Source organism: Vibrio tubiashii, assembly GCF_028551255.1.
In the GTDB taxonomy this organism is placed as follows: Bacteria; Pseudomonadota; Gammaproteobacteria; order Enterobacterales; family Vibrionaceae; genus Vibrio; species Vibrio tubiashii_B.
Map to the genome: position 1 here is coordinate 342,314 of NZ_CP117030.1, position 57,671 is coordinate 399,984.

Annotated in this window: 37 protein-coding genes (2 of these 37 running past the window's edge); 19 read left to right on the forward strand and 18 right to left on the reverse strand. The window is 45.4% G+C overall.

Translation table 11 applies throughout. The features are described from left to right. Positions 1–3,649, reverse strand: the 5' portion of a protein-coding gene (gene fdhF, locus LYZ37_RS16890) for a formate dehydrogenase subunit alpha (protein ID WP_272788030.1). Its footprint begins 563 nt before the window's first position; the window shows 3,649 of its 4,212 coding nt (coding positions 1–3,649); the start codon lies at positions 3,647–3,649; its stop codon lies beyond the left edge, outside the window. 316 nt (positions 3,650–3,965) lie between these two features. On the opposite strand from fdhF, the gene napG reads away from it, so the two are divergent. The 3 genes from napG to LYZ37_RS16905 all read left to right on the forward strand — a co-directional run bounded on the left by napG (position 3,966) and on the right by LYZ37_RS16905 (position 7,479). Continuing rightward, complete coding sequence (gene napG, locus LYZ37_RS16895) at positions 3,966–4,727, forward strand: ferredoxin-type protein NapG (RefSeq protein WP_272788031.1); 762 nt, start codon at positions 3,966–3,968, stop codon at positions 4,725–4,727. Then, complete coding sequence (napH, locus tag LYZ37_RS16900; protein ID WP_272788032.1) at positions 4,727–5,581, forward strand: quinol dehydrogenase ferredoxin subunit NapH; 855 nt, start codon at positions 4,727–4,729, stop codon at positions 5,579–5,581. Before napG ends, napH begins: the two co-directional genes overlap by 1 nt. A gap of 314 nt (positions 5,582–5,895) precedes the next feature. After that, positions 5,896–7,479: an ATP-binding cassette domain-containing protein gene (locus LYZ37_RS16905; protein ID WP_272788033.1), complete on the forward strand. Its 1,584-nt coding sequence runs from the start codon at positions 5,896–5,898 to the stop codon at positions 7,477–7,479. Between the two features lie 21 nt (positions 7,480–7,500). Here the strand turns inward: LYZ37_RS16905 and LYZ37_RS16910 are convergent, their stop codons facing one another. Next, on the reverse strand, positions 7,501–9,966 hold the full coding sequence (locus LYZ37_RS16910; RefSeq protein WP_272788034.1) for a diguanylate cyclase: 2,466 nt from the start codon (positions 9,964–9,966) through the stop codon (positions 7,501–7,503). Between the two features lie 133 nt (positions 9,967–10,099). On the opposite strand from LYZ37_RS16910, the gene LYZ37_RS16915 reads away from it, so the two are divergent. After that, entirely contained in the window at positions 10,100–12,367 is a 2,268-nt protein-coding gene (locus LYZ37_RS16915) for a DUF2971 domain-containing protein (RefSeq protein ID WP_272788035.1), read from the forward strand. 16 nt (positions 12,368–12,383) lie between these two features. Here the strand turns inward: LYZ37_RS16915 and LYZ37_RS16920 are convergent, their stop codons facing one another. The 3 genes from LYZ37_RS16920 to LYZ37_RS16930 all read right to left on the reverse strand — a co-directional run bounded on the left by LYZ37_RS16920 (position 12,384) and on the right by LYZ37_RS16930 (position 14,805). Continuing rightward, positions 12,384–13,334, reverse strand: coding sequence for an endonuclease/exonuclease/phosphatase family protein (locus LYZ37_RS16920; RefSeq protein WP_272788036.1), 951 nt, complete (start codon positions 13,332–13,334; stop codon positions 12,384–12,386). A gap of 140 nt (positions 13,335–13,474) precedes the next feature. Beyond that, on the reverse strand, positions 13,475–13,855 hold the full coding sequence (locus LYZ37_RS16925) for a DUF4345 family protein (protein ID WP_272788037.1): 381 nt from the start codon (positions 13,853–13,855) through the stop codon (positions 13,475–13,477). 26 nt (positions 13,856–13,881) lie between these two features. Next, positions 13,882–14,805, reverse strand: a complete 924-nt coding sequence (locus LYZ37_RS16930; protein WP_272788038.1) for an SDR family NAD(P)-dependent oxidoreductase — start codon at positions 14,803–14,805, stop codon at positions 13,882–13,884. Positions 14,806–14,921: 116 nt separating this feature from the next. On the opposite strand from LYZ37_RS16930, the gene LYZ37_RS16935 reads away from it, so the two are divergent. Then, positions 14,922–15,839, forward strand: a complete 918-nt coding sequence (locus tag LYZ37_RS16935; protein WP_171320662.1) for a LysR family transcriptional regulator — start codon at positions 14,922–14,924, stop codon at positions 15,837–15,839. Positions 15,840–15,848: 9 nt separating this feature from the next. Here the strand turns inward: LYZ37_RS16935 and LYZ37_RS16940 are convergent, their stop codons facing one another. Both LYZ37_RS16940 and LYZ37_RS16945 read right to left on the reverse strand, forming a co-directional pair. Further along, entirely contained in the window at positions 15,849–17,714 is a 1,866-nt protein-coding gene (locus LYZ37_RS16940) for a tetratricopeptide repeat-containing diguanylate cyclase (protein ID WP_272788039.1), read from the reverse strand. A 188-nt stretch (positions 17,715–17,902) separates the two neighbouring features. Beyond that, a complete protein-coding gene (locus LYZ37_RS16945; protein ID WP_272788040.1) occupies positions 17,903–19,591 on the reverse strand; it encodes an ABC transporter substrate-binding protein in 1,689 nt (562 codons plus the stop codon). Positions 19,592–19,681: 90 nt separating this feature from the next. Here LYZ37_RS16945 and LYZ37_RS16950 point away from each other — a divergent pair, with 90 nt between their 5' ends. From LYZ37_RS16950 to gloA2, 7 genes are all read left to right on the forward strand, one after another. Next, positions 19,682–20,893, forward strand: a complete 1,212-nt coding sequence (locus LYZ37_RS16950; RefSeq protein ID WP_272788041.1) for an MFS transporter — start codon at positions 19,682–19,684, stop codon at positions 20,891–20,893. A 96-nt stretch (positions 20,894–20,989) separates the two neighbouring features. Continuing rightward, the gene (locus LYZ37_RS16955; RefSeq protein ID WP_272788042.1) at positions 20,990–22,477 is read left to right on the forward strand and encodes an Lcl domain-containing protein; all 1,488 of its coding nucleotides are present in this window, start codon (positions 20,990–20,992) and stop codon (positions 22,475–22,477) included. Between the two features lie 73 nt (positions 22,478–22,550). After that, positions 22,551–23,720 (forward strand): MerR family transcriptional regulator, encoded by a 1,170-nt coding sequence (locus LYZ37_RS16960; RefSeq protein WP_272788043.1) that lies wholly within the window; start codon positions 22,551–22,553, stop codon positions 23,718–23,720. 80 nt (positions 23,721–23,800) lie between these two features. Further along, a complete protein-coding gene (locus LYZ37_RS16965; RefSeq protein ID WP_272788044.1) occupies positions 23,801–24,337 on the forward strand; it encodes a GNAT family N-acetyltransferase in 537 nt (178 codons plus the stop codon). A 167-nt stretch (positions 24,338–24,504) separates the two neighbouring features. Continuing rightward, positions 24,505–25,122: a hypothetical protein gene (locus LYZ37_RS16970; protein ID WP_272788045.1), complete on the forward strand. Its 618-nt coding sequence runs from the start codon at positions 24,505–24,507 to the stop codon at positions 25,120–25,122. Positions 25,123–25,134: 12 nt separating this feature from the next. Further along, positions 25,135–25,563, forward strand: a complete 429-nt coding sequence (locus tag LYZ37_RS16975) for a VOC family protein (protein ID WP_272788046.1) — start codon at positions 25,135–25,137, stop codon at positions 25,561–25,563. A gap of 8 nt (positions 25,564–25,571) precedes the next feature. Then, the gene (gene gloA2 / locus LYZ37_RS16980) at positions 25,572–25,958 is read left to right on the forward strand and encodes an SMU1112c/YaeR family gloxylase I-like metalloprotein (RefSeq protein WP_272788047.1); all 387 of its coding nucleotides are present in this window, start codon (positions 25,572–25,574) and stop codon (positions 25,956–25,958) included. Here gloA2 and LYZ37_RS16985 read toward each other — a convergent pair. The 5 genes from LYZ37_RS16985 to LYZ37_RS17005 all read right to left on the reverse strand — a co-directional run bounded on the left by LYZ37_RS16985 (position 25,955) and on the right by LYZ37_RS17005 (position 33,468). Beyond that, positions 25,955–26,755: a Cof-type HAD-IIB family hydrolase gene (locus tag LYZ37_RS16985; protein ID WP_272788377.1), complete on the reverse strand. Its 801-nt coding sequence runs from the start codon at positions 26,753–26,755 to the stop codon at positions 25,955–25,957. The two genes, gloA2 and LYZ37_RS16985, sit on opposite strands and share 4 nt — an antisense overlap. A 116-nt stretch (positions 26,756–26,871) precedes the next feature. After that, a complete protein-coding gene (locus tag LYZ37_RS16990) occupies positions 26,872–27,996 on the reverse strand; it encodes an HDOD domain-containing protein (protein WP_272788048.1) in 1,125 nt (374 codons plus the stop codon). Further along, the gene (locus LYZ37_RS16995; RefSeq protein WP_272788049.1) at positions 27,977–30,010 is read right to left on the reverse strand and encodes an MHYT domain-containing protein; all 2,034 of its coding nucleotides are present in this window, start codon (positions 30,008–30,010) and stop codon (positions 27,977–27,979) included. Before LYZ37_RS16995 ends, LYZ37_RS16990 begins: the two co-directional genes overlap by 20 nt. Positions 30,011–30,061: 51 nt before the next feature. Beyond that, positions 30,062–31,240, reverse strand: a complete 1,179-nt coding sequence (locus tag LYZ37_RS17000; RefSeq protein WP_272788050.1) for an HD domain-containing phosphohydrolase — start codon at positions 31,238–31,240, stop codon at positions 30,062–30,064. 203 nt (positions 31,241–31,443) lie between these two features. After that, positions 31,444–33,468, reverse strand: a complete 2,025-nt coding sequence (locus tag LYZ37_RS17005) for an alpha-amylase (protein ID WP_272788378.1) — start codon at positions 33,466–33,468, stop codon at positions 31,444–31,446. 532 nt (positions 33,469–34,000) lie between these two features. Between LYZ37_RS17005 and LYZ37_RS17010 the strand changes: the two genes are divergently transcribed. Next, positions 34,001–46,633, forward strand: coding sequence for a retention module-containing protein (locus LYZ37_RS17010; RefSeq protein WP_272788051.1), 12,633 nt, complete (start codon positions 34,001–34,003; stop codon positions 46,631–46,633). Positions 46,634–46,714: 81 nt separating this feature from the next. Here LYZ37_RS17010 and LYZ37_RS17015 read toward each other — a convergent pair whose 3' ends face one another. After that, on the reverse strand, positions 46,715–47,323 hold the full coding sequence (locus tag LYZ37_RS17015; RefSeq protein ID WP_272788052.1) for a TetR/AcrR family transcriptional regulator: 609 nt from the start codon (positions 47,321–47,323) through the stop codon (positions 46,715–46,717). Positions 47,324–47,682: 359 nt separating this feature from the next. On the opposite strand from LYZ37_RS17015, the gene LYZ37_RS17020 reads away from it, so the two are divergent. Beyond that, a complete protein-coding gene (locus LYZ37_RS17020) occupies positions 47,683–48,930 on the forward strand; it encodes an MDR family MFS transporter (RefSeq protein WP_272788053.1) in 1,248 nt (415 codons plus the stop codon). A 27-nt stretch (positions 48,931–48,957) separates the two neighbouring features. Here the strand turns inward: LYZ37_RS17020 and LYZ37_RS17025 are convergent, their stop codons facing one another. After that, a complete protein-coding gene (locus LYZ37_RS17025; RefSeq protein ID WP_272283681.1) occupies positions 48,958–50,052 on the reverse strand; it encodes a mechanosensitive ion channel family protein in 1,095 nt (364 codons plus the stop codon). 119 nt (positions 50,053–50,171) lie between these two features. Next, a complete protein-coding gene (locus tag LYZ37_RS17030) occupies positions 50,172–50,612 on the reverse strand; it encodes a DUF2850 domain-containing protein (protein ID WP_171381202.1) in 441 nt (146 codons plus the stop codon). Positions 50,613–50,917: 305 nt separating this feature from the next. Between LYZ37_RS17030 and ppnP the strand changes: the two genes are divergently transcribed. From ppnP to LYZ37_RS17050, 4 genes are all read left to right on the forward strand, one after another. Next, positions 50,918–51,205 (forward strand): pyrimidine/purine nucleoside phosphorylase, encoded by a 288-nt coding sequence (gene ppnP / locus LYZ37_RS17035; RefSeq protein WP_272788054.1) that lies wholly within the window; start codon positions 50,918–50,920, stop codon positions 51,203–51,205. 91 nt (positions 51,206–51,296) lie between these two features. Next, positions 51,297–51,641, forward strand: a complete 345-nt coding sequence (locus LYZ37_RS17040) for a hypothetical protein (RefSeq protein WP_272788055.1) — start codon at positions 51,297–51,299, stop codon at positions 51,639–51,641. Between the two features lie 17 nt (positions 51,642–51,658). Beyond that, positions 51,659–52,870: a B12-binding domain-containing radical SAM protein gene (locus tag LYZ37_RS17045; RefSeq protein WP_272788056.1), complete on the forward strand. Its 1,212-nt coding sequence runs from the start codon at positions 51,659–51,661 to the stop codon at positions 52,868–52,870. A gap of 274 nt (positions 52,871–53,144) precedes the next feature. After that, positions 53,145–53,432 (forward strand): hypothetical protein, encoded by a 288-nt coding sequence (locus LYZ37_RS17050; protein ID WP_272788057.1) that lies wholly within the window; start codon positions 53,145–53,147, stop codon positions 53,430–53,432. Here the strand turns inward: LYZ37_RS17050 and LYZ37_RS17055 are convergent. Further along, entirely contained in the window at positions 53,429–54,586 is a 1,158-nt protein-coding gene (locus tag LYZ37_RS17055; RefSeq protein WP_272788058.1) for a GGDEF domain-containing protein, read from the reverse strand. The genes LYZ37_RS17050 and LYZ37_RS17055 overlap by 4 nt on opposite strands. Positions 54,587–54,875: 289 nt before the next feature. Then, positions 54,876–55,772: a LysR substrate-binding domain-containing protein gene (locus LYZ37_RS17060; RefSeq protein ID WP_272788059.1), complete on the reverse strand. Its 897-nt coding sequence runs from the start codon at positions 55,770–55,772 to the stop codon at positions 54,876–54,878. Positions 55,773–55,860: 88 nt separating this feature from the next. On the opposite strand from LYZ37_RS17060, the gene LYZ37_RS17065 reads away from it, so the two are divergent. Next, a complete protein-coding gene (locus LYZ37_RS17065; RefSeq protein ID WP_272788060.1) occupies positions 55,861–56,769 on the forward strand; it encodes a DMT family transporter in 909 nt (302 codons plus the stop codon). A gap of 34 nt (positions 56,770–56,803) precedes the next feature. Here LYZ37_RS17065 and LYZ37_RS17070 read toward each other — a convergent pair whose 3' ends face one another. Beyond that, positions 56,804–57,671, reverse strand: partial view of a DUF3541 domain-containing protein gene (locus tag LYZ37_RS17070; protein WP_420794635.1) — the 3' portion only. It continues 200 nt past the right edge of the window; the window shows 868 of its 1,068 coding nt (coding positions 201–1,068); the start codon falls outside the window, past its right edge; it ends in the stop codon at positions 56,804–56,806.

The window sequence follows — 57,671 nt, forward strand, 5'->3', positions numbered from 1 at the left end:
TTATGTCAGCGACATTTTGATAGTGCCAGTCACTACCCATTGCATTGGCGATTTGTTGGATGATCCACCAGTCCTCTTTAGCTTCTCCCGGAGCGTTGACTGCGGCGTTGACTCGCTGCACGCGACGTTCTGTATTGGTGAAGTGACCAGATTTCTCGGCAAATGAGCATGAAGGTAAAACCACGTCTGCGTATTGGGCTGTCTCAGTTAAGAAGATGTCCTGCACCACTAAGAAGTCGAGCGTTTCTAACCCTTCAATTACATGGGCTTGGTTCGGGTCACTCAATACTGGGTTCTCACCCATAATGTACAAGCCGCGCACATCACGTTGGCATGCGCCATCAATGATCTCGGTGAGTGTTAACCCGGGTTCTGCTGGCAGGTCAGGTGCGTTCCACTCAATTGAGAACTTTTGGCGGATCATTGGGTTATACACCTTTTGATAGCCAGGGTAGTTGTTTGGTAGTGCACCCATATCACAGGCCCCTTGAACATTAGATTGACCGCGTAATGGGTTGATGCCGCCACCTTCAATACCAATGTTGCCGCACAAAAGCTGCAAGTTGGCGATTGAGCGAACGTTGTCGTGCCCCGTTGTATGTTGGGTAATGCCCATAGAGTAGTAAACGGCGGTGCGTTTGGCGGTGCCTATGGTGCGCGCCATCGCAAAGATGTCTTCAGCGCTGACGCCAGTGACTAACTCAACTTTATCTAAGGCGTAAGCAGGGGACATCACTTCCTGAAGTAGGGTATCGAAGCCATCCACACGCTCTTCTATGTACTCTTGATCGTACCAACCGTTTTTAATGATCTGTTGCATCACGCCGTTTAACAGCATGACATCTGTCCCCGGTCTATGAGCGAGATACAGCTCAGCATGGTCGACCATATCAATCCGCTTTGGATCGGCGACGATCAGTCGAGCGCCATGATGACGTATTGCCTGCTTGATATGCGAAGCGATAATCGGGTGCGCAGACGTGGTGTCTGAGCCAATAATAAAGATAACATCCGAATGTTTGATGCTTGGGATGTCGTTGGTCATTGCGCCACTGCCTAACGAGGCTTCAAGACCGGTAACGCTAGAGGCATGACATAAGCGCGCGCAGTGATCGACGTTGTTAGTGCCAAGCTCACGACGGATAAACTTTTGGAATGCATAGTTATCTTCGTTGGTGGTTTTTGCTGACGAGAAACCTGCCAACGCATTGCCGCCGAAGTCTTGCTTAATCGCAGAGAACTTCTTGGCGACTAAATCGATGGCCTCTTGCCAAGTGGCGGGTTGTAACCAGCCATCTTTACGGATGAGTGGTGTGGTTAGCCTTGAGTCATCATTGATAAAGTCGAAACCAAAACGGCCTTTGACGCACAGCATGCCTTGGTTAACGGGAGATTCTGCCCCTTTAACGAAGCGGATTTTATTGCTCGCCTCGTCGACATACATGGTGAGCTTGCAGCCAACCCCGCAATAAGTACAAATGGTATCGACTTGTTTAAGTTGTTCGCGGCGACCTTGAGAGCGATCTCGGCTATCGACCATGGCGCCTGTCGGGCAGGCTTGCACACACGCTCCGCATTGTACGCAGTTGGAGTCCCCCATGAGTAAACGACCATTTCTCGCTGAGCCAAAGTGCGGTCTATCATCGGGGCGAAGGGCAGGGCGTCCTTTCTCATCGTGAACAAAATTGAGAATGCCGTGAACGGCTTGTTCGCTACATGCCTGAATACACTGACCGCAGCTGATACAGCGGTTAGCATCGAACTCGATAAACTGCGAACTGCGGTCAACGCTGAACTTGTGTCTAGGATCTTTACTGCGCAGCGTTAACCAATCTTGATGAGATTTCACCTCTAGCGAAACTTTGAAAGGCTGCTCGGCACCATATTCTGTTGAGTAGTCACGTAGATCACATTGGGTGTTGGCTTGGCAGCCACATTCAAGGCAGCGCAGTGCTTCTTGAATGGCGTCATCGTTATCGAAACCTAACTCGACTTCGGCAAAGCTCTGCTCACGTTGCTCTGGAGTGAGCTCGGGCATAATGCTTCGCGCGACTTTCTCGATATGTTCGAAGTGAAGCGGATCAACTTGAGAGAGTTTCTTCTCTTTGCGCGAGTTGAACTCTGGTTTAGGCATATCTGCCATGTCGCCATTGAGGTATAGGTCAATCGCTTTCGCGGCGATGCGGCCATCTCCCACGGCTTCTACTGCGGTAGCAGGGCCGCGCCTGAAATCACCAATACTGAATATATTGCCTGTCCCGGTGTGCATGGTGGCGTCATCCGTTTGCGCGGTATTCCAACGAGTCAATGGGATAGAGAGTGAATCGTTCTCCAGAAAGCTCAAATCAGGTTTTTGCGATACCGCGGCAATCACGGTATCAAATGCTTCAGTGAAGAACTCACCAGTGGCTTGTGGTCGACGACGCCCTGAAGAATCTGGAGCACCTAGCGCCATTTTCTCTAACCGAACTGAACTGACCCGACCATTTGAGTCGGCAATATTTTCGGCAGGATTGGTCAAGAATAAGAACTTCACACCTTCCTGTTCGGCTTCTTCAATCTCGTAGTCTTCGGCGGGCATCTCTTCGCGAGTACGGCGATAAATCAGGGTGGTATCTGCTCCGGCTCGGCGTGCAGTTCGAGCGCAATCTATTGCTGTGTTGCCCCCGCCGATTACTGCAACCTTTTGGCCAGTGGTGTAGTGATGCTCAGTGACATAATCTTTGAGGTAATCCACACCTAGGTAGCAGCCATCTAAATCACTGCCCGGATAGTTCATCTCCACAGCGAGTGACGCACCGACAGCAAGACACACCGCGTCATAATCTTCGCTTAATTGAGATAAGCTAAAATTCTCACCCAGTTTCTGATTCGTTTTCACCATCATGCCATTACGGCACATTAACTCGATCTCTTTGTCGAGAATCGCTTTAGGGAGTCGGTATTCGGGGATCCCATATCGAAGCCAGCCACCAGCTTGAGGCATAGACTCGAATACCGTGACATCGTAACCTTCATTGGACAAGTAATAGCCCGCAGTTAGGCCACCCGGCCCACTTCCGACAATTGCAATCGAAAGGTTTTTGGCTGGTTTTTTCTCTGGTACATAAGATTCTTGCGCTGCAAGGTCAGCATCAGCAGCGTGACGTTTAAGTTGTCGAATGGCTATCGGCTCATCAACCAGTGAGCGGCGACATTCACTCTCACAGAATGCAGGGCAAACACGACCAATTGAAAGCGGCATTGGCAGCGTTTTTTTGATCACTTCAATCGCTTTTTGATGCTCGTTTTGTGCGATGAAATATAAATAAGACTGTATATCGACACCCGCAGGGCAAGCGGTTTTGCATGGCGCTTCACAATCGGCGTAGTGATCTTGCATGATCCGGTTGAGTGCTTGCTTACGGTGGGCGCTGAGTTGTTCTGATTGGGTAATGACATTAAGCCCAGAATAGACTTCTAATTCACAAGCACGCTTTGTTCCGCCACTTTCGACTTCGACAACACATAAGTCACAAGGGACTTTTTGGTCAGATTTGTTCAGGCCACATAGTGAGGGGATGTCTACTCCACACACTTTGGCCGCTTCTAGAAGGGTCGAGCCTTGCTCAACAATTCGATACTTTCCGTCTATTACGATTTCAATCATAAGACCCCCGCAGCAAAAATATAGCCACACATTCTATAAGGATAATATGTCGCAAGGAAAGTTCGTGTGACAAAAAACTCAATCTTTAGATATTTGTTGGATAAGGTGAGCTGTGGTTTCCCTGCAATTTTTCAATATGGGCGCTTTATCACTGCGGTTTGTTGATAAGCATCAATTGAAGTTTGATACACCTCTTTAGAGGTATGTATCTCGATCTCATTGCTCGCAAAAATAACCGCAATTTCACTATGGTTGCTATGCTTAAGTAGGTTGTAAGTCACCTTACACTGTAAGCGAAGGCGAGAGGTATTGGGTCATGAATTCGTCTAATTCAAAGCTATCAGAGAGTCGACGTCGGTTCTTACGCGATGCCGCTCGAACGGCCGCTGGGGTTGGAGTCGCTGCGACAGTATTGGGACTTCAGTCGACGCAAAGTCAGGCAAGAAACGGTGAAGGTGTACCGGTTCGACCACCGGGAGCGCTGCCTAAAGGGGAATTTGAAGCCGCATGTACTCGTTGTGGTTTATGTGTTCAAGCCTGCCCTTATGATACCTTGAAGTTGGCAACGCTACTCTCTTCTGTTGAATCAGGAACGCCTTACTTTAATGCGCGCAAAATTCCATGCGAGATGTGTGAAGACATCCCTTGCGTGCCTGCTTGTCCAACCGGAGCGCTTGACCCTAACCTGACCAATATCGACGATGCTCGCATGGGTACCGCGGTCTTGATTGACCATGAAAGCTGTCTTAACTGGCAGGGTTTGCGCTGTGATGTCTGTTACCGCGTTTGCCCACTGGTCGATGAAGCAATAACCCTTGAGCATATTCGCAATGAACGAACGGGCTATCACGCCAAACTCATTCCAACGGTTCATTCGGACAAATGTACAGGTTGTGGAAAATGTGAGCAGGCTTGTGTGACCGAAGTTGCCGCAATCAAGATCATTCCAACAGAGCTCGCGAAAGGCAAGATGGGAGCTCACTACCAATTGGGGTGGGAAGAGGTAACCAAGTCACTGGAAAATAGCGCGCCGGAAGTACCTGTAGAAGCGTTAGAAACGCTAGGAGGTAAGCTCTAATGGCTAAGAATCTAGCGAAAGATGCAGGAAAAGACGCAATCCGAGAACTTGGCTGGTGGAAGGCTCATCGCTTTTTGCTGTTGCGTCGTATATGTCAGCTCAGCATTATTGCCTTGTTTATGGCAGGGCCAACCTTAGGTGTACTAAAGGGCAACCTATCGTCTAGCAATCTGTTTGATGTCATTCCGTTTAGTGATCCATTAATTGTTCTTCAGACACTCGCCGCAGGGCACGTGCCTGAGCTCACCGCATTACTTGGCTTCGCCATTGTGGTGGTATTTTATGCTGTAGTGAGCCCGCGTGCTTTTTGCGGCTGGGTTTGCCCCCTTAATATCGTTACCGACTTCGCCGCTTGGCTGAGAAGAAAGCTCAATTTAAAGGCGAGCTACCGCTGGTCATCTAAACTTCGTTACTGGTTGATCCCAGTACTACTTATTGGCAGTGCAATCTCGGGAAGCGTGCTTTGGGCGTGGATTGATCCGGTTGCCACCCTTCATCGTGGCTTGGTGTTTGGAATGGGGGCCGGATGGATACTGATTGTTATGGTCTTTTTGCTAGACTTGTTGCTTGTTGAACACGGCTGGTGTGGTCACTTATGCCCGCTAGGTGCAACCTATGGTGTGATTGGTTCAAAGAGCTTACTTCGTGTTTCAGCAGTGCGTCGTGAAGACTGCACCAAATGCATGGATTGCTACAATGTTTGCCCAGAGCCAGAGATTTTGCGTCAACCGCTAAAAGAAGGTGACCGACGAGTCATGAGCCAAGACTGTATGAGCTGCGGACGTTGCATTGATGTGTGTGCAGAGAAGGTCTTCGAGTTCAAAAAACGTATTTCGGTTGAGCAAGTCGATTAATAGCATTCGAGACAAAGAGATGAACAAGCTTATGTGTGCGGTTGATAATCTCTTTATTTTTTAGCGCTTGAAGTTTGAACAAAGATTACCCTATACTCCCGCCATCACTTCTTTAGGAGATTACGCCAATATGAATAACTAACACCTGTTATCCAGTTTTACATCGTTATTAGGATTCCACAGGGTTAGTCGGCGTAGCTCCGTCTGTGCTCAATCGAGCATGACTTCTCTTATACAAGATTGTTTTTTATCGCATTTGTTTGCGATCTGTTTGCTACGTGCAATGCCTAATCCTGTCTAACAGGAGGCAATTTATGCCAGTTATACAAGCCAATAAAATCAGTTACCACTTCGACAATGGCGAGGTGCTTTTCAGTGATATCTCTTGTTCGTTAACGCAATCTAAAGTCGGGTTAGTCGGACGTAACGGGGTGGGGAAATCGATTCTCGCCTCTATTCTAACCAAGGCTCTTTCTCCCACTCAGGGTGAAGTCGCTTTAAATGCGAGCGTGAAAACCTACACTCAATTACCTTCAAAGCTACTGGATGGCAATATCTCGGTTGCGCAGTACCTTGGGATCGAGAGTGTTCTTCGCGCTTTGGCGAAAATTGAGCAAGGGGATTGCGACGAACAGTTGTTCGAAATTGTCGGAGAGCAATGGTCTTTGAAACAAGAGCTCGAATCCCAGCTTGGTGAGATGCAGTTACCGCGAAACACGGACTTTCTCTGTTCAGAGCTAAGTGGTGGGCAACTCGCACGCTTGCAGTTGTGGCAACTGTTTCAATCTGAAGCGCAGCTGCTAGTGCTAGACGAACCATCCAACCATTTAGACAAACAAGGTCGCGAGTGGCTTCGCGAGCAAATGAATGCCTTCACAGGTCATATATTGCTTATAAGCCATGATCGCTTTTTATTGCGAGAAATGGAGCAAATTTGGGAGCTTTCAACCTTGGGGTTAGCCCAATATGGCGGTAACTATGATGACTATAGAAATCAAAAAGAGCTAGAAGTAACGGCGGTTGAACGTCAACTAGACAGTGTCCACAAGGAGCAAAAAAGGCTTGAGCGACAAGCACAGAAGAACAAAGAGAAAGCCGAGCAAAGACAAGCAAAAGGAATGAAAGCGCGTAGAAGTGGCAGCCAACCTAAAATCTTGCTTGATGGTATGAAAGACAGTGCTGAGCGAACCATGTCCAACAAGCTGAAAAACGAAAACAGTCGTCGAGAGCTGCTTGATAAGAAAGAGCACGCTTTGAACAAGAGGAGTGAGCAGTTAAAAGCGCAAAAGTTCTATATGGGTGAGAGTCATGGAGGCCGAAAAGGACAGCTAGTTTCGATAGTCAATGGTGTCTTACCTTATGGCTGCCAGGAGCCTATTCATTTGCAGCTAACGGGAACTAGCAAGCTTTGGTTGCATGGTGGTAATGGGTCAGGCAAGTCTACCTTACTTAATATCTTGCGGGGTAAAAGTACTTTGCTCAGTGGTGACTGTTACCTCAATACGCCGTTATTTTACTTAGACCAACACTTTGGCTTGTTAGATAACACCAAAACTTTGTTAGATACGGTGATGGAGATGTGCCGTGGACTAGTGGAAGCAGAGGCTCGAACTTTGTTAGCTGGTATCGGTTTTCGGCGTGATTCGGTTTTCCGCGCAGTCAAGCAGCTAAGTGGTGGTGAGAAAATGAAGTTATCAATGCTGGTGGTCAGCCATCAGCCAACGCAGCCGGTACTTCTGTTGGATGAGCCAGATAACCACCTCGATCTGGAGTCTAAGCAGTTACTCGCCCAGACGTTAAATCAGTACAGTGGAGCATTTGTCTTGGTCAGTCATGATGAGGACTTTGTACAGGAAAGCGGGGTAAATGAAACTTACAGCCTGAGTAACGAGTTTTAATCGGCTAAAGGCTTAAGTTCGCTACTTTAGCTCTTTAGCAACAACCTTGTTGCGGCCGCTCTCTTTGGCATCATAGAGAGCGGCATCAGCGGTTTCATAAAGTTGTTCCATCGTGTACTTAGGTTTGTTGGTCGTCACTATTCCAAACGAAGCCGTAATAACATCAGAAGCGCGGCTGAACTGGTGCTCTAACTGTAACGATTCAATCTCCAGTCTGATTAGGTTGACGAACGATATGGCTTCTTCTGGAGAACGCCCTGTAAACAGCACGCCAAATTCCTCTCCGCCCAGACGGAAGCAGTAATCAGAACTCTGCTGACACTGTTTTTTCAGGGCATTAGCAAACTCGACGAGCTGTTTGTCACCGTTAAGATGTCCGTAATGGTCGTTGTATTGCTTGAAGTCATCGACATCAATAATTACAAAACTTAGCCAGTCTTGGATGCTCTGCGCTCGTAGGATTTCTGTAGGGAGCTTTTTATTATAGTAACGGCGGTTAAATAGACCTGTTAAAGGGTCAGTAATCGATAGCTGCTCGATTTTGTTTTTTTCATGTAACAGCTGCTGTTCTATCTGCTTTCTCTCGGTAATTTCGCTATTGAGTTTGTCATTTAACTTGGAGAGTTTACTCGTCCAGTAACTTAATAAAATCAACACCGACAACGACACAAGAGCGATTTTCCACACGAGACTATAATCCACTCCGTGTTCGTATCTAACCGTTACCCATCGGGAGTAGATGGTTTGTTTCTCTTCTTCAGAGAGGGCGTCCAAAGACTTCTGCAAGATGCTGTTGAGGATTGGCCAGTCACTTCGCACTGCCATTCTAAGATCAATTCGATACGGTGTGAGCCCTGAGACTTTAAGGTTGCTATATCCTTCGCGTGTCATAACATAGTTGGCGGTTGCAATATTACCTACGTATGCATCTACTTTGCCTGATGCGACGGATTGCAAAGCATCTGACACGTGTTCAGCGGCATACAGTTTGATTTGTGGGTGATTGTCTCGAAGTAGCTCGTATGAACTATACCCTTCTACCGCTGCAACCTGCATACCATTGAGAGCCTCAATATCGCGCACATAAGGAATGTCTTGATTGGTGATAATCATGAGTGGAAAACTGAGGTATGGGCGAGTGAAGTCCAGATATTGCTCACGATCCTGCGTGACAGGAAGAGCAGGGTAAATGTCTAGTGCTCGCTGTTTTGAAGCTTCAACAACCTCAGACCAACTCATATTGGTACTAGGAACAAGCTCTATCCCTAAGCGCTGAGCGATCAGCTTAATGTAGTCAGCAGCAATGCCCTGATACTCTCCACTACCGTCGACATACTCAAACGGCGGCCAATCTATATCAATTGCTAACCTTAGTTCGTTATGATCTCTTAACCATTCTACCTCATCATCGGTCAACTTGAGTGCTTTGGTGTTTTGATAATAACCATCAAGTAGGAATTTGATGCTGAAGTTATATAGTTTATCGCTCTCATGTTGTTTAGAGAGCGCCTGAAAATCAATACGTTGCCAATTGTCGTCAATAAAGCTTTGAAACATGGCTACATTGGCATGATTGATGGAATAGAATGGGGAGCGAAACTGGGTGGATTCAGCAATAAAATCGTGACCATCAAGATAGTCGTTCAACAAGATCATGCTCCACGCCGCTTCGGTAAAGTGACCACCAACCGAGATATAGGGCTCTCCCTCTTCAATTACTCTAAGTGCTACCGGTAGCCAATCCACTCCTCCGATATAGATGGAATTTAGCGGTAACTCTAGCTCTCGCATGGCATCTCTGGCACCTAATGCGATAGTGTCAGAGGCGGCCCATACCATGTTGATCTCAGGATGACGTTGGTAAAAATGCTTAAATTGGCGTTTCGCTTCTTCACGCCCCCAACTCATATTGGAGTCACTTTCTGCAACAACAGTTACGCTCGGGTTGTGCCGTATTAATTGATAAAGCCCTTGGTTTCTCTCGATTGCCGATAACTCCTTGAGATTACCATTGAGCACCAGCATTTTTACTTTGTTGATCTGACCATTGGCTTTTAGCAGCAGTTGCTCGGCCAAAACGGAACCTGCTTTGATATCGTTAGGAGTAATTTCTCCAATCCAGTAACGATATTTGGTTCGAGGGAGAAAATCGCGGGAGTTAAACCCTGTGTTGAAAAGAATACTCGGTATTTTGCACTTCTCAGTAATGGTAAGCAGCTTTTCACCTATCTGTTCGTAGTTCATGAACAGAACACCATCTACGCCTTTCTCGCATGCTTGGGAGACTTGCTTCAACATAGTCTCGGGTTGGTTCTCTGCATCATAGACATGTAAGGTAACGCCAAGGTCATTAGCAGCCGCTTGGGCAAATCTTATCTGCGATTGCCAAGAAGCACTCTCTGTTCGCGGAACAAACAGCGCGATCTCTGCACTCATAACTTGAATGGGTAACAATAAGAAAAACAACAGTATTGCGCGAACTTTCATTAGCACCGTTCAAGAGATGGGTTTTCTCTAGTATAGCAGTCGCGTTATTTGTTAATAGAACGTATTATATGGAACCAGTATTCTGAGGTATAACTTATTGTTATAAATAGTTAAATTTCATGCGTGGGGGTAGATGAAGTTGAGTCAGGTCAGCGACAAAGAAATCATTAAATGGATTAGGGCACACAGTTTTTCTAAATTAACCTTTCTCGAACAGTGCTGGCAGACATCTGAAAATAGTCTTTATCTTGGCTTCTATTATTTTGTTCAGCAACTGAAGCAAAACAATGTCGATGAAATTTTGGATTGCGTCGTCACGCGTTGTGGTGACTTGGCTAGTGCTTATTGCTATTTGGGTGATGTGGCGAGACAGATTTATGACCACTTTGATGAAGAGCATATTGCGGCAGGTTTTTATCGCAAAGCCATCGAGTTCGATTCTAGTCACTCGGCAGCGTACTGGGGTTTGTCAACCAAGCTGAGAGATATTGCAGCGGGGATGACTTCGGTGCGCCTTGATTACCAGCAGGCCTATTACGACCAACTGAAAGATAAGCTATTTGCTTGGCGCTTCCAATATGACGATTTTTCGAACCTAAGCCACGATGATTTGCGGCTGCTTAAAGAGATTATCTTGAGTGGCAAGGTTGAGTGTACACAAGAACTGTTGGTGCCGATTTATTTTTCTCTTGGTGAATATGAATCGGGAGTCGAGCTTATCTCTGCTATCGACACGGTTAGCCTCAAGGCGATTGAGCCCTATTTTAAGCGCGGGTTTATTGATCAGCACACCGTAGCCGCAAAGATTTACGATTGGCAGCTGAAGGAGTTTTTCACTGACAATCATGCGCTAATATATCAACGCTATCTCGAAGAATTTAAGCAGGACAATACGCGGACAACGACAAGTGCTTTGATTAGCATGGCGTTTCGGGCTCGGGAATATCAAGACGTGATCAATCACTTTGAGCAAGGAATACAGGATGATGTTTTCTTAAAGCATGATAAAGATTCTCGTCTGTATTACTTATTGGCGCAGCTTCAAATGGGACAAGCAGCGGATCACGCTTCGCTGACGTATGTTAATGAGCGATTAGACTCCTTAAGAGATGACAGCAAAAATTTGTTCAGTATGCTGCGCTTAAAGCAGCACATGCTTGATTTAGAGCGCCACCTTTCAAGAGGTAAGCCACCAAGCCACAATATTCGTTTTGATGCCACTTACCAAGCAGCAGGAAAAATCCTCGATAATTCGGAGCTATTCGATCATTTTCTGTTTGAGTCATTCGAGTCAGAGCTCAAACAGATTAAACAGCGCTGGGATAGCGCCCACTGCCGAGCAGAGTTCGAGCAGCAAAAGCAAAATTTGGCTGAGAATCAAATGGAGTTGGATGACTTTCCTCAACTCTGGGGTTTGGCTATTGAATGTCAGGAATATGATTACGCGATCGACAGTGTTGCAACCTATCATCGCAGTCATCAACCGGATATGACTTCATACAATATCTTGGGGGTGTGTTATGACTTCAAAGGTGAATTTGACACCGCGTTTGAGTACTACCAACAGGCGTTAAAGCTAAAGCAGCAGTGCCAACAGCGTAGTTACATCATCATTAGTAATTACGTTAATTGTGTGCAGCGCTTGCCAAATGTGCCGCTAGATCAAGAAGAGTTTAGCCACTTACGAAATCAATTTAACGCAGACTTAATCAGTGACTTTAAGTGGCGGACATTCACTGCCAAAAATAGCCGCAGCTTATACAAATACTCTCCGTTTAACATCAATACCATCGACTCTTTGACTAACCAGTATTTCTATTTGGCGGGTAAAGAGCAGCTCAATGATCCGATCGAGTTTCCCGATTTAGAAGGAATCGGGCCAGATAAATTGGTCGATGAGAACTATCGAATATGTTCTTTATCCAATAACAACAACTCGATGCTGATGTGGTCGCACTATGCGCAAGAGCACCGAGGCATTATGGTTGAGTACTGGTTTGGTGGCGAACTTCCTGAAGGGTTGGGAATCGACAAGGTCAGGTACAGTGATGATGTTCAAAGAAACCGCCAGAAAGAGTATTACACCTTCAATCAGTATGTGCTGACCAAGAATAAAGAGTGGGCTTACGAAGATGAAGTCAGGCTGTTTTCTAATTTGTCCAACAAATTTAGCTATGACTGCTATCAATACCCCAATCCAGACTACAGTAAAATTCATGCTCGGGTGGCGAGTATTACGCTTGGCTACAAGTTCCCTGCCGATAAAAGAGACCTTATTGTTCACCTGATTGCGTCAATTAATAGTAAGAGAAGCCCCCATGAACCGAAAGTGGTGCTAAAAGAGGCTTATATTGTTGAAGATAACAACTTCTCATTGAAGTATCGAGATTTGGATATCTAAAGCAGTAGCACTTATTTCAAAGCACAAACTGAACTGTCACAGCGACAAAGGCATGGTCACTGGCTTGCTTGTCTTTTTCAAAGCTTGGGTTGATCAAGTGGGCATCCAGTGTCTGGTAACCTGTGACGTCAGCCATCGAATACTGGGAGTCTGGTTGAAACTCCTGTGACAGCAGAATGTAGTCGAGCACATTCCCTTTGGCAAAATGATAGTGAGTGGGCGGTCGCTCACTATCAATTGCCGATGTAGATTGGAGCTGCCAGCTATCTCTTAGTCTGAGTTGTTTATCATCTTCATTGACTTGCTGAGTCAGTAAACCAGTAATATTGCTGCTTATCGCTTGGTTCATATCTCCCATCAGCACCGTTGGGATTGGATGGTTATTATATTGCTGTTCCATAAACAGTCGTAGCATAACGGCTTCCCATCCCCTTTGCTGGCTGGATAACCACTGACCAACAAGGGAGTGAACATTCTCAGCGTCAAGGCTGTCTGTTGGCCGTTGTGACTTAAGGTGACAGACATAAACGGCTACCTCGCCGATATCTGGTACATCAACCGTGGCATAAATTGGTTTGCGGCTAAAGTCGGGAGCCTTAACCTGATAGCTCTCTTCAATCGAAGTTAGCGGAGTGACGGCACTGACGCTGACAATTGGGTATCGTGATGCAATGGCGACAACGGGTTGAGAGCAAATATAGTCCTGCTCTAGATGAGGTTCATCGACGACAGCAAAATGAGGGTAGCCCAGCTCTTCAAATAAGATTCGCGCGGTGTCGATACTAAACACCTCTTGAACACCAACAATGTCGGCATCTAAGGATGTTAGTTTTTCTTGTGTCCAGCGACACTTCTCTTGCCAAGCTTCGCCATCATAGATGTTTTCAAAGTCGTAAAACGCTTGTGGGGGTTCTACAAAGTTGAATAGATTAGCGGTAGCGAAAGTGAGTGTTTTATTGGTCAGCAATGCAATGACTCTACAGACTCTAAAAGTTTAGTGTAATCAAATTATACCTAACTTGCTTTAGTTGAATGATGCCGATTGTTAAAACTGAACAAAGGCAGTACCTACAGGACTGCCTTTGTTGTCAGGGTTATGCGTTAGCCTTAATAAAACCCGCCATTTTTGAAGTGTGCGAAGGTCAATACGCCTGCAATGACGAGCTCTAGAACTAGCGGCGGTACTACAGCTTTATCAAACCCATCAAGCACAATACCGACTATACGACCTATCGCGACGGCGAGCATGACGATTGCAACAAAGAAGTAGCCTTCTGTATCGCCAGAGGTTAGTCCAAACATCAGCATTGCCACACTGGCTAAAAATAGACCGCCCATGACGGAGCGAACGGTATTGAGACCAGCTTTACCGATGGGCTCAAGCGCGAAGTTAGCCAACATTTTTTGAGGGGCGAACATCGACATCACACCGAGTCCAGTTAGCATCAGAGTGAAAATTCCTACCAGTATTTGCAGTGTAGTATCCATAATGATTCTCCTATTCGTTGTTATTGTTACAAAAATTGTTCGATAGCTTGGCGCGCGTTATCTTGCGCAGCGATATTGCCGAGCGAAGGTTCAATCGTGATTTGGTCGACGACGGGGCCAGTTGGAGAACCTTGTCGGCTGGCGTAAAAGTGCCCAGACTCAAACCTTGGATCGAACAGACCATCAAGGTATCGTTTTGCCCCTTTTTCGACGCTGTGCATCATGCCTAGCATCGGCATCAGTAGCCCTCCAACATATTTGAAGAACACTTTTTTAAGGAAAGGAAGGTCATCCATCCCATTGGTGCCCGTTGTGCCACCTGGACTCATAGTGACAAATCGTAAATGAGGGTGCTGGCGTGCCATTGAAGACATCCATAGCGCAGCGGTGAGCTTGATGGTTCCATATATATCCAGTGGATCTGCTTTAACACCGAATTTGCTGCCGTTGGCAATAGAGGCGAACTCTTCGACGGATGAACTGCTCAGTTCAGGTTTGGCAACACCCATCTTAGGCACACCTCTTGCCGTTTCAGAGCCTGCATAGAGCACGGTTGATGTAATCAGCTGCCTTTTAATTAGCTCCTCAACCAACACCGAATGCCCAAACACATTTGCCGCGAAGATATTGGTTACGCCATCTGAAGTGAGGGCATTCGGTGTGCGTCCACCAGTGCCACCCGCGTTTAGTACAACGGCATCAAGAGGTGCAGACAGCGTCGAAACGGCGTTGCGCACTGACGATGAATCCGAAATATCAAGGATTAGGATTTCAAAAATGTCTCGACCAGATAACTGAACCAAATTGGCTTTCGCTTCTCGTGCCTTGGTGAGATTACGGCAGCCAAGAAAAATTTTATTAATGCCTTCTTCTTGAGCGAGCTGGCGTGCCGCTTCAAACCCAAGACCTGCGTTAGCGCCTGTGATTAATACCGTTTGAATAGTACCCATGTCTTTCTCCATTGGTGTGATTGCTGACTTGGGATTAAGTTACCATGGTTGAAAAATGGACTGTATACAGGTAAAAATGAACACGGTGCTTCAAAAATGAACCATTGGAGAATGAAGTGAAGACTAATGAGAGCTATGCCTTCAACTGGGATGATCTTAAGTATTTTCTGGCTGTGGTACGCAGCGGTACGTTGCGCGGGGGCGCAGACAGTATCGGAGTGAATCACACGACACTAACTCGACGTATTTCAGTGATGGAAGAACAGATAGGAAGTCGTTTGTTTGACCGCTCTAAGCAGGGGTTAGTCCTAACCCAAATTGGTGAAGAGTTGCTGCCTTATGCAGAAAGAGTCGAAGATGAGATGACGTCCGCGTCGAGAATGATCATTGGTAGAGACTCCGATCCAGTGGGAACGGTTTATGTCTCTATGCCTCATGGGATGGCTTTGACTTCACTAATGGATGATTTGGCGCTGTTTTCGGAGCGCTATCCAGACATCACTCTAAACTTGCAGTTTGGTAATGATATTGCCAACTTGAGCCGACGAGAAGCGGACGTATCTATAAGGGTCGCCAACGAAGTTTATGATGAAGCGGTAGGACGAAGACTGGTTCAAATGTCGCAAGCGGCGTATTGTACTCGGGAATATGCGGAAAAGGTCAAAGACAACCAAGGTGAAGGACTATCATTCATTGGTTGGCATGAACCTGAAGGCGACATCACAGCGAAATGGTTGCAAGAGAGCTACTATCCAAAAGCAACGCTAAAACATCGCGTTTCAGAACTTGTACCTCTGATCTCTTTGGCAGCTTCAGGACTTGGTATGGCTTATCTTGCGTGTAATCTGGGTGACAGGCATCCAAACTTAGTTCGTGCTCCTTTTCAAAAACCGATTCCCTATCGCAGTATTTGGCTATTGATGCACAGCGATCTGCGCAGAACAGCACGCATTCGATGCTTTGTTGATTTCCTCGCTGAGCAGGTTCAGTCAAGGGAGAACGAATTTTGGGTAGCAGGGACGGTTAAGAAATGAAGCGTTGAATCAAGCTTCATTTGAGTGAATCTGATAGCGATTTCGCCCCGCATCTTTTGCTTGATATAGGGCGGCGTCAGCTTGGCCGAACACAGTTTCCCACTCATCGGCAAGATATTCTCTTTTGCACGAAGATGCGCCAATGGAGACCGTGATACTAAATTGCTGATCGTTGTGATGAGCAATATGCGCTTCGACATTGGCTCTCAGTCGCTCAAGGGTCTCTTCAAGTTTGCTTAAATCTTCCATCGGCATGACTAAGACAAACTCTTCGCCGCCCCAGCGAACTAAGATATCTTTCTTACGCAAATTGTTCTGCAGCGTCTCTACGGTCTCTTTGAGTACTAAATCCCCAATTTCATGGCCGTACCGATCATTAAATTGCTTAAAGTGGTCAATATCGATCACGCTTACCACATAGACAGGGCTTTGCATCGAGGACGGAGCTTGCTCTAACCAGTTTTCTAAAAACCTTCGGTTGTAGGCTCCGGTCAATGGGTCGGTAGTATTTTGGTTACGTAACTCTAGGTTAGTGCGTTTTAGGCTTACGACGCTGCGAATAACAAAAAACGCCAGTATACCAAACAGAGCAGCGTAGAGGATCTCACGTGAGCGTTGCTCTTTGAGCGTAATGGTTTGTAGTTCATTCTGCGCTTCTAATAGCTCTATCTCTCGCTTGTTTAGTCGTCTTTCAAGCGCACTTTTTTCGCTGAGTATGTCTTCATTGTAGGTCTGACGATAAAAATTTTTGCGCACCAGATACTTTTGTTTCATGAACCTAAGTGCTTTCTCATATTCGCCAAGTGCTTCGTGGGCTTCGACAAGCTTGGTTAATATGTCTAGCTCCCAGATGATTTCATTACTTTCTGAAGCTTGCAGGATGTACATGACCTTGTGCGCGTAAGTGATTGCCTGTTGGTATTCCTTCTTGAGTAAGTAGGCTCCGGCATAGGCTTCATAACAACTTGCCAGCATCAGGCTGGTTGAATTCTTTTCCGCTTGGATGACACAGCGCTTAGCCATAGCCAAAGCTTCTTGAGGCTGACCGACTTTAGAGAACATTTGGGACATATTGGATAGAGTCGAGATTTTGATTCGGTTCGAACCGGTCTTGTCCGCTTCCTCTAAAGCGCGCTCCATGTAATATTTAGCTTGTTCATTCTGTTCGGTTGCGAAGTAGACCGCACTCGAATTTGCAAACAAGATAGCTTCAAACAGGCTGTTATCGTATTGATTGTCGTTGTAGAGTTTCAGCGCACGTTGTATATAGGTATCGGCCCGCTCCCAATCTTCGGAAAGCATATAGACAGTGGCGATGTTATTCAGTGTCATGGTGCTCTGAAAGTCATCCCCAATCTCGCTGACAAGCTCGTATGCCGTTTTATAGTAGTTCAAGCTAGCTTTGATATTCGAACGCTGAATTTTGACATTGCCTAACCAACGATACGCGCGTGCTAGCAGGCGTCGATAGCCGATTTCTCTTGCTATTGGCACCACTTCATTGAGAAGGTATTCCGCTTGAAGTAACAAGTCGGAGTCTATTAGCTTTAGTGCCTGATTGAGCTTGGCCTCAGCCACTATCCAGTCGACATTGTTATCGACGCCTAGCTGCTCCATGTCAGGAATAGTGATGTTTTTAATCCCTTCATATTTTCTGAGGTTACCTAAGGCGAAATAATAGAGTGCTTTGGAAGAAGGAGATGCATCACTAGGTAGCTTGTATTCTTCCAAACTAACCGACTTTGGTCGACAAAGAGAATGGTAATAAAACTCAAGCATTTGGCGGTCTTGAGTCTCAATATGTGAATAGAGAAAATCCTGATCAGACGCGACATTGCAGGCAGCAAAAGAGGGCGCTGCAGCAATCGATGCCAAAATGGTAACCATTATGGTAAAAAGGCGTTTCATTAAATCAGGTGATCTCAACATATTAGAAGATTAATGCTTTAGTTTATCATCTTATAAATAACCTGTGCGGAATTGTGGGCAATATTTAACAATGGTTTGTCCAGTCATTCCCATTTTATTTGCATTATTTTAAAAGCTTGTCTTAGTACTATAGTTCACATCACGATGTGATTGAAATCAATCCAACCATTAGCAAGCTGTTCTGGTGCCGATATTTGATCAGAGATATTCAAGTCTTGCAGGGCATGATAGAGAGGCTGATATAAGTTCTTGGTGATCAGTTGTTGCTCAATTTTTTCTAACAATCTTAGCTGCTTACTTTCGCTGCCCTCGGCGATGGCTTCGATGACTTTTTGCTCCAACCAAAGTTTATTTTTATCCGATAGACAGGCTTGGTGACAGTAATTACACAGTAGCCAATCAACCCAAGAAAACAGCGTATCTTCGCCAAACACTTCTCCACTGATGATAATATCCGCATTTTTGAACGTTTCAGGTCGATTGAACTCTGGGTACTCTAAAACTTGTAGTTGGCAGTCGATGCCGAGTTGCTGCAAACAATCTGTAACGAGTTGTGCGGTGGCGATATTGGTTCCAAGCTGATAGGTGACAACAGCTAAGGGTTTTAATGGGAGTTTAAGATCCGCGAGAGCATATTTGACCCCAGATAAATCTTGCTCGGCAATAGGAGTAGGAGTTGAGAGCATACCTTTCGCGCGTGCGACTACTTCACAATCTTCCCCGCTAGGTGTGCCGATACTGAGCATAAGAGCTTGTAACCACTTGCGATGAGCTCGATTTCGCATCCAAGTATGATGGTGAGGATTCAGCATTGCATAGGTACAACCCTGTTCCCATTTTTGCTTGGCGGTAAACTTCGCTGCCGATTTTTCCGCTAGGTGGCGACCATGAACCACATCGCAATTGAGTTCGAGAGTTTTGGCATTATCACCCACATTCCATATTTCGACGCCATCGACCCAAGGTCTTAAGCCGTGATAGTGTGGGTTAACGCTGAGTAATGTGCGCCATTCGGTTTGCTCTGACAGTAAAAAGGAACCACTGCCGATTAACTTTCCATCCCTGACTTTCGTTATGCCCATCGCGCTATGACTCAGTAATCGAGGCAACAGAGCAGGCATAGTGTGGCTGGTAAATCTAATCCGAAGCGGGTTGATTACCTCCACTTGATCGATAAATCGAAAAAGCTCGATTTGTGCTCCGCCTTGTTCTATCAAGCGTTGAAAATGTGCCTTGATATCATCTGCCCTTAATGGGCTTCCATCATCAAACTTGAGCCCCTTTCTCAAGGTTATGATCAGGCTGTGTTCTTGCTGTTGCCATGAATGTGCCAGATCGCCATGAAGACTAGGTTGAGTTCGAAGTAAGTTCGCATATAGATAACTGGCGATGTGCAGCTCGGTACGGCGATTAATCTTGACGGGATCTAGGCAATGCGTGCCTCGATAAAAAGGAATTTGTAGGATGTCTTGTTGAGAATGCGCTACCTGATATTGGGAAAGATATTGGCTAAGAAAACCCTCCCTTTCTTGTGCCTCAACGAGAACAAGCGCTGCTTCAACATTACCTTGTTTAAGTAGGCGAGTTGCTTTTTGTTTTAAAACACCATCAAGCGGTTGCTTTAATTTCGCTTGAGGTAAATTTCCGCGCCCAACTCCTGATTGCCATTCAATTTTCTCTTCTTCAACCAAGCGTTTAATTAGCAACTGTGCGTTGCGACGCGTACAACGTAAAGCGTGGCTGAATTGATCTAACGATACTTGAGTCCAATGTTGGAACGAGAGGTTATCACGGCAAAATGCCAGAGCATTCCAATAGCGCATAAAGGTGAAATCCTAATTTTATATTTCTATTTTTCTTCATCTTTTAGTCTCGATAATAGGAGATTCTATTCAGGATGAAAGGAGAAATTAATGAATACGTTAGCTAAGCCTCAAACTTCTATCTGGCGTAACAGGCCATTTCAAATTCTATTTTCTAGCGCGCTTTTTGTTGCTTTTTCAGCGCAGATTTACAACCTCGCGTTACCACTGTTGATCTATGAACTGACGCAATCTTCAAAGATGATGGGGTGGATGCGCGCAGTGGAATTTTTGCCAAATTTACTCTTGGCGCTGTTTATCGGTGTGGTAGTCGATCGCGTTGATAAGAAGCGTTGGTCTCAAGCGATGTTGTTGGGTCAGCTAGTGGTCGTTTTGTGTTCGTATCTGGCAGTGGAGTGGCTACGTGAGCCGCTTTGGATCCTGTTTCCCGCCGCCTTTTTGATGATGGCGTTTAACTATGGCTATCACAATGCGCGCATGACGATGATGAAAAGGGCATTGGCTCCTGAAACGCAAAATACTGCGATAGCGAGGATGAGTTCGTTAAACAGCGTGATGGAAACGGTTGGACCAGTGTTATCGGGCGCATTGATGCTGATGTCGACAATCCACAATGTTTTTCTCGCTGTGGCGGTGCTACTGTTGCTTTCATATTGGCAATTAGAAAGGTTAACGCTTGCTCCAAGTGAACCGCCAAAAAAGCAGAGTGTCTTTGCGGCATTAAAAGAAGGTTGGATAGTGTTACGAGCAGAACGCAACATGTGGATTATTACTCTCGCGGTTATGGTGATTAACACCACAGGCGCCATTTTCTGGATCCAAGCGATATTCTACGCGAAATCAGAGCTTGAGTTTAACGCTTTGGAGGTGAGTTACTTGATCGCCGCATCGGGTATTGGTGGGCTTTTAGGGTCATTCAGTGCAGATAAATTACGCTCAAGATTGGGTTTAGGTGTGGTTTTGATTGGCTCGATAGTTTTGGAATCTCTTGGTTTTGTTTTCCCCCTGATCATCAACAATGTCTGGGGTATGGCTGCGGCATTTTTATGGATTTCTGCGGTTGGTTTGTATAGCAGTATTTGTATCTGGAGCTACCGACAGGAAGCGTTTGAAGAGAAGTTTTTGGGCAGAGTCGCAGGTATCACGGGTTCGCTATTTAAGTTGCTGATGCCTTTTGGTTTGGCCGCATCGGGTTATTTGATTGCTCACTTCGGCATAGAAGCCATCTTTATATCTTGTTTTGTCGTTCAATTATCCGTTGCATTGGGCCTACTGTGTTCTCAGGTGAGACGAATAGCGTAACTCTTATGTGAGCTTTACATACATTTACGCTCTCAATGTGTTTCTTTACTTGCCACTATCTAGACTATGATTACGTTGAGCAAACAAGGAACGACAATGAAAAATGCACCAATAAACAGTTTGTTAGCTATAGCTTGTTTCGCCGTATGGTCTAGTGCGGCTAATGCAAACGAGCTAACCACACCGATAGTAGATACCAACCAAAGCCAATGTTTTGGGCTTAGAAACACATTGAGCTCTTGTCCCTCTTATTCTGATGCCACTTTTGGACAAGACGCACAATATCAAGGCAATTCCCCAAGCTACACCAAAAATAGCAATGGCACAGTGAGTGACAACGTGACGGGTCTAATGTGGACACAGTCAACCGATCTCAATGGCGATGGCAAGATAGATGCACAAGATAAGCTGAGTTATGACGATGCATTGGATTACGTCGCCTCATTGAATCACGGTGGTTATAGCGATTGGCGCTTGCCCTCGATTAAAGAGCTCTATTCTTTGATTTTGTTTGATGGCCAAGATCCAAGTGGTGTTAATCAGTCTGGCACCGTTAAGATGATCCCTTTCCTTGATGCAAGGTACTTCGATATGAATGCGGGAGATGTTCAATCTGGCGAAAGGCTGATTGACAGTCAGTTTGTGTCGAGCACCAAGTATGTTTCTACCACCATGAACAAAGACGAAACGGTATTTGGCGTAAACTTTATTGACGGACGGATTAAGGGTTATGGCATTGCGAGCCCGCGTGGTGGTGACAAAACCTTTTATGTTCTTGCCGTGCGAGGTAACCCAGATTACGGCATCAACCACTTTGCAGACAATAACAACGGCACCATCACTGACAACGCGACGAGTCTTGTCTGGCAGCAGTCTGATAGCCAATCGCAGATGGATTTTCCTCAAGCCTTGGCCTACTGTGAAAACCTTGAACTGGCGGGCAGAAGTGACTGGAGGTTACCAAGCGTGAAGGAACTGCAATCTATCGTTGATTACACGCGTTCGCCTGCCACAAGTAACAGTGCGGCAATTGACCCAATTTTCAATACGACTGCGATCACTAGTGAAGCAAATCGTGAGGATTACGCGAATTACTGGAGTAGTACGACTCACGAAAATATGAGAAACGGCGGGCATGGTGCGTATGTCGCTTTCGGGTCATCCTTAGGTTACATGCGCAATGCATGGATTGATGTTCATGGTGCGGGCTCTCAGCGCAGTGATCCTAAAACCGGAGATGCGGGTCAATACCCGACTGGACATGGACCTCAGGGAGATGCGATTCGAATTGATAACATGGCTCGATGTGTAGCTGGTGGTGAAGTCGAGTTTGTTCAGCAGCCAACTTTAGTGAAGCGACCAGCAGAAAGTTACCAAAATGGTGATAGCGCTTCTTCTATGTCGTCAAAAGGCAAACAAAATATGGCTGGTTCGAATAACGGACACTTTTCTCGCATGGATCGAAATGGTGACGGGAAAATCTCTCGCCTTGAAGCAAAAGGCAAGTTGGCAAAAGATTTCAGCCGATTTGATAGAAACAATGATGGCTATTTGACCCAAGCGGAGATGCCAAGCAGAAAATAGCGAGCTTACTTGACCCGTCTATCGCTTTATAGTTTAGAGTTAATGATATCGACTAAAAGCTATGAGTGGACGGATGTACAAGATCTCTCAATTAGCAGAGCGGGCGGGGATTTCTCGTACCACTCTGCTTTACTACGAAAAGCTAGGCATTGTTAAAGGAGCGAGACAAGTGAACGGCTATCGCTCCTATAGTGACAAAGATCTCCAGCGTTTGCTTTTGCTGCAAAAATTACAGGCTGGCGGTTTAACTTTGAAAGAGTGTCAGGCTTGCTTAGATGCACAAATCAATCGTGATTTATTGAAAGACAGGCTGAATCAGCTCGATCAAGAAATCTCGCAAAAGCAAAAGTCCCGCGAACTGCTTGCCGCGTTATTAGGCGAAAGTTCTCTTAGCGAGTGGCACAATACTCTCGACCAACTTGCTCCTGATGCGCATTTAGACTGGCTGATCAAACAAGGTTTTGATGAGAAACAGGCTATGCGTTTGAAATGGTTATCAAAAGATATGAATGAACACGATCGCTATATGCGAGACTTTGATCTGGTTTTCAGCCAACTGACGTGTTGGGGACCCGGAAGCCAACAAGATACACATTCAGCGATTCAGAAACTGCCCTTTTCACCTAAGCATATTTTAGAAATTGGCTGTGGGCAGGGCATTGCGACCCGAACACTGCTAGAGCATACCCAAGCGCACATTACAGCGGTCGATAACGAAGAGTATGCATTAGAGAATATCAATCAAATCATGCAGCAGCTCGGTGAAAGAAAACGTGTGACTACCGTTTGCGCCAATATGGCGAAACTGCCATTTGAATCTAAGCAGTTTGATCTGATTTGGTGTGAGACCAGTGCGTACATTATGGGCGTTGAGAATGCTTTTAAGGAGTGGCGACATCTCTTGTCCGACGATGGCTATCTAGTGCTGAGTGATTTGGTCTGGAGTGTTGAGGAGCCATCGTCCGATGCCATGAGATTTTGGCACAAAGAGTACCCCGATATGACCACTGAAGAGACGCGCATTGAGCAAGCAAGGCGAGCGGGATATACGCTAGTCGATTCATTTCCTGTCAGTGATCAAGCTTGGGACAACTACTACCAACCGCTAAAAGTTCGGGTGAATGAGCTCGCGCACGAGTTAGCAGGTTCATCTGCTCTTGCAGATTTGAAGCGCGAGATCTCTGCTTATGACAACCGCAATGGTGAGTTCAATTATCAGATATTCATTCTTAAAACAGGGTGAATTTTTTGATCAGTCAGTGTTGACCTGTCTACAGCTTTACAGTTTAAGCTGCGCGCATAAACTTTAAAGAGGAACACACTATGAACTACGGTCTATTTAATCCGAAAGAGACAGACGAACTTATTCGGTTATTCACTAAAACCTTTGGAGACTCTGAAGGCGTAGAGGAAGGAAAAGTTATTGGCACTCTAGTGAACACACTAGTAGAGACGACACCAGAGCAAGACATCGCGATTTTTGTTGCGAGAGAGGAGCAAAAGATTGTTGCGAGCATTCTATTTACTCGCCTTGCTTTTGAGGAAGAACACGCAAGCTTTTTGATGGCACCGGTAGCGGTTAGCACTGAGTATCAAGGACAGGGTATTGGGCAAGCATTAATCCGTCATGGTTTAGAGGCGATGCGCAGCCAAGGTGTGAAGTTAGCTTTCACATATGGTGACCCAAACTTTTACACTAGAGTGGGTTTCAATCCGACCTCTAAAGAGCAGTTTAAGGCACCGTTAACACTGAGTTTCCCTCATGGTTGGATGGTGCAGACATTATCTTCAGACATGATTCAAGCGCTTGAAAGTCGTCCAACATGTGTAGAAGGATTTAATAATCCTGCGCTTTGGTAATGAGTAAAACGTTAAAATGCCGACAATTCAGTTGTCGGCTTTTTTTTGTTTGATAAGAAATCGTCAGAGAGATAGCGTTTTTTGGCTTTCGCTTCAGGTTTGAATGGTCATCAACAAGGCATCAGTCTATTATTCGAGGCAGTGCATAGTCAGGATAAAGGAATCGCATGAAGCTAACGTTTGGAGTCATACTAAGCTTATGGGCTTGTCTAGCCCTTGCAGAGCCCACAGAAGAAGCGCGCGAAAATGCGTTTATCAATGTAAATATGACCTTAGAGCTAGATGGAATAGAAGGTGCGATTCAGGATACCCGTCAGTCCCTCGACCAAGTTGGCGTTGCGCTTAACAGCATCGCGCAAAGTGGAAACTTGAATGATGAGCAACAGCAGCTATTGACTGACACCGTAGATAACCTTAACCAGCTGGTGGTATTGTCTAAACAGTCGGTAGCCGCAATGCCGGGTGCTTTTGAACATTCTAGGCAAACTGTTGCGACAGAAAGTGAGCGTTTTCTTAATGACTTACGTTCACAAATTTTGCTGGTTATTGGCGTGATAGGACTCGTCATTGTGTTGGTCATTGCTGCGATTGCATGGTTGATTTTACGCCCAATGCAGGAAACACTGGTTCGAGCTACGCAGAATATTTCTTCGATGGCTGGCGCGATTAAGACCACCGCTAAGGCGTTGGATTCAATATCGAATCAGCAGGAGGAGATTGCTAAACGTTTAGAGTTGGTCGGTGACCAGAATGGCGATAATCAATCAGATTCGAACAAGGGCTAAAGGAGAGGGGCTATGGAACCACGTGTCAGCATCATTACTTTAGGAGTGCAGGATTTAGAGCTCTCATATCAGTTTTACTCCAAGCTAGGCTTTCCCTCTTCCAAAAATCCTGAAGAGGGGATCATCTTTTTTAAAACGGGTGGCGTGTGTTTAGCCTTGTATCCGTTAGATGCATTAGCAAAAGATATTTCGCCTGAAATGGCGGTTGTCAAAGAGGGCTTTAGTGGGGTGACGCTCGCACACAATACCCGTTCAAAGCAGGAAGTGGATGACGTGTTAGCGCTTGCGGTCAGTGCAGGAGCTAAGCTAGAAAAACCAGCGCAGGATGTGTTCTGGGGTGGCTATAGCGGTTATTTCTCTGATCCAGATGGTTATTTATGGGAAGTGGCCTACGCCGATTTTTGGCAGTTCAACTCAGATGGCTCACTGGTTATTGAATAGGAGGATTCGTGGAACTCAAAAGAATACATCATGTTGCGGTTATTTGTTCTGATTATGAGGTTTCAAAGCGTTTCTACACCCAAGTTCTCAACTTGACCGTCATTGCTGAAAATTACCGCGCCGAACGGAATTCCTACAAACTTGACCTTGCTTTGCCTGATGGGGGGCAGATTGAATTGTTCTCTTTTCCTAACCCGCCAGCAAGGCCAACCAGTCCTGAAGCACAGGGTTTAAGGCACTTGGCATTTAGCGTTGATTCTGTAGAGCAGTACGCCGCTTATTTGATGAGCCGCGATGTGGAAGTTGAGCCGATTCGAATTGATGAGTTTACTGGTAAGCCGTTTACCTTTTTCAAAGATCCTGACGGCTTACCGTTAGAGCTCTATCAAGGTTAGCTTAGTAGTTCACGTTTAATGACGGTAAACACACCAGCCTCACGATTGCTTGGCGCCTGAAAGCGTGCAATCTCTTTAATCTTAGGGTGAGCATTATCCATTGCGTATGAATGATAGCTCGCCTTAAGCATCTCTAAATCATTGAGATAGTCACCAAAACTCATGGTTTGCTCGTGGGTAAAATTGAGCGTGTTTTGTAGGTGTTCGATTGCTGCACCCTTCGAGGCTTCAGCGTTCATCACGTCGAGCCAGATTTTGGCACTCACGACTACCTGGTGCGTCTGACCAAACGCTTGGTCGAAAGTAGGGAACACCAACTCTTCTGTGCCGTCAAAGTGGCAGATGGCGACCTTGATGAAGTCATCTTCTACCTCAAGCAAATCATCTACATACTGGCACTTGTGGTAATACTTGGCGAACTCCTCAAGCGCTTGCGGATCTTGCGTTTCGATATACGCAGAATGTTTGCCACATAGAACAATTTGCGCGCCAGAAATACCTCTAGCTGCCTCAATGATTGATTTGATTGAAGGTTTGTCGATCTCGCAGCTATACAATTCTTCACCTTTGTGCATCACCAATGTGCCGTTTTCAGCGATGAACATCATGCGATCATTAATTGGTGAGAAGGTCTCCATTAGGCTGTAGTACTGTCGCCCAGAGGCCGCAGCGAAGATAATGCCTTTCTCTTCTAATTGCTGGTATAGATTAAAAAACTCTGGATTGAGTTGGCTACTTTCATCGAGAAGCGTGCCATCCATATCGGTGGCTACGAACTTTATATCAGGTGTCGGCATAGTGGCTAATGTCGTCTCTTCGCACTGTTTGTAAAAACGATAAGTTACCTGACTTTTGTGACGACTCAAGTGTTTTAAATCAATCTACAATGAAATCATCGGTAGTGAGTGGCCAATTAAATCTGATGATTCTGCTCTAAAACGGCAAGGGTGCTCTCTAAATCAAAGTGGGCAGCAAACTCCTCATTTACGGCTTTGCCACTCAAAATAGAGTTGGCGATATACACCGCACAGGCTGGGCTAAAATCAGACTCCATCAATTTTTCTGGGTCATCATGGTTTAAGACCCCTTCAATGATGGGCAAAGGAAAGCCCCAAAAGTGCAGTAGATATCCCCCAAGCTGCTCTGATTTGGTTTTAAATAGGTAGTGTTCTAAGTGCGATTTATCGTTGCCTTTGGTTCTAGGGTTTAGAAACGCGCTCATTAGATCAGGGGCAATTTTCATTCTGACGTACTCACCAATACGGTGAAGAATACCCACAAGAAAAGTCGTATCCTTGAGGTCAGGTTCAACTAAGGTTGAGGCGAGCTTTGCGACTTTAAGACTGTGTGATTGGATTTTTTCCAATGGCTTACTAGGTTCATTCATGGAAACCGAATAGACCTCAAGCATGGCAATAATATTGGTAACCACTTGGCCACCCAAACGCGTGATGGCTTCAGAAATACTCTTAATTTCTTTGCGCCCTCTAAAGATGGCATTGTTAGAGATCTGTATGATTTTGGCGCACATGGCAGGCTCTTCACTGATGAGTTTTGCCACATCATGCATCGAGGCGTTGGGATCCATTAAGGTACGCTTAACATCAAAGAACAGCTTGGGCGCTACTGGCAGCGATGTAATCGTACCAATTGCATTTTGAATCACTCGATCAGGGAATAACTCAAGAATCTCTTCAATACGCTGGACTTCTGCCTTGATGACACTTGGATCGCAAGGTTTCATAAAAGCTTGGTGGGCGAAAAAACCGCCTTTTATCGTGACATCTGGATCCGAATAGCCGGACAATGATGCACGTATAATACCTGGGTGCCTTTTACTGACCTCTTCAAGTAGTTCAGCACCGTTCATCTTCGGCATAAGCATGTCTGAGATAATTAAATCGACCTCATGCTCTTCCAGAAACTGCAAAGCCTCTTCACCGCCTTCTGCGGTAAATATCTTCCATCCAGTTCCAAAAAGGGCTCGCTTTAATCCGTTCAGGATCATGCGTTCATCATCAACTAGCAGCAGCTTCATTATCTAGTCTCTCTTCAGTGCCAACGCTAACGTTGTCTAACGGTAGTGAAATAGTAAATGTCGTTCCCTCTCCAACAGTACTGTCGGTAGAAATTGCACCTTTATGTAAATCGACGATAACTGAGTAGGCTAAACTTAGCCCTTGTCCCGTCCCTTTACCGACATCTTTTGTGGTAAAGAAAGGGTCGAATATTCGGTCAATAATATTTTTTGGTATACCCGTACCATTGTCTTGGATGCGAATCTGAGCAGTATTTTCCTCTAAATGTGTCGAGACCTTGATCGTGCCCAAAGTGCCGTCTTGGCGACCAAATTTTTCTTCGATTGCGTGAGCCGCATTAATGATGAAGTTAAGCATTACTTGGTTAAATTCATCACGGTAACAAGGAATAGCAGGTAATCTAGAGTCAAAACTGGTTTCTACTTCAGCGACATAGCGCCACTCTCCGCGTGCGATGGTAATGGTCGACTCAATGGCTTCAGCAATATCGACTTGGTGCATTTCGTGGTTACTCGAATGTGAGAAAGACTTCATCGCTTTTACGATCCGGCTAATGCGTTGCAGCCCCTCTAAAGACTGATCCAGAGCGAGAGGGATTTCTTCTGCGATAAAGTCCATATCACCTTCAGCAATGTCGCTTTTAATCTGTGTTTTTAGCGTATCGACAGGCTCATCTCCTGACTTTTCAATGGTTTGTGTAATCTGGTTGATAGTGTTTAGACAGGTTTGAAAGGCGTCTTTTAAAAAGATCGTGTTGTCTGAAACATATTGAGTTGGTGTGTTTATCTCGTGAGCGATACCTGCGGCGAGTTGTCCCATTGATTCCAATTTTTGAGCTTGCCTTAACTGCTGTTCAAGCTCCATACGCATCGAAATATCTCGGATAACACAGTTAAACAGTTCCTTCTCTTCATTGCGAATTGAGAGTGCAGAAAGGCTTACTTCTATGGGAAACGAGCGACCATCTTTTTTAATCCCTTCAGTGGTTAGGTTGCTTCGGTGCTCTAAGTCGTTGTTGGCACAATTTCGCAACGAGACTTTATCAAAGGTTGGCATTAGATCTTCGATGTTCTTTTGATCGATCATTTCCTTTTCATACTCGAACATCCTCAATCCCATGTCATTAATGCTATCTATGATGCCTTCTTGATCAACGATAATGACACCGTCGGCAAGGTTGTTGAGGATATCTTGCTCACGCAGCTTACTGGCGACAATGGAATGCTCTGCTCGTTGGAGGCGCTGGTCGACAATAGAAGCGACGAATGTTGCAGCGCATATTAGCAGCACAAATAGAGCCACGATCAAGGCAATGTTGTGAGCATCGCTCATATGGTTATGTACGGTTGGGGTTTCGGTTAAGGCGTAAAAGCTCACTGCGCCCATAGCCGTGTAATGCATACCAGCGACCGAAAGGCCCATAATAGGAGCTATTAAGGCACGATGAGTAACGTTTTCTCCAAAATGGCGATTGCGAAGTTTGATCATATAGATTGAGATGCAAGCAAACAAAAAAGCAATCAGAATAGAGAGAACAAACCAGACGAAGTCATAGACCATTAGAGCGTCCATCTGCATCGCTTCCATGCCAAGGTAGTGCATCGAGCCAATACCCAGTGCTAAGTACAGGGCACTAAGCTGAATATCTAATAGTGAGAATCGTTGACTATAAAGGACTTGAAACGCGAAGTAAGCGCCTACGACTGGTGGGATAAAGGACAACGCGGTGATACCAGGATGATAGGACATTTGCGCAGGAACCATGTAGGCCAACATACCAGTAAAGTGCATAGCCCATACACCGAGGCCAAAAACTATACTGCCAAATAAACGCCACAAACTTATTGTTTTCGCCTCATTAGAACCCCACATTCGCTCAATGACGATCAAACATGAATAGGCAGCAAGGCTAGATATGAGTACAGAGAGCAAGACCAAAGAGTAGTGAAACTCTCCTTGGAGTAAATTGTAATCCTCTAAGTCAACAGATTTAAATCGCCAAAACTCTACCATAGCCCAACCTGTCCTTTGTTTACGTTGTTAGTTATTCCATTAAGGCGCTGATTAAAAACTCTGCGCTTTTTCTTCACTCTTCGCTTGTTCGTGTTCTTCTGGCTCTATCATGGTTACCCAAACTTCCCCAGCGACAGCTTTGTTCTCTAGGCAGTGGTGCACAATGTTCATCAAGGTTTGAGTTACTCTCTGACCTTTTCGTGCAATAAGCTGGTCACGGTTGGTTCGAATCTCCTGCTCAATAATCATATTGGGGTTTAAGAAACTAACATCGACGAAAATTTTTGGTGGTTCAAAGTCGAGCGTCGATTTAAAAGCGCTCAGTATGCTTGGGTCATAGAGGTGATCTTGGTTGTCGAGCTGCTCAACGGCATCAGGGATGGTGTAGCCGGCACTTTCTAGTTTTATATAGTCACAGACAACCTTAAGCATTCTTGAACCGTAGGGTAAGTCGGTTCCCTGAACGTCATCAATAGGATTACCTTCTCCATTAAAGCCTTTCTCTTGGTAGAGAATAGTCTTAGCGATACCACCCATCCTTGGGATTTGTTTAAGCAAATCAGAGGAAAGGCACGGGTGTTGCTCGAAGAGTTGACGATCTTCTTCAGTGACGACTTGTCCACTACTAATATTTTCTAAGGTGCTTTGGGGAAAAATAATAAAGCCGAGTTGAGACAACTGAACCATAGGCTCAAAACTCCAATGAGGTTTTATGTTAAGCGCTTTACCTAACTGCTGCATATGGAATTGAACTTTATTACTGCGGTCATTGATTTCAGGGTTGACAAGAGAAACAACATCGCTCAGGACATTAATGACGCCTTTTAACGTCTTGTTAAGCAGCACTTTCTCTGCAACGATAAGCTCGTATTGCCGAATGGCAGCGTTAATAAATCCTAGTAGTTGCTCTGGCGTACAGGGTTTATTGATAAAACGAAATACGTCGCCTAAGTTGACGGCATCGACCGCTGTTTGTTGGTCAGCATTCCCTGTAAACATCATACGTACAGTGTCAGGTGATTTTTCTTTTACGGCTTGCAGCAATTGAAGTCCGTTCATGACAGGCATTTGCATATCAGACACAATCACAGCGTACTGCTTCTTGGAGATGAGTTCGAGTGCTTGCTCGCCACTGTTTGCAAGATCGATATCGACATGACTTCTCAAAGTTCGACGAAATGAATTAAGGATGTTCACCTCATCATCAACTAAGAGTACAGGCTTTTTCATTGTTAATACTCGTGTAGTTGCATTATAAATTTAGTGTAGTACAGACAGTAGCTTATGAAGACTAATTAAGTGTTTTGTTGCTTATAAATTAGAGAAGTGCGAAGTAGGAAGTTTTATCGAGTTGATAATTGATCCAGTCAGGGAGTGGCGGTTGATGAAAAAGGAGGAGATAACTCCTCCTATGTTCCAACAGTAAAAGAAAACTATTTCCCCACAAAAGCGACAACAACCTTATCGTCACCTAGGGTTCTAGAGAACACATAAGCATTGTCATTGTCTATAGGCTGATGTTTACCTGCGCCAATTGCTGGGTGGTTGTGGCGGAACTGACCGACGGTTTGCCAGTGAGAAAGTAAAGCTTTTCTTTGTTCATCTAACTTCCAAACCATATCGGAGCGAGTCCCTTGGTGGAAATCATCCGCGTATGGGCCAAGCTCACGGCCGACTTCATCACCATAGTAAACCTGAACGGCGCCAGGGCTTAGGAGTAGGGCATTGGCAGCATTACGTTGCATGTCAAAAGACTTAAAGCGATTGAAGAACAGCTCTGTATCGTGAGAGGACATATAGCTGACAGGCGTATAGTCTGGGGTAGATTGCATCGAGTCTGCATAGTTTTGATAAACTTCCTGCATTTGGCTAAAGCAGGCTGCGCCTTTATCGAGTTTTTTCTGCATATCGAAATTGATCAGCGCATCGAAACCTTGGTCCGCATACGGTGAGCGGTAAGCCGAGTGCCCCCATACTTCCCCCATCATCCAGAACGGTTGACCAGACTTGCCATTTTCACTGCGCCACTGCTCTAGGTTCTCGCTTGCGGCTTGTTTTAGCTTAAGCCAAACATCCCCTTCAACGTGTTTTACTGTATCGACTCTGAAGCCATCAATACCAAAACGTTTTACCCAGTCCGACTGCCACTCAACCAAGTAATCAGCCACTGTGTAGTCAGGTTTAGCGACAACGCGAGTATCTGGGTTGTCGAGTAGCCACTTAGGAGGTGTAACAGGTTTCGTAGACTCTGTAATAAAGTCAGGTAAGCCTGCTAAGTTCATTGTGGTATCGCTGCTGCCAGGTTGCGTATAGCCCGGTAAACCTGCGCGAACCCAATCAGGGCCCCACCAGTTTTGCCACTGTTTGCTTTGATAGTCGATGGCGTTATTGAAACTGTGCCAGTTTTGACCTTGTTCAGGAGTCCATTTTGCCCACTGTTTAGGCATCTTCGAACGATCGACCACCTCTAGGTTATCAAACTGCATATCCGCCAGTGTGCCGTAACCGGCATGATTAACGACGGCATCAAGAAGGATCTTAATTCCGCGTTTGTGTGCTTCCTCAACCAGGATTTTCAGGTCTTGCTCGTTACCAAAATTTTGGTCGATTTTAGTGAAGTCACGTGTCCAGTAGCCGTGGTAAGAATAGAACGGGAAGCTACCACTTTCCCCGCCGCCAACAAAGCCGTGTACCTGTTCGACAATCGGAGAGAGCCAAATCGCGTCTGTACCCAGGCTCTTTATATAGTCGAGCTTTTCAATTACACCTTTTAGGTCGCCACCGTGGAAGGTACCGACCTCTTGTTTACCGTCTTTCTGGCGACTGTAACTCTGGTCATTACTGGTATCTCCATTACTGAATCGGTCGACCATCACAAAGTAAATATTGGCGTTCTTATAGGTAAATTCAGGCTTATCAGTAGGACTCGTTGGCTCAAGCAGAACTAAACCGCCACTGTCCTTTGACGGTGTAATGGTAACCGAGCCATTTTTAACCGTTACAACTTGCCCGCTTAAGGCATCTTTAAGCTCTTCACCATCTGTGAATGTATCGCCTAGATTCAAGGTAACGGCTTCACCAGAATATTTCTCGCACTGAACATCTGGGATAGGGCGGCTGAATGTCTGCTTACTCTTCTTTGCTTCTCTCGCAATAGTCAGCGTGTTGTTCTCTTTATCGAAAGCGAACGAATAGTCGCCGCCGAAACGGACTTTTAGCGGTAGGACTGTGTCTTGGCCGCAGTTAAGGGATAAAGGTCTACGAAATCTAACTTTCTGACCATTTACCGCAGGGCAGTGACCATCAATCCCAGATACGGTGAGCTGATATGTTTCTTTGCTCAACGACATGATCGCGGGTTCAGAGGCTGATAACGGAATATCGCGACTGGTGGTTGTGGTCGATAGAGTTAAAGTTGGACTCGCTACAGCAGGCACGCTGAATAAAACGGCAAGCATGACTGGATTGGGTTTAAACAGACTGTTCACGTTACATCCTTGAGGTCATTATTTTTATACCCCACTACCTTAACTGAGCTTCTAAGGTGCAACATCATTCCAATCATCTACGCCTTAAAGAAAGATGTTCATCACATTCTCTCTGTTTAGGGGAGGAGTACGCATTATTGATTACCTAGATAGAAGTTGATCTTGGTTCAAAGTTGGAAATTAACCCTCTATTCGCAGTGAAAACTATTGTTGTTGAAATGGTGGGTGAAATTTGAGCAATTTCGTCTTGGTGGCTCATTTTGTTCTCACAAATGATACAAATGACAAAATATTTCAGACGAAATTATATTTTAATCACCTTTATCCTGCAAAACCTCTTAAGTAACCTATACTTATAGCTTGGCTATTGATATTTCTGTTGAATATAAAACGCTGGAAATGCGAGCTATATTTGATATTTTGTGCGTATATTCTGACAAAAATTATAACAAATCGTTTCTAGCCTCTTGTTCGGCCGACGGGAGTGTGATTAGGAGACCTTATGGACGTAGAAGTATTACGCCAAGCCGCGATAGTAAAAGAAGTTTCTGGTGATGTTGTTGCTGTCAAACCAGATGGAAGTGCTAAAAAAGTCGTTGTAGGCGATACCATTCCTAGTGGTGAAATCGTTATTACAGCCAACCATTCGACAATTTTGATGGAGTCTTCGCAGGCTGCCATTAACCTTGATGCGAATACCCTTGCGACAGAAGATGATCTCGGTGGTTGGGGAGTTGCCCCTGTCGCTGGTGAAGTGAACTTTGACTTGGCGCAACTGGGCGAAGGTGCGATAAGCGAAGACGAATTAGCAGCCATTCAAGACGCTATCTTGGCAGGTGCTGACCCAACAGAGTTACTAGAAGCAACGGCGGCAGGCGCAGGTGCTGCTGGTTCGGCAAATGGTGGTTTTGTAACTATCGAGTACAACGGCACTGAAGTTCTGGCGAGTACTTTCTTTGAAACGTCCGGTTTTTCTACAGACTCTACCGAGCAGGTCGATGATGAAATTAGACCTATTATCTTCGCCGATGGTGGGCAAAGCATTAGTGAATCTTTAACTGAAGGCTCTCTCTCTGGCGGTACTTACCCGCAGTCAGTGACAAGCTCAGTGACCATATTTGCCGCTGATCTGTCTCTCGATCCTACCTCTTTTGTGCCAGAACCACTTTCTTTGGCCTCACTGTTAAGTGAACTTAACTCCGATATAACGTCTAATGGTGAATCAGTTACGTTTACCTATGACGCTACGACTAACACAATTACGGGTGTAGACGGTGATGGTAATCCTGTTCTCACTATAGATATTGAGGCAAGCAGCGTTGGTAGAGATGTCGGTTTAGAGCTAACCACAACCATCTTACAGCCAATTGATCACACACCTTCTGTTGGCGGCGGCCAAGTCGCCTTCACTGGTGATCAAATTACCGTTTCCTTTGAAATAACGGGTACGGATACGGGTGGAAACTCAATCCAAGCTCCGATTGATGCTCAGGTAAGCATTGGGGATGGGGCGGACCCGAGTGTTGCCAATATTACCGAAGCCAATGTCTTTGAAGCGGGCTTAGATGACGGTTCAAAAGAGGGTGACATAAGTACTACAGCAAGCGGAACAATCACTTTTGCTGCGGGAAGCGACGATGTCACTCAAGTACAGATCGATGTCGATGCCTTCAATGCCTCTCAGCAATCATCACCAATTATTTCGCAAGGTCAAACTGTTGTATTAGAAGCGGTTGCAGGCCAGCCTGGCGTCTATGTTGGTTTTATTACGCTAGATGGAAATCGAGTCGATGTGCTTCGCGTGACGCTTAATGATGTCGTTAAATCTGGGACGGATACGTCACCGACTTTTAATGCAGGTTATTCGATTGAACTGCTTGAAGAAATAGACCATCCATTACAAGGGCAGGATTCTCTTTCTATTTCTCTTCCAGTATTTGCTACGGATGCGGACAACGATCAGTCTGCGCGTTCGAACCTAGTGGTGAATGTGGGCGACGATATCCAAGTTGTCACCGACGGAAGCTTGAGCGTGGTTGAGCCAGTGATCGGAGATCCCGCGCAAAGCAACGAAATAGATGTGATTACTAAGGCAGGCGCTGATAATGGTGAAGTGACGTCGTTCCGCTTTGATAATACCAATTACACGCTTGAGGAAGGGAAGACCGAATATACGGTGACAGACGGTAAGGTGGTTATCACACCGGATGGCAAACTGTCGTTCATTCCTAACAGTGATGTTGACCACTCAACGAGTGAAGAGGTTAAGCACACCATAGTCGTAACCGTGACGGATAAAGATGGCGATACGCTGACGAGTAACGTTGAGTTAACGATTACTGATGGTGCAGACCCAGTGATTACCAATATCACTCAAGCCAATGTGTATGAAGCGGGTTTAACTGATGGTTCACAGGTGGGTGATAAGACAACCACGACTACTGGTGATATTAGCTTTACCACAGGTAGTGACACTGTGGTGGCAATGAAAGTCGATGTGGCTGAGTTCAATCGCACTTCGACGCTAGAGTCTGCGGGTCAAAAGGTCGTGCTAGAAGAAATCACCGGCCCGAATGGTGAGTTCACTGGTCAGTACGCCGGTTACATTACGCAGAATGGGGTTAAGGTTGAGGTGCTGAAAGTGACCCTCGACCAGAGCAACTTAGGCAAGTACACCGTGACCTTGTCGCAAGAAGTCGACCATGGGGCACAGGGCATGGATTCACTGGCGGTGAATGTACCAGTGTATGCGGTTGATAAAGACAATGACAATTCAGCGAATGTGAATCTGAAGGTCAATATTGGCGATGATATCCAAGTCGTCACCGATGGTAGCCTGAGTGTTACTGAGCCAACGATTGGTCAATCGGCGCAAAGCAATGAGATTGATGTGATTACCGAAGCGGGTGCTGACCAAGGCAAGGTGTCGACGGTGACGTTTGATGGTCAAAGCATCAACTTCAATGAAAATCAAAGCGAATACCCAGTTACCGACGGTAAGTTAGTGGTGTCTGCGGACGGCAAGGTTTCCTTTATTCCTAACAGCAACGTCGATCATTCAACGAGTGATGAGGTTAAACACACCATTGTTGTAACCGTGAAGGACAACGACGGTGACGAGCTAACCAGTACCGTCGACTTGACGATTAAAGATGGCGCTGATCCAGTCATTACCAATATCACTCAAGCTAATGTGTATGAAGCGGGCTTAACTGATGGCTCCAAAGTCGGCGATACGGTGACGACAGCGACTGGAGACATTAGCTTTACCACTGGCAGTGACACTGTGGTGGCAATGAAAGTCGATGTGGCTGAGTTCAACCGCACTTCGACGCTAGAGTCAGCAGGTCAAAAGGTAGTACTAGAAGAAATCACCGGCCCGAATGGTGAGTTCACCGGTGAGTATACCGGTTACATTACGCAGAATGGGGTTAAGGTTGAGGTGATGAAAGTGACCCTCGACCAGAGCAACTTAGGCAAGTACACAGTGACCTTGTCACAAGAAGTCGACCATGGTGCACAAGGCATGGATTCACTGGCGGTGAATGTACCTGTGTATGCGGTGGATAAAGACAATGACAATTCAGCGAATGTGAATCTGAAGGTCAATATTGGTGATGACATCCAAGTTGTCGCCGATGGCACAATCAGCGTGGTTGAGCCAACGATTGGTCAATCGGCGCAGAGCAACGAGATTGATGTCATTACTGAAGCGGGTGCTGACCAAGGTAAAGTGTCGACGGTGACGTTTGATGGTCAAAGCATCAACTTCAACGAAAATCAAAGCGAATACCTAGTTACCGACGGTAAATTGGTGGTGTCTGCGGACGGCAAGATTTCCTTTATTCCAAACAGTAACGTCGACCATTCAACGAGTGAAGAGGTTAAACACACCATTGTTGTCACGGTGACAGACAGAGACGGCGATACGCTCACAAGCAACGTCGAGTTAACGATTAAAGATGGCGCTGATCCAGTCATTAATACCATTGACCAAGCTAATGTGTATGAAGCGGGCTTAACTGATGGTTCGCAGGTGGGCGATAAGACAACCACGGCCACAGGTGATATTACCTTTACCACTGGCAGTGACACTGTGGTGGCAATGAAAGTCGATGTGGCTGAGTTCAACCGCACTTCCACGCTAGAGTCTGCGGGTCAGAAAGTCGTACTAGAAGAAATCACTGGCCCGAATGGTGAGTTCACCGGTCAGTACGCTGGTTACATCACGCAGAATGGGGTTAAGGTTGAGGTGCTGAAAGTGACCCTCGACCAGAGCAACTTAGGCAAGTACACAGTGACCTTGTCACAAGAAGTCGACCATGGTGCGCAGGGCATGGATTCACTGGCGGTGAATGTACCTGTGTATGCGGTGGATAAAGACAATGACAATTCAGCGAATGTGAATCTGAAGGTCAATATTGGTGATGACATCCAAGTTGTCGCCGATGGCACAATCAGCGTGGTTGAGCCAACGATTGGTCAATCGGCGCAGAGCAACGAGATTGATGTCATTACTGAAGCGGGTGCTGACCAAGGTAAAGTGTCGACGGTGACGTTTGATGGTCAAAGCATCAACTTCAACGAAAATCAAAGCGAATACCTAGTTACCGACGGTAAATTGGTGGTGTCTGCGGACGGCAAGATTTCCTTTATTCCAAACAGTAACGTCGACCATTCAACGAGTGAAGAGGTTAAACACACCATTGTTGTCACGGTGACAGACAGAGACGGCGATACGCTCACAAGCAACGTCGAGTTAACGATTAAAGATGGCGCTGATCCAGTCATTAATACCATTGACCAAGCTAATGTGTATGAAGCGGGCTTAACTGATGGTTCGCAGGTGGGCGATAAGACAACCACGGCCACAGGTGATATTACCTTTACCACTGGCAGTGACACTGTGGTGGCAATGAAAGTCGATGTGGCTGAGTTCAACCGCACTTCCACGCTAGAGTCTGCGGGTCAGAAAGTCGTACTAGAAGAAATCACTGGCCCGAATGGTGAGTTCACCGGTCAGTACGCTGGTTACATCACGCAGAATGGGGTTAAGGTTGAGGTGCTCAACGTGACCCTCGACCAGCGCAACTTAGGCAAGTACACAGTGACCTTGTCGCAAGAAGTTGACCATGGTGCGCAGGGCATGGATTCACTGGCGGTGAATGTGCCTGTTTACGCGGTGGATAAAGACAACGACAATTCAACGAATGTGAATCTGAAGGTCAATATTGGCGATGATACCGCGACTATTGATGGCTTCAAGATCGGCAGTACCTTCTCGGTTAATGAAGATGATACTAGCTCTGGGTCTTCGCCGGGCAGTGCAACTGCAACAGGTAGCTTTATCACTACTGAAGGTGCAGACACCGTTGTTAAGTATGAACTGGTCAATATCAATACGACGGAGAATGGCCTTAAGTCAGGTGGTTTTGACGTTGATATTACTAAACAGACAGGGACTTCTGATCCCGCGATATATCAAGGTAAGGCGAATGGTGAGCTGGTCTTCACCTTAGAGCTGAACAGCGATGGTAGCTACACCTACACCCAAATTAAGGCCCTCGATCATGCACCGGGCTCTGATTCACTAACGGTTCCGTTTGATGTTGTGGCGATTGACCGAGACGGAGACGTTTCTCCATCGGTTCCTCTTTCTATTGAAGTAAAAGATGACAAGCCAATATTAACAGGCACGACGGGTGAGAAAGTCGTCGATGAAGACGATTTAACAGGAATTGGTTCGGATCAATCTCAGGATACTCAAATCTCTGGCAACTTCGTTGTAAACGAAGGGGCTGATGGTGTCGTTGAGTATGAGCTTGTGGATGCAGACGATACGCTAAATGGACTTGAGTCTGGTGGTGAAAGCTTAGAGTGGGCAGCTGTTTCAAATAGCGGAACAGTGTTTACCTACACGGCACAAACCACCTCAGGTGTGCCTGTTTTCACTATCAAGTTTGACACAGCAGATAACAGTTATACCTTTAATCTTCTTAAGCCTTTGGATCATCCAGATGGTGATGGTCAGAATAGCCTCGATATCAATTTCAAAGTCAAAGCAACAGACTTTGATGGCGATGAAAGTGGTGTGATTACGCTGCCGATACAAGTGACCGATGACATTCCGCAGCTAACGGGGCAGTCAATCACTCGTATCGAAGGCCAGAACTTTGGTGGCTCCAAAGTTGATATGTTTGCCGATGAAACAGATAAGGGTGCGGACAATGCTGCCCTAACCAAGATTGAAGGTACAACCGATGCGAATGGCGCCGAAATTGTCTTTGGTGGCCCAAGAGGCACCTATTTAGATTCTGTCGATCTGCGCGATGGCCGCCAAAATGTGCGTGTTTATGAACAAACAGATGACGGCAATGGCGGTACTGATACTCGTCAGTTAGGTATTTTAAGAATTAACTCAAACGGTGAAATTGAGTTCCGAGCAACCAACTATCTTGAGCACAATGGTGACGAGATTAATTTCAAGGTCAATGTCATTGCGACAGATGGAGACAATGATACGTCTGTCGCTCCTCTAGATATCACGATTACTGACCGTGAAGCTCGCCCTATCGCACTTAAAGTGACGACTTTCGAAGATGCGGGTCGCGATAACAGTATTAATTATGCACCTGGCGATGAACCCGCTTGGGAAAACGCTCAAGATAACCAAGCAGGTCTACCAAATGAGCCAGCTAAGGTCTCTTTGTCAGTTAATCTCTTCGATAGAGATAACGCCGAAGACATTGGTCAATTGACGATTAAAGCGGGTATTCATCGTGGCACTTTCTACTATGAAGAAAATGGTGTGCTCCACGAGCTTAAGGCAGACGCTAATGGCGACATTATTTTTGATGGAACCGTGCTGCAGCAAAGCTTTACGCAAAGTGGCAACAACACAATAGCGACAATCGATAACCTCTATTTTGTTCCAGATCGCAACTACTCAACTGGTAATGGCGGCGTTCGCATTAACTATCAATTGCAAATCGACAATAACGGTACGGCCGATCATACCGTCGATTCAAACTTTAGGATTGAAGTAGAAAGTGTTGCAGATATTGCAACATGGAACGACAGCCGTAGCACTTATCAATACCAAGTGGAAGAAGATGGTGATAATGTACGCATCCAACTTCGCGCTGAAACTCAAGATACCAGTAGACCAGAGACAATCACTTACGAGCTGAAAGTCACGGACGGCGAAGGACACTTTGAGTTGCTTGATCGTAATGGTGATCCGATAACGCCTGTTAACGGTGTCTATACCATTTCGGCCCAAGACGTCAACCGTATTCAGGTTAATCCAGCAGATAATTACTCGGGTCAAATTCGATTTGAAGCGACTGCGGTAACGACTGAACGATCTAACCCGTATAATGATGGCACCCTTGATAAGGGAAGTGCGCGCTCTGAGCCTAAAGAAATCATTATAGACGTCACTCCAGATGCCGATATGGGCAGCTTTAGTGTCAACCGTATCCAAATTAACGAAGATAATATCGCTGATCCAGATTACACCGGAACTGGACCAAACCACGAACCTTTCACGCTCAATGAAGTCATCACGATGAACCCTTCGGTTGATACTGACGGTTCTGAGACTCTGCATGTGCGCATTTCAGGAATTACAGAAGGCGCAAGTTTGGTTTGGGTTGGTTCAGGTACAAGTCAAATTACGACTGTGACGGTCAATGGTGTGACATACCAAGAAATTCCTTATGACCAGCTTGGCAATGTGGAAGTGGTTCCTGATCTGCACAGCAATGTAGATTTCAAGTTTGATGTAACCGGTGTGGTTAAAGACACCGCCAACCTATCGGGTAATGTGGTTCATGTTGATGAAGCAATTATGGGCACCAAAACCGTTAATGTTGCGGTTAAAGGTGTCGCTGATACACCTGAGAACAACACGGGCAGCTCAGCCGACTGGAAAGAATTTACCGATGGTAGCACTTCAGGTGTAGAAACCACGATTGATGAGAATGGTTCTGCAGAGATTAAGTTCTCGGTGGAATCTGGAGAGTTAGCTCAGCGACCATCCGACACCTCTGAATCGCTAACTGTTTTGTTATCCAACATTCCGAAAGGTGTTGTGATAGAAGACGGTAATGGTAATGCGGTGAACTTAAACTTCACAGGTTATGATTCAAATGGTCAGCCAATCTATGAAGCGAATATCACCAACCTAGGGGCGGGTGCGAGTTCAGGTATTGTGATCCGACCGGTTTCGTCTTCTACAGAAAATATCCATATCAAAGAGACCATTATTGTCACGGAAAATGATGGTCACTCTAAGAGTTTTGAGCGTGAGATTCGCGTTAAAGTTCAACCGGTTATTGATACACCAGATAACTACACAAATACCTCGGTGGGTGATGAAGATAGCCCAATCGACATTAAGTGGCATCCTAGGTTAGGTCAAGACTATACCGATACTGATGAACACGTGACCTCGATTAAAATCAGCGGTATTCCTGATGGCTCAACGGTGTATGTTGACGGTCAAGTCGTAACGGTAACCAATGGTAGCATTGAGGTTGTTCCAAGTGCGGGTCAATCTCCAGAGGCTTTTACTCAGGCTGCCCTGCAACAAGGCTTCATCCAGATCACTCCTCCGAAGGACTCAAGTACTAACTTTGATCTGCAAACGACGATTGAGATAGAAGAGGTCAATCACGAGCATGCGATTGGTCAACCTACCGATGAAGTCGGTCGTGCGCAAGCAACACTCAATGGCACCATCACCGTTAAGGTCAATCCAGTCGTTGAGCCTGAAGATGCCAATAATAAGTTAGTTGTGGAAAATGAATCCGGTGAGGTGGTTGGTGACGATATTGCTAAAGCCGTTGCCAATAAAGATGGAGTGATTCAATTTACTACGGATACCAACAAAGACGGCTTAACCGATGAGTTTGTTATTCGTTATCAAGAAACCGATGATTCAGGCCCTGTTGATGAGCCTAATGAACAGGTTACCGAGATCGTCATTCAGTTTGATCCTGCCCAGTCTGCTGTGTTTGATCAATTGGTTGTGGAAGGTGCTTTGTATGAAGGCAATGGTCGTTGGGTTGTGACCAATGAAGATAACTTTAAGATCAAGGCCCCGAACGGTTTAGATTACACACCTGGCGATGCAGGCAACCCTAACGTCTTCAATGATATCAAGCTGAAAATTATTACTCAGGTTGTCGATATTGGTGATGATGGCAGCAAGCGAAGTGTTGCGGAAACGCGTGAGACAGACGTTACGCTTTCATTCCCTGAACACGTGAGCGGCAATGAATATGAAGCGGGCACTATTGATATTGTCGATAACAGCGTCATTACTGGTAGCGAAGATACCGTAATAGATTTGGGTAATCAGCTTAAACCGGTAATTTCAGTCACCTCGCATGATGGTCATGAAGACATCATTACGATTGTCATCGATAGTACAGTGACAGTAGGCGGCCAAAACTTCACTATAGGTGTTGGTGGGTCTAACGTTGACTTTACCAATGGAAAATATGTCTTTAAGGCAACGCTCACCGCGAGTGGAGACATTGAAGGGCTAGATGGGCTAACCATTACCCCACCTAAAGATTATTCCGGTGACTTTAGGTTACCTCTTACCGTGATTACCACAGACAAGGTCTCTGGTGATGAGATTTCGAGACCAGAGTCGGTCATCATCAAAGTTGATCCTATCGCGGATGTTAAAGATGGAGCAAATCCACAGCCAGAGATCACGTTAGAGGTGAAAGGCTCACTGGACGATTCAATGAACCCGATTGATCAAGATGGTCAAGGTGGGCCAGATAAAGTTGGCTACGAAGATAGTTACATTCAACTCGATCTTGGTTATGACATCGCAGATAAAGTGACAGGCGTTGAAGGGGGCAACGAAGTGCTCTCTTCCGTGACACTAACTTTAGCGGACACAACGATTGGTGAGTTTTATGATCAAGCAGGGAAGAGTTTAGGAACATCGGTCACCTTTACTCAAGCGCAGATCGGCGCAGGCGCACTAGACAATATTTTGTTTAGACCGAAAGCAAACTACCCAACGGGCAACGATGACAACAGAGTCACGATCAACGTAACAGGCACAGTCACCGACACCGCGACATTTAACGAGCTGGGTACATCCTCTAGCCATTCAGATAGTTTCACTACTAGTGTTAGCTTTAAGGTGACGCCTGTAGTGGACGAAGTGAAGGTGACAGGACCGGGAACTGATCCTAGCCAAACCATCGAGATTACGGGCAATGAAGACGAAGCCATTTCGCTCGGTAACTCCGGTGCTGTTTCCATCGAACTGACCGATACTGATGGTTCAGAATCGTTTGTGTCGATCAAGTTTACTGGTGTGCCAGATGGTTTCTTGCTTATTGCTGACCCATCTAGCGGCTATACAGTGAAAAACAACGGCAATGGCGAGTGGAGCGTTAAAGTCCCAGCTGGTACAACAGATACTCTCGATTTAAGTGCGATATCAGTGCAACCACCTAAGCACTTTAGTGGTAGCGCTGAGTTTGGCGTGGCGGTCTTTACTCAGGAATCGTTACTTGGTGTACCTACCGCAGCGAAAAACCTGCCTAACTTCAAGCTTACGGTTAACCCTGTTGGTGATATTGTCGATACTGACCCTACAGATTCGGCAACGGGCTCTGAAGGTCAGAATATCGATATTGCCATTAACGCTTCCGTGATTGATAAAGCGATGTCTGCGACAGGAAGCGGTACATACACCGAGAACGCACCAGAAACGATTCGTGTGGAAGTGACCAATGTTCCTCAAGATGCGAAGATCTTCTACCCAGATGGGACGACTCTCGCGAGTTACGATCCAGTAACTAAGGTGTGGACGCTAGATATCCCGGCGCAGCAGCTCGATAAGATCGTGTTTAACTCAGGCGAGCACAACAGCGACACAGGCAATGCTTTAGGTATCGATGGGCCGATACATATTGCTGTGCAGTCAAACGACAATGGCGCATTAGGACCGAAGTCTGAGTTTGATGTCGATTTAGTTGTTGACCCAATCAATGATCAACCGACTTTTGTGAACGTTGTAAACCTAGAAACGTCGGAAGATATCGCGGGTGGTTTAGCAATCAACCAGTTATCTATTGCTGATGTTGATGCAACTTACGATGACCCAAATGCGACTTACACGCTCACTTTGCAAGTCGATAAAGGTGCGCTTGAGTTTGTTAATGATGCGAATGTTAACTTTACTCTTGCTCCTGATGGCAGTCTTGTCGCGACAGGTAAATTAGCGGATATCAATGCTGCGATTGCTGCGGGTAAAGTCATCTTTAAACCAGATGCTGACAGTAACGATATCAACTCGGGTGGCCCTGTCACGGTGACAGCGACAGTGGATGATGGTGGTAACAACGGTGCAATCGACCCAGGTGATAGCAGCACATCATCGACCAATCAAACCACCTTCTTGATCAAGGTAACAGAAGTCAACGATGCGCCAGAACCGAGAGATTTCAACTTAGCTGATCTGCCGGAAGAGGGCAGCATCACCATCAACGTGCAAGATCTTATTGATGGAACCTTCGACAAAGAAGGTGACACCATTAGCGTTGAAAGCCTTACTCTAGTCGAGGGTCAAGGTACTTTGACGCAACAGGGGGGGAACTGGGTATTTGAAGCGGCGAAAGACTACAATGGTCCAGTGAAAATCAGTTATGTTGTCAAAGATGATGGCACGACCAATGGTCAGCCGGATCACCTGACAGGAAGCGCAGAGATAAACTTTGATGTGACTCCTGTTAACGATAAACCGGTGTTGGATATTGATGATATAACTACACTGATAGACGAAGCGGCGAGCCAACAAATCCGTGGGATCAATGTTTCGGATGTTGACTATGTTGGGGCGTCTGCCAATGACTTGATGACAGTGACACTCAATGTGGATTACGGAAAACTGTCGATCGTATTGCCTGCGGGCTCAGGTGTGACGGCTACTGGAGAAGGAAGCAGCACGCTAACGCTATCAGGAACTCTTGCGGACCTTAATGCGCTACTTGATACGCCGACAAGCACGACAGGGGTGTTTATTGACGCAAGTTTAGCGCCTTCAAACACCATTGCGCTTGATGTCACCGCTAAAGATAGTTGGAACCCGTCTGGTCTCCGATTAGAAGCGGAACCTAAGCACTATGACATTACGGTTAACCCAGTGGCGAATGCGCCAACACTGGCATTTGACAGCAAATATGCTTTCAACAAGAACATTACCGCGACTCAAAGTGCCAGCACCAGCGGTATTGCGGTCCTGGGTATTATGGCGGCATTAACCGACACCACAGAAGCACTCACCTTAGAAGTGAAAGATGTACCACCAGGTGCGACGTTAGAAAGCACCAACGGTACAGTTTCTTTCGAAAATGGAGTGTGGCATGTGTCGCAGGATGCGATTGACACATTGACGGTCAAAGGGGCTACGGTAGGCGATCATACTTTGCATATTACCGCGGTGTCTGAAGAACTTGATGGCAATGGCCAACCTCTAGATAGAGCAGAATCGAACAACCATATTGCGATCGACCTTAATGTAGTAGATAACGTTAATGCGTTAGAGATTAACAAGTCATCGCAAACAGAAGCCGTACACCTTGATGGCAGTGGTTCTAATAGTACGCTAACAGGTGGTAGTGGTGATGACCTACTGGTTGGTGGTGTCGGCAATGACACCCTCATCGGTGGTGCAGGAGACGACACACTAATGGGTGGTGAAGGCAACGATACCTTAGAAGGTGGTTTGGGTTCCGATATTCTTGTGGGTGGCACTGGAATGGATGTTTTCGTCTGGCGTGAAATCGACGATGGTTCACTTGATACCATCAAAGACTTCAGTGTCAGTGAGGGTGATAAGATCGATTTACGTGAGGTGCTTCCTGAACTGAAATCAGGTTCTTTGGATATGGATACGTTGCTTGAGCATCTTGATGTCAAAGTCGATGGTAACAATGTTGAACTGCATGTTCACCCAGGTGGAGACGGAACCCAAGACCAAGGTATCTTGGTTGAGAATCTTGTGCCTCAGCTTGATAGTGGCTTTAGTGGCATGTCTCATGAAGATATGGTCTCTTCACTACTGCAACACGTTATGGTTCATGACAACAACTAGATCCGTTTAGTTAGCTATGAATACAACAACGCCCCTGATTAGGGGCGTTGTTTTAATTTATAGTTGCTTTATCTTACGTAGCTACTTCACTTTGTAGGTCGCGACAAAGCTTGTGACAGCGTGTTTGATGGCTAGCTGAACTTCCTCGCAGCTTGGAGGAGGCAAATGAGCTACTAATTGTGGCCAGAAAATCACCGCTTTAATACTGCCAAGGTATTGTTCTATAACAATGGAAACATCAGAAATGTCTAAAGCACCTGCCTTTATCCCTTGCTGCGCCCACTTTTGCAAACCGTAAGAATCTCCGAGAGACTTGTATTTAGACACTAATACCTTCGAGGTTTCATGGCAGCGAATACACTCAGCCATCACCAACCGCGCAGTAATTTGGTAGTCCTCATTGTTGATGTAACACATCTGCTTCAACGTCAATTCGGTTAATTGCTCTTCAATTGATACAGAAGGTTCAAATTCCACCTCACATTGGTCATCAAAGCGGCACATAAGTGTATCGACAATAACCTCAAATAAAGCCTCTTTGTTTGGGTAGTATTTGTAAAGCGTGCGCTTAGATACACCTGCATGCTTGGAGATACCCTCCATACTTGCTTGCTCAAAGCCCTTTTGAGAAAAAACCTCGATGGCCGATCTAATAATATCTTCTTGTTTTATATCGCTTCTTTTTACCATGAGAAGTATCCAATAAGCTTAAAGTAAACGGGTTAGTTTACCTTTGATTGGTAATATCTAAAGTATACACTATCGTTTACTTCCTAATAGTATTTATTCTTAGTGAGATGGCTGTTTAATGTCAAAAACGAGATTAAGACAAGATATTGAAGGTCAGAGCAATAAGTTCAGCTGGTAAATGCCAAACTTAGCTGTCAAAACTAGAATCATTAACTATCTCTTTTTAAATACTTTTTCCTAATTCACCTGCAGCTTACAGGCTTTTTTAACATCTGCTCGATAAAGTCTTTTGTTTTGATTGATTCTTTGTATACTGGCTAAATAACAATTATGCAACAAGTTGGACGAAGGAGAGTGGTATGGAAAGAGAACAAAGCTTGTTTCAATGGGAAAGAGTAAAGCGATTTAATCTTCCTGTTTGGACTGTCCTTATCGGTGTTTTTGTTTCTAGAACTAGCTACTTTATGGCGTGGCCATTTCTTATCGTGTTTCTCTATCAGGATTACGGTGCATCGGCATTTGAAGTTGGCGCCATGCTTGCTGCGTCAGCGTTTATCGGTTCTACGACCGGTCTATACTCGGGTTATCTCTCAGATAAGTTTGGCCGTAAATGGCTGATGGTCGCAGGGTGCGCCATTGCTTTCTTTGCATACAGTGGCATCGCCTTGGCAACCGAGATGTGGCATTTTCACATATTGATATTGCTAACCGGACTAATGCACCCATTAATTGATGGTCCAGCTAAAGCGGTCATCGGAGACTCTTTGCCAGATCTTAAAGATAGAGAATTGGCTTTAAATACCCGCTATTTCCTACTTAATATCGGCGGCGCAGCAGGTCCTCTTATCGGTGTGACTCTTGCCCTCGCTAACCCGCAAATTCTGTTCTTAGTGACGGGTTTTGCTCATGTGTTTTATGCTTTTTGGATCATGTTTGGTATTGAGAGAAAGAGCCACAAAGCGGATAAAGACAAGGAGTCTTCTGTTCTGCCGAACTTTAGGCAAACCCTTAAAGTCATTAGCCAAGACAAAATATTTGTTTTGCTCTTGTTTGCTAACTTGCTGTTGATGTTTGTATACGCCCAACTGGAATCGTCGGTTCCCCAAGTGATTGTGCGCAGTGGAATTGAAGATGCCGCAAAACTTATCGCGATGCTGATGGTGGTGAATACCGCAACGATAGTTGTTTTCCAGTTCCCATTGTTAAAGCTAATGGAAAAGCTGCCTCTGTTTAGTCGCACTAGAATTGGGATGATATTGATTGCGTTGGGTCAGGTTGGCTTCATCGTGTCACCAAACGATTCTGCACTTGGCTGGGCTATCGCCTGCTTTATTATCAGTGTCGGTGAAGTGATCACTTTCCCAACCATTAATGTGCAGATTGATCGACTTGCACCTGCTCATTTACGCGGCTCATATTTTGGTGCCACCGCTTTATACACGCTAGGCTTTGCGATAGGACCGCTGCTTGGTGGAGTCATGATTGAATGGTTAGGTTCCACTTGGCTATTCGCGCTCTGTTTTGTCGCTTGTTTAGGGATGATTTGGCTTTACCACGTTGCCTCCCATATGGAAGACAACGTAGAACGCGAAGTAGCATTGCAGTAGCCCAAGTCTTGGCTACTTAGCGAATGTTTAGCGCGTGATTACCTCTTCTTCACCTGCTCGCTGAGGATCAAGTTGTATCGTTTGGGTCGGGAAGGCGATATCCGCATCATGCTGCTGAATGATCTGGTAGATTTTTAGCAGCACATCTTGCTTCACTTCGTGGTAGCGAATCCAGTTAACGGTCTTTGTAAAAGTGTAAACCATTAAGGTCAAAGAGGATGGAGCAAAGCCATTGAAGTTAACAATCAGGGTTTGCCGAGTATCAATATCAGGATGATTCTCTAGCATGCTCTTGATATCAGATACGATGATTTCGACTTTTGCCCCATCTTTATAACGAATACCGATGTTCTCGTTAATACGTCGGTTAAGCATTCGAGACGGGTTTTCCACCACTATGTTGCTGAATACGGAATTAGGTACGTAGATAGGTCTCTTGTCGAAGGTGCGAATGATCGTCATACGCCAACCAATACGTTCGACTGTCCCCTCAATTTGTCTGTCTGGTGAGCGAATCCAATCACCCACTTTAAAAGGTCGGTCGAAGTAGATCATCATGCCACCGAAGAAGTTAGACAGCAGATCTTTGGCAGCGAGACCGACAATCAAACCACCGACACCACCAAACGTCAGTAGGCCAGACAGGCTTAAACCAAATGCCTGCATCACCGTCAGAGCTCCAATGACGATAAAGAACAACCGAGCCACCTTGGCAACCGCCTGAACGGTTGTCTCGTCTCTGTTGTTCTGTTTTAGGACGTACTCTTCAATGTTGTTGATAAGACGCATGGTGATCCAAACGAAAATACCGATCACCAAAATGAGCTTAAGCGTACTCAGCCAGTTGAGCTTTGAGCCCATGTAATCTTGGAGAAGAAAGCCTGCGGAGATGGTCGCTGGCCAACACCATATTAGGGCGCTGACCGGTGTTTTTAAGGCTTCGAGGGTTAAATCGTCCCAATGGAAACTGGTTTTAGCGACTAGCACTTCTAGTCGGCTGTAGACGATCCGCCATACGATCCACACCAGAAAGCTTGCTAACGTGATAAGCAGAACATTGGTATCCCAAGTTTGCAGCATGTTGGCCAGTGGTTGTGGCAATTGCGTGAGTAACTCGTTCATTTTTCGATTCTAATTTGGTCTGTATGGCACAAGTATATGTGTTATATCGCAGTCAAACTAGTGATTATCAGTCAACGAATGTGAAACGGAACATGTGCTCTAGGACGCTATTGGAATGGTTACTTATTGCCGAAATGATCAGAGAGCGCCGCACGACGATTTTTCGCAGAGCCACCTCCTTCCATATCAATCGTATTTTCGTAACCTTCTTTGATAAAACGCTGAGTAGGGCTGTTAGGTTCTAGGCGCCTCAGCTGAGGAGATTTGAATGTCCCCGCCAGTTGATAGATGGAATCGCCCCCTCCAGTTTGGACGGTAATGCGCTTCCCATCGAAATCAAATTGGGTCGCTATTAATCGGTCGTTACGATAGACGCCGCGTGAATTCAAGGTAAGCACTTCAGTCTGATAAGGTGGCGCACCGATTTCTATCCATCGACCGTAAACATGTTTTGGGTGGATATAATCTTGATAGCTAAAATAAAGTAGTGCACTGAACGCGATAGCCAGAGTGACGAAGATGAACACGAAAGCGGTTCTGATAGCGGAACTTTTAGTCATTTCAACCTGCTGTCTTCGTCATAGGGGTGAATTTACTGCGGACACATAGATTGTCGGAGATTAAAACTTAGCGCAATAACCGCACAGAGAACTTTGAACTCCAGCCCAAAAATACGGAACATGTCATTGTGCCCTTCATTTTATTTTAGCCGACTTCAAGTCATTTAACGAACCTTGGATATGACCGAGATTTTGGGTTTAGTGGTCGGTTTTATCATTGGGTGAGTAAATATTGTTGCCTGAATTAAAAAAATTCGATAAAACAAACGTTTTGATGGAAAGTAGTTAAGCTCAAGGAGAGATAAATGATCAAGGTAAACAGTTACTTTGAAGGTAATGTTCAGTCACTCGGTTTTACCCAGCAAGATGGCGACTCCAGTGTCGGCGTTATGGCTGCTGGTGAGTACACATTTGGTACAGCAGCGCCGGAAAAAATGACCGTAGTGAAAGGTGCATTGACCGTCAAACTAGCCGGTGCTCAAGAGTGGGTGACTTATGGCGCGGGCGAATCTTTTAACGTGGCTGGCGATTCATCTTTTGATCTGCAAGTGAAAGAATCCACTGCGTACTTATGTGAGTACTTGAGTGAGTAACCACTACCACATTAACATCTGACAAAACCACGCAGCGGCGTGGTTTTTTTATGCCTGAAAATTCTTCTCGTCAAAACCACTTGGTAACCCAATGTTAACCAGCGCTTTGCTACCTTTGCCGCTTGAGAGAGCGATGTTCAAAGGTAACACGGTGCGATTCGATATTAAGCTAGAGGTTCCAACAAAATGGAAAACAATGGTAGCGCTTTTGCTTGCCATCATTGCCTTGAAGTTCAACCTGTTTGTTATTTGGGGTGTCTTTTGTTGCTTTTGGGGTGTTGAGAATTTGCGAAACAAAGAGGCTTACTTTGTTGAGCGCGTCAAATTGAGCGATAACCCGATACTTTTTGCCATCATCATCTTGAGTTGGTTTTTTATGGGCGCGCTCTACTTCTATATGGACGATCGCATCTTCCAGTTTTTCTATGCACTTTAACCATCAAGAGGTGTGACATGAAGGTTTATCTAATCAAAGCGTCTTCAGGCAGTGACTATTCCAAGTATAAAGCGGAGACAGGAGGCCCGCCGCAAAACATATTTGCAGCGGCGGCAGCGACGCCTAAGTGGTATGACATAGACATGGTGGATGAAACCATCGGTATGAAGGCTGACTTGGCAACTGACGCGCAGTTGATCGTGATATTTATGTCAACGCCAGATGCGTATAGAGCGTATGAGCTAGCGAAAATATATCGAGCGAAAGGTAAGCTGGTGGTACTGGGTGGGCTACATACCAAGTTCAATCAGGACGAAGCCGCCGAGCATGCAGATGCGCTTATCATTGGAGAGGTTGAAAACTATTGGCTTGAACTACTCAATCATGCTGAGTTTGGCCAGTTAAAACTCAAGTATGAAAGTGAAGAGCCTGTTGACCTTAGTCAGCTTAATCCATACCCAACCGACATCATTTCGCCTTCGACTTACCACTACACATGGTCTGTGGTAGTGACGCGAGGATGTCCGTTTAAGTGTAATTTTTGCCTAGTTCCTAAGTTCTTTAATAAGTTCGAGACAAGGCCGATTAGTCATATTGTTGATGAGCTAAAGCACCTTAAGTCACTCGGTGTCGAATGGGTCGAGCTCCATTCAGATAATCTTACCCACAACCGTGAGTTTGCCATTCAGCTATTCAAAGCCATTGCGCCACTGAAAATGAAATTTTATGGTGAGACAACGGTATTGATAGCACGTGATGAAGAGTTGCTCTCTGCGGCCAAACGAGCTGGCTTCAAAGCGGTTCTGCTTGGGATAGAAACACCATCTGAAGAAGCCTTGAAAGCACAGAAAAAAGGATTCGTGAAACCAGACAAAATGAAGGAGTACATCAAGAAGATTAGACAATATGGCATTGAGGTGTGGGGAGACTTTCTGTTTGGGTTTGATGAGCATGACACGTCAATTTTTGAGCAAACTCAACGGTTTGTAAAAGAGATAAAAGTCGACAAGGTGATCCCGCACTATATGATTCCTTTCCCAGGGTCGGAAATGTTTAAAAAACTGGATCAAGAGGGAAGAATTTTAACCAAAGACTGGTCTAAATATGATGGGAGCCATGCCGTTTACTTGCCCAAGAACATGACTGCGAGCGAGCTTGAAGAAGGGATTTACTGGATATGGAGCAAGAACACGTCTTTTGTCGATAAGATGAAATCTTGGTTTAACTAGTTCAATACCTCTAACCGTTCCTATTTTGACTATCGATTTGATAAACGGGAAGGACTCGCAATCGGCGAAAAACGAGTTATTCCTGTTAATCATGCACTTAGTGATGCGTTTAATAATTGGCACAAGGCTTGCTGTGCATAAGGTAAGCCTGTTTGGGGAGTGACTCCTTGATTGGCTTTCGGAAATGCCGAAGATTTCAACAGTTATTATCAGAATTGTTATTGTAAGTCTTGGCTATACTTAGATAAAGGCGGTCAAAAGAGAGGAGGTGCTTATGGCTGTTGTACCAAAACACACTGACTCCCATAGTCGATACGACCCGAAGCAGGAGTTAACCGCAGATCAGCTACATCGCTTTGGTAAAGTCGCGCAAAAAGCTCGTGAGCGACGCAAAGAAGAGGTGGAAAGAGGTACTATGTCTGCCGTCGCAAGAGCTGCAAAAGATGCTGCTTTCAAGCCTATCGTAACGCCCAAACGCGAAAAGCCTAATACAGTGCGTTACGCCGCTTGGATGATTGTAGTGATGGCCGTTTCTCTATGGCTGATGTATATGAGCCGCTAACCTTGTTTAAGCGAAGTGACGCTTGCTAACTTCGCTTTAACACTTTGCGCTTTCTCCGGCGTCTTTTCTACTCTGTAGAAGCGATACTGGTTTTTACCACTGTGCTTGGCTGCGTACATGGCTTTGTCGGCGCAGCGGGTAAGTTCTGCAAGTGTGTTGGCGTCGTCAGGAAATAGAGAGACGCCGACACTCACCGTAAGCTCATTAATACGTTGAGAAGACTGATAGCCGTCAGTGAAAAGCCCACAAATGCGTTTTAGGATTCCCTCTAAATCTTGCTTCGATTTGACATCGTAAAGCAGCAGTACAAACTCATCTCCGGCAAAGCGAGCGACTGAGTAATCGTGTTTATCTGTATTGCGGTCTTTATTTCTGACGTTGTTTTTCAACCGCTTTGCAAAATGTTGTAAGACTCGGTCACCCACTTCATGTCCGTAGGTATCATTAATGAACTTGAAGTTGTCGATATCAAGAAACACCATAGCCGTGACATTTTTGCTCTCTTTCTTTTCTTCGAGTTTTCCTTGCGCCCAGTTTTCAAAACTCCAACGGTTAGCGAGACCGGTAAGCTGATCTAGGTAAGCGAGATCTTCAATTCCTTCTTTATACAAAGATTGAACATAGCTCATGACTTTGGAGTATTGATACGCGGAGATATTACATAATAAGTTGAGGGCAAATAGGCTTAACAGAAATATGGATTGCGAGTTTGTCGCAGTATAAGGCACGGCTTCAGTAAAAATCGTGGTAACAACTACGAGCATGTACAGACTTGTACTCAGAAAAGCCCCGACTTTAAATTCGTTTGCAAAGATGACAATCGCTGAAATGGGATAAAGCCACAAAAGTCTATCAGGAATGTTTTGTCCATAGATGAGCAAAATTACGCCATGAAAAAGGAGAACTCCACTTAAAATCAAATCACCAAATTTTGGCATTGGGTGTCTGATCAAGTAGATGACGTTGAGCAGTAAAATTGTAGAGGAAATCAGATTAATCGAAGCTAGGAAAAAGTCTTGCTCTATAATTCTAACTAAACTAAACGTGAAAATAATGGCTAACGACACTGATGAGCAAAGCATGACAACTTTGCGCTTCCGCGAAGCGCGAATGTCTGCCATTTCTTCTATTTGCTGACCAGCAAGCTTTGGCATAATCTACCTTTTCTACATTTATAGTCCCTCAAGAAAAGTCTAGATTAAATTTTGTAGTCTGAATGAATGTATGAATATTAAGAGCTTAATATCATCAATGATTTATATTGAGTTAGTTGTATATGACGACTTATAAAAATCGACTCAATGAAATTTGACGCTTAGGTAACTCGTTGTCTTAAGCTACTAATTTTACAATTAGTTAGTTTATTGACACCGCGTTTTTATCAGTGCCTACCTAATAGTAGGTATATTCTTCCACTTTTTTATAACAAAATAGTCTATGGCATTAGTCTTGAGTGAACTCGCGTCTAATCCAATTCCTCAGCTGTAATACATTCTCGTTTTTTAGTTTGCTTGGTTGGCAAGCGAAGTAGAACTCTTGGTGTGGATTCAATACTGGCTCACCAATTTCGACTAGATAACCTTGTTGGACGTCATCACGAACGAAAATTCGGTGGGTAACAAATACCCCAAGGTGACGGGTAGCAGCCTGAACTGCTTGGATAGAGGCACTGAATTTTAGGTTGTTTGCCGGGTTAGGAATGGAAGTATTGTTCGCTTCGCACCACACTTGCCAGTCATGCTTTCGTCTGTCGTTAGCGGCAATGATTGCGGGATATTTTTTAAGTAGTGCAATGGGGCAATCATAGTCAGCGGCTAATTCTGGGCTCGCGACCATGATCAGTTCATCATCAGCCAGTTTTTCACAGTAGTAATCCTGCCAGTCTTCGACATTGCCGTGTATCACCGCAACATCGACCCCTTCATCTTCCATGACAAATGTCCCAATGAGGGTAGAGATCCTCACATCAAGATTTGGAGCGTACTGGTTGAGTTGGTTTACCCTCGGAATCCACCAATGCATCGCTAGCGAGTTGACCATATTCAACGTTAAGCGATGAGATTGCTTCTCTTCGATCACCTGGTGGGTGGCACGAGTGATCTGTTCAAGAGCAGGGGCAACATTCTTGTAATAATGACGACCACTGGCATTGAGGGTCACATGACGACCAACACGGTTAAACAGAGATTGCCCAACGTGCTTTTCCAAAGATTTAATAGCTTGGCTAATGGCAGAATGGCTGACGTGCAGTGCAGATGCGGCCTCTGTCATGCTACCTGTTTCTGCGACGGCGACGAAGGCATATAGAGATTTTACTGGAGCGGGGATGATACGTTTCATATGTAAGTTTTTCTTACTAATAGTGTCAATATTACTCGTTATTTATTTCGGCTTTTTGTCCCTACACTTAAGATTAAGGGAGGGATTTATGTCGAACCAGTTGTACCCAGTTTTGTTTATGTTGGCCTCAACTTTTAGTCTGTCATTAACCGGACTATTTTCCAAATTCTTAGGTCAATATCTTGAACCAAGCCTACTTAGTTTCCTAAGGTTTATGGTGCCTGCGCTCATCATTGTCGCAATGACACGAAGGTTCTATACACGACCCACAGGCACATTGTGTCAGGCGATTTGGGTTCGTGCCTTGTGCATTGCTGCATGCCAAGTCTGTTTTATCTATTCGCTGAATCACTTAAGTTTAGTTGAAAGTGTGGTTTTATTTGGCACGGGTCCTTTGTTCTTACCTGTGTTAGAAAGATTAATATTTCACACCAAACTAAAGTGGATTTCAATTTGGGGGTTGGTACTGACGTTTACGGGAGTGGTTCTACTTGCCGGGGATGTGTCAGGGATTAATCTACGACTCGAATTGTTGGTTGGGTTAGCGTCTGGTCTGTTCAACGCGGGTTCTCAGCTTAGCTTGTATCGCATTAGTAAGTCAGAACTCAACGCATTTGAAATCAATTACTGGACGTTTCTGTTTGCGGCGATAGTGTTATCCCCTTACGTAGGCTTCAGCTACTTTAATAGCGAACAGATGGTCAATACCGTCGGGATTAACCTGGAAGTGCTTATTGCTGTAATGTTAGGCGTCTCATTCCTAATCATTAACACGCAGGTATTTCGTTCCAAAGCATACAAATTGGCAGAGTCCGGCTCGCAATTGGCGCCGCTGATCTTTACCAACTTACTGTTTACCGCGATATGGCAGTGGCTATTCTACGCAGAGAGCTACAGCTATTTGCAAGTAATGGGACTGACTCTGATTGTGCTTGCCAACATGTTTGTCGTTTTTGCTCCTAAATACTTGGGAAAGAGACCTGCGTCCATCGCCTAAACAGATAGCCCCGCATCGTAGCGGGGCTAGTTGTTTATTGTGGGATAAGACCATAAGGTGGATTAGAGAACATCTTGGGCTGACCTTTCACTGTCGGAGCCTCATTCACTTGCTGCCAGTCGAGCAACATAATAGCAAGGACATTGCGGTGTTCGCCGTAAGTGACGTCGAAATCCCCAGTAACAGAAGGAATCATCCCTTTGTTTAGGTCAATTGAGCTTTGAATCGCTTTGCGGGTTTTCTCGACCACTGGGTCATCTTCAAGGCCAGCTAGCAAGAAGGTAATCCCTACCTCAGCGATAACATCTTCCTTTGCTCGAATCAGAATGGTATCGATGTTGTCGCGGAAATAGTCATATATCCACTGATGTTGTTTTTCGCTAACTTGGTGTTGGTAGTATTCCGAATCGCCGAAAATGATATGAGTCATACCATAAAGCTTATTGCCGTACTGCTGCTTGGAGAGCTTTTTGTCTTCGTGGTCAGGGTAGGCTTTCTTGAAAGCTTCTGTGAAAGGTTCCACAACATCTTGCTCTCCTAGCTGTCTTAGCCAGTAAACTTGATTGGCCAGTTGCGCAGCCCAAGCCTTAATCATCTCTTGGTCCGTTGCGTATTTAGCGAAATCATATCGTCGAATGACTGAACGAAGCTTGTCATCGTGTTTGTGCTTCAGGCCGTACTCATTGGCGCGTGCCATCGAGCCTAACAGGTCAACACCAAGATAGAGGTATTCAGGCATATGTTTAGTGACGGTATAACGTCTGACACTGCGCTCATCGGTTTCGCCAATGTAGCCAGAAACGCGCTTTTCAGAGTAGAGAAGTATCTGCTCTGGCGTGTTGATTTCTGCGCTAAACTTATTGAGTCGACTGGCAACACGGGCCATGTCAGTCCACACCGCC

Coding starts and splice junctions, on each gene's coding strand:
- napG (WP_272788031.1), top strand. CDS start 3,966: ATGAATTCGTCTAATTCAAAGCTATCAGAGAGTCGACGTCGGTTCTTA.
- napH (WP_272788032.1), top strand. CDS start 4,727: ATGGCTAAGAATCTAGCGAAAGATGCAGGAAAAGACGCAATCCGAGAA.
- LYZ37_RS16905 (WP_272788033.1), top strand. CDS start 5,896: ATGCCAGTTATACAAGCCAATAAAATCAGTTACCACTTCGACAATGGC.
- LYZ37_RS16910 (WP_272788034.1), bottom strand. CDS start 9,966: ATGAAAGTTCGCGCAATACTGTTGTTTTTCTTATTGTTACCCATTCAA.
- LYZ37_RS16915 (WP_272788035.1), top strand. CDS start 10,100: ATGAAGTTGAGTCAGGTCAGCGACAAAGAAATCATTAAATGGATTAGG.
- LYZ37_RS16925 (WP_272788037.1), bottom strand. CDS start 13,855: ATGGATACTACACTGCAAATACTGGTAGGAATTTTCACTCTGATGCTA.
- LYZ37_RS16930 (WP_272788038.1), bottom strand. CDS start 14,805: ATGGGTACTATTCAAACGGTATTAATCACAGGCGCTAACGCAGGTCTT.
- LYZ37_RS16945 (WP_272788040.1), bottom strand. CDS start 19,591: ATGCGCTATTGGAATGCTCTGGCATTTTGCCGTGATAACCTCTCGTTC.
- LYZ37_RS16950 (WP_272788041.1), top strand. CDS start 19,682: ATGAATACGTTAGCTAAGCCTCAAACTTCTATCTGGCGTAACAGGCCA.
- LYZ37_RS16955 (WP_272788042.1), top strand. CDS start 20,990: ATGAAAAATGCACCAATAAACAGTTTGTTAGCTATAGCTTGTTTCGCC.
- LYZ37_RS16960 (WP_272788043.1), top strand. CDS start 22,551: ATGTACAAGATCTCTCAATTAGCAGAGCGGGCGGGGATTTCTCGTACC.
- LYZ37_RS16965 (WP_272788044.1), top strand. CDS start 23,801: ATGAACTACGGTCTATTTAATCCGAAAGAGACAGACGAACTTATTCGG.
- LYZ37_RS16970 (WP_272788045.1), top strand. CDS start 24,505: ATGAAGCTAACGTTTGGAGTCATACTAAGCTTATGGGCTTGTCTAGCC.
- LYZ37_RS16975 (WP_272788046.1), top strand. CDS start 25,135: ATGGAACCACGTGTCAGCATCATTACTTTAGGAGTGCAGGATTTAGAG.
- LYZ37_RS16985 (WP_272788377.1), bottom strand. CDS start 26,755: ATGCCGACACCTGATATAAAGTTCGTAGCCACCGATATGGATGGCACG.
- LYZ37_RS16990 (WP_272788048.1), bottom strand. CDS start 27,996: ATGAAGCTGCTGCTAGTTGATGATGAACGCATGATCCTGAACGGATTA.
- LYZ37_RS16995 (WP_272788049.1), bottom strand. CDS start 30,010: ATGGTAGAGTTTTGGCGATTTAAATCTGTTGACTTAGAGGATTACAAT.
- LYZ37_RS17000 (WP_272788050.1), bottom strand. CDS start 31,240: ATGAAAAAGCCTGTACTCTTAGTTGATGATGAGGTGAACATCCTTAAT.
- LYZ37_RS17005 (WP_272788378.1), bottom strand. CDS start 33,468: ATGCTTGCCGTTTTATTCAGCGTGCCTGCTGTAGCGAGTCCAACTTTA.
- LYZ37_RS17010 (WP_272788051.1), top strand. CDS start 34,001: ATGGACGTAGAAGTATTACGCCAAGCCGCGATAGTAAAAGAAGTTTCT.
- LYZ37_RS17015 (WP_272788052.1), bottom strand. CDS start 47,323: ATGGTAAAAAGAAGCGATATAAAACAAGAAGATATTATTAGATCGGCC.
- LYZ37_RS17020 (WP_272788053.1), top strand. CDS start 47,683: ATGGAAAGAGAACAAAGCTTGTTTCAATGGGAAAGAGTAAAGCGATTT.
- LYZ37_RS17025 (WP_272283681.1), bottom strand. CDS start 50,052: ATGAACGAGTTACTCACGCAATTGCCACAACCACTGGCCAACATGCTG.
- LYZ37_RS17030 (WP_171381202.1), bottom strand. CDS start 50,612: ATGACTAAAAGTTCCGCTATCAGAACCGCTTTCGTGTTCATCTTCGTC.
- ppnP (WP_272788054.1), top strand. CDS start 50,918: ATGATCAAGGTAAACAGTTACTTTGAAGGTAATGTTCAGTCACTCGGT.
- LYZ37_RS17040 (WP_272788055.1), top strand. CDS start 51,297: ATGTTAACCAGCGCTTTGCTACCTTTGCCGCTTGAGAGAGCGATGTTC.
- LYZ37_RS17045 (WP_272788056.1), top strand. CDS start 51,659: ATGAAGGTTTATCTAATCAAAGCGTCTTCAGGCAGTGACTATTCCAAG.
- LYZ37_RS17050 (WP_272788057.1), top strand. CDS start 53,145: ATGGCTGTTGTACCAAAACACACTGACTCCCATAGTCGATACGACCCG.
- LYZ37_RS17055 (WP_272788058.1), bottom strand. CDS start 54,586: ATGCCAAAGCTTGCTGGTCAGCAAATAGAAGAAATGGCAGACATTCGC.
- LYZ37_RS17060 (WP_272788059.1), bottom strand. CDS start 55,772: ATGAAACGTATCATCCCCGCTCCAGTAAAATCTCTATATGCCTTCGTC.
- LYZ37_RS17065 (WP_272788060.1), top strand. CDS start 55,861: ATGTCGAACCAGTTGTACCCAGTTTTGTTTATGTTGGCCTCAACTTTT.